52 protein-coding genes, 1 tRNA gene and 1 other RNA gene (2 of these 54 running past the window's edge) are annotated in these 57,671 nt (G+C 39.5%); 42 read left to right on the top strand and 12 right to left on the bottom strand.

The window, feature by feature from the left end:
- From hisD to EM808_RS10395, 13 genes are all read left to right on the top strand, one after another.
- A protein-coding gene (gene hisD, locus EM808_RS10455; RefSeq protein WP_127738155.1) for a histidinol dehydrogenase crosses the window boundary here: on the top strand, nucleotides 1-1,179 show its 3' portion. Its footprint begins 93 nt before the window's first position; only the last 1,179 of its 1,272 coding nucleotides appear in the window; its start codon lies beyond the left edge, outside the window; its stop codon occupies nucleotides 1,177-1,179.
- Between the two features lie 24 nt (nucleotides 1,180-1,203).
- Nucleotides 1,204-1,791, top strand: coding sequence for an imidazoleglycerol-phosphate dehydratase HisB (gene hisB / locus EM808_RS10450; protein WP_127738154.1), 588 nt, complete (start codon nucleotides 1,204-1,206; stop codon nucleotides 1,789-1,791).
- A 1-nt stretch (nucleotide 1,792) separates the two neighbouring features.
- Entirely contained in the window at nucleotides 1,793-2,416 is a 624-nt protein-coding gene (gene hisH / locus EM808_RS10445; RefSeq protein WP_127738153.1) for an imidazole glycerol phosphate synthase subunit HisH, read from the top strand.
- Between the two features lie 5 nt (nucleotides 2,417-2,421).
- Nucleotides 2,422-3,153 carry a 1-(5-phosphoribosyl)-5-[(5-phosphoribosylamino)methylideneamino]imidazole-4-carboxamide isomerase gene (gene hisA / locus EM808_RS10440; RefSeq protein ID WP_127738152.1) on the top strand — a complete coding sequence of 244 codons (732 nt, stop codon included), beginning with the start codon at nucleotides 2,422-2,424 and terminating at the stop codon, nucleotides 3,151-3,153.
- Nucleotides 3,153-3,911 (top strand): imidazole glycerol phosphate synthase subunit HisF, encoded by a 759-nt coding sequence (hisF, locus tag EM808_RS10435; protein ID WP_127738151.1) that lies wholly within the window; start codon nucleotides 3,153-3,155, stop codon nucleotides 3,909-3,911. Before hisA ends, hisF begins: the two co-directional genes overlap by 1 nt.
- Nucleotides 3,908-4,543: a bifunctional phosphoribosyl-AMP cyclohydrolase/phosphoribosyl-ATP diphosphatase HisIE gene (gene hisIE, locus EM808_RS10430; RefSeq protein ID WP_127738150.1), complete on the top strand. Its 636-nt coding sequence runs from the start codon at nucleotides 3,908-3,910 to the stop codon at nucleotides 4,541-4,543. The genes hisF and hisIE overlap by 4 nt, the downstream gene beginning before the upstream one ends.
- Nucleotides 4,544-4,781: 238 nt before the next feature.
- Nucleotides 4,782-6,287: a tetratricopeptide repeat protein gene (locus EM808_RS10425; protein WP_127738149.1), complete on the top strand. Its 1,506-nt coding sequence runs from the start codon at nucleotides 4,782-4,784 to the stop codon at nucleotides 6,285-6,287.
- A gap of 202 nt (nucleotides 6,288-6,489) precedes the next feature.
- Nucleotides 6,490-7,440, top strand: a complete 951-nt coding sequence (trxB, locus tag EM808_RS10420; protein WP_127738148.1) for a thioredoxin-disulfide reductase — start codon at nucleotides 6,490-6,492, stop codon at nucleotides 7,438-7,440.
- A gap of 295 nt (nucleotides 7,441-7,735) precedes the next feature.
- A complete protein-coding gene (locus tag EM808_RS10415; protein ID WP_127738147.1) occupies nucleotides 7,736-8,194 on the top strand; it encodes an NUDIX hydrolase in 459 nt (152 codons plus the stop codon).
- Between the two features lie 15 nt (nucleotides 8,195-8,209).
- Nucleotides 8,210-9,106 carry an RNase adapter RapZ gene (gene rapZ, locus EM808_RS10410; RefSeq protein ID WP_127738146.1) on the top strand — a complete coding sequence of 299 codons (897 nt, stop codon included), beginning with the start codon at nucleotides 8,210-8,212 and terminating at the stop codon, nucleotides 9,104-9,106.
- On the top strand, nucleotides 9,103-10,080 hold the full coding sequence (locus EM808_RS10405) for a gluconeogenesis factor YvcK family protein (protein WP_127738145.1): 978 nt from the start codon (nucleotides 9,103-9,105) through the stop codon (nucleotides 10,078-10,080). Before rapZ ends, EM808_RS10405 begins: the two co-directional genes overlap by 4 nt.
- 39 nt (nucleotides 10,081-10,119) lie before the next feature.
- A complete protein-coding gene (whiA, locus tag EM808_RS10400; protein WP_127738144.1) occupies nucleotides 10,120-11,061 on the top strand; it encodes a DNA-binding protein WhiA in 942 nt (313 codons plus the stop codon).
- 76 nt (nucleotides 11,062-11,137) lie between these two features.
- Entirely contained in the window at nucleotides 11,138-11,383 is a 246-nt protein-coding gene (locus tag EM808_RS10395; RefSeq protein ID WP_127738143.1) for an HPr family phosphocarrier protein, read from the top strand.
- 37 nt (nucleotides 11,384-11,420) lie between these two features.
- Here the strand turns inward: EM808_RS10395 and clpP are convergent, their stop codons facing one another.
- Nucleotides 11,421-12,026: an ATP-dependent Clp endopeptidase proteolytic subunit ClpP gene (gene clpP, locus EM808_RS10390; RefSeq protein WP_127738142.1), complete on the bottom strand. Its 606-nt coding sequence runs from the start codon at nucleotides 12,024-12,026 to the stop codon at nucleotides 11,421-11,423.
- A 305-nt stretch (nucleotides 12,027-12,331) separates the two neighbouring features.
- Here clpP and EM808_RS10385 point away from each other — a divergent pair.
- The 12 genes from EM808_RS10385 (at nucleotide 12,332) to ssrA (ending at nucleotide 24,705) form a co-directional block, all read left to right on the top strand.
- Nucleotides 12,332-12,403 (top strand) — tRNA-Arg (locus EM808_RS10385).
- Nucleotides 12,404-12,893: 490 nt separating this feature from the next.
- Nucleotides 12,894-13,910 (top strand): sugar-binding transcriptional regulator, encoded by a 1,017-nt coding sequence (locus tag EM808_RS10380; RefSeq protein WP_127738141.1) that lies wholly within the window; start codon nucleotides 12,894-12,896, stop codon nucleotides 13,908-13,910.
- A 52-nt stretch (nucleotides 13,911-13,962) separates the two neighbouring features.
- Nucleotides 13,963-14,973, top strand: a complete 1,011-nt coding sequence (gene gap, locus EM808_RS10375; protein WP_127738140.1) for a type I glyceraldehyde-3-phosphate dehydrogenase — start codon at nucleotides 13,963-13,965, stop codon at nucleotides 14,971-14,973.
- Between the two features lie 130 nt (nucleotides 14,974-15,103).
- Complete coding sequence (locus tag EM808_RS10370; protein WP_127738139.1) at nucleotides 15,104-16,288, top strand: phosphoglycerate kinase; 1,185 nt, start codon at nucleotides 15,104-15,106, stop codon at nucleotides 16,286-16,288.
- A 27-nt stretch (nucleotides 16,289-16,315) separates the two neighbouring features.
- Nucleotides 16,316-17,074, top strand: a complete 759-nt coding sequence (tpiA, locus tag EM808_RS10365) for a triose-phosphate isomerase (RefSeq protein ID WP_127738138.1) — start codon at nucleotides 16,316-16,318, stop codon at nucleotides 17,072-17,074.
- Nucleotides 17,071-18,603: a 2,3-bisphosphoglycerate-independent phosphoglycerate mutase gene (gene gpmI, locus EM808_RS10360; protein WP_127738137.1), complete on the top strand. Its 1,533-nt coding sequence runs from the start codon at nucleotides 17,071-17,073 to the stop codon at nucleotides 18,601-18,603. Before tpiA ends, gpmI begins: the two co-directional genes overlap by 4 nt.
- A 27-nt stretch (nucleotides 18,604-18,630) precedes the next feature.
- The gene (gene eno, locus EM808_RS10355; protein ID WP_127738136.1) at nucleotides 18,631-19,926 is read left to right on the top strand and encodes a phosphopyruvate hydratase; all 1,296 of its coding nucleotides are present in this window, start codon (nucleotides 18,631-18,633) and stop codon (nucleotides 19,924-19,926) included.
- A gap of 145 nt (nucleotides 19,927-20,071) precedes the next feature.
- Nucleotides 20,072-20,308: a preprotein translocase subunit SecG gene (gene secG, locus EM808_RS10350; protein ID WP_127738135.1), complete on the top strand. Its 237-nt coding sequence runs from the start codon at nucleotides 20,072-20,074 to the stop codon at nucleotides 20,306-20,308.
- Between the two features lie 188 nt (nucleotides 20,309-20,496).
- On the top strand, nucleotides 20,497-21,240 hold the full coding sequence (locus EM808_RS10345) for an alpha/beta hydrolase (RefSeq protein WP_127738134.1): 744 nt from the start codon (nucleotides 20,497-20,499) through the stop codon (nucleotides 21,238-21,240).
- 60 nt (nucleotides 21,241-21,300) lie between these two features.
- Nucleotides 21,301-23,610, top strand: a complete 2,310-nt coding sequence (rnr, locus tag EM808_RS10340) for a ribonuclease R (protein WP_235856598.1) — start codon at nucleotides 21,301-21,303, stop codon at nucleotides 23,608-23,610.
- Between the two features lie 112 nt (nucleotides 23,611-23,722).
- Entirely contained in the window at nucleotides 23,723-24,190 is a 468-nt protein-coding gene (gene smpB / locus EM808_RS10335; protein WP_127738132.1) for an SsrA-binding protein SmpB, read from the top strand.
- 156 nt (nucleotides 24,191-24,346) lie between these two features.
- Nucleotides 24,347-24,705: a transfer-messenger RNA gene (gene ssrA / locus EM808_RS10330) on the top strand.
- A gap of 88 nt (nucleotides 24,706-24,793) precedes the next feature.
- On the opposite strand, the gene EM808_RS10325 is transcribed toward ssrA, so the two are convergent.
- Nucleotides 24,794-25,834, bottom strand: a complete 1,041-nt coding sequence (locus EM808_RS10325; protein WP_127738131.1) for a LacI family DNA-binding transcriptional regulator — start codon at nucleotides 25,832-25,834, stop codon at nucleotides 24,794-24,796.
- A gap of 351 nt (nucleotides 25,835-26,185) precedes the next feature.
- On the opposite strand from EM808_RS10325, the gene EM808_RS10320 reads away from it, so the two are divergent.
- The 7 genes from EM808_RS10320 (at nucleotide 26,186) to EM808_RS10290 (ending at nucleotide 34,765) form a co-directional block, all read left to right on the top strand.
- The gene (locus tag EM808_RS10320) at nucleotides 26,186-27,622 is read left to right on the top strand and encodes an L-fucose/L-arabinose isomerase family protein (RefSeq protein ID WP_127738130.1); all 1,437 of its coding nucleotides are present in this window, start codon (nucleotides 26,186-26,188) and stop codon (nucleotides 27,620-27,622) included.
- 18 nt (nucleotides 27,623-27,640) lie between these two features.
- Nucleotides 27,641-28,471 carry a transketolase gene (locus tag EM808_RS10315; protein ID WP_127738129.1) on the top strand — a complete coding sequence of 277 codons (831 nt, stop codon included), beginning with the start codon at nucleotides 27,641-27,643 and terminating at the stop codon, nucleotides 28,469-28,471.
- Nucleotides 28,468-29,433 carry a transketolase family protein gene (locus EM808_RS10310; protein ID WP_127738128.1) on the top strand — a complete coding sequence of 322 codons (966 nt, stop codon included), beginning with the start codon at nucleotides 28,468-28,470 and terminating at the stop codon, nucleotides 29,431-29,433. Before EM808_RS10315 ends, EM808_RS10310 begins: the two co-directional genes overlap by 4 nt.
- Before the next feature lie 12 nt (nucleotides 29,434-29,445).
- A complete protein-coding gene (gene glpK, locus EM808_RS10305; RefSeq protein WP_127738127.1) occupies nucleotides 29,446-30,927 on the top strand; it encodes a glycerol kinase GlpK in 1,482 nt (493 codons plus the stop codon).
- Nucleotides 30,928-31,086: 159 nt separating this feature from the next.
- Complete coding sequence (locus EM808_RS10300) at nucleotides 31,087-32,499, top strand: PTS transporter subunit EIIC (RefSeq protein WP_127738126.1); 1,413 nt, start codon at nucleotides 31,087-31,089, stop codon at nucleotides 32,497-32,499.
- A gap of 75 nt (nucleotides 32,500-32,574) precedes the next feature.
- Nucleotides 32,575-33,861 carry an apiosidase-like domain-containing protein gene (locus tag EM808_RS10295; protein ID WP_127738125.1) on the top strand — a complete coding sequence of 429 codons (1,287 nt, stop codon included), beginning with the start codon at nucleotides 32,575-32,577 and terminating at the stop codon, nucleotides 33,859-33,861.
- A 313-nt stretch (nucleotides 33,862-34,174) separates the two neighbouring features.
- Nucleotides 34,175-34,765 carry a lysozyme inhibitor LprI family protein gene (locus EM808_RS10290; protein WP_127738124.1) on the top strand — a complete coding sequence of 197 codons (591 nt, stop codon included), beginning with the start codon at nucleotides 34,175-34,177 and terminating at the stop codon, nucleotides 34,763-34,765.
- Between the two features lie 391 nt (nucleotides 34,766-35,156).
- Here the strand turns inward: EM808_RS10290 and EM808_RS10285 are convergent, their stop codons facing one another.
- The 3 genes from EM808_RS10285 to EM808_RS10275 form a co-directional block, all read right to left on the bottom strand.
- Complete coding sequence (locus EM808_RS10285; RefSeq protein ID WP_127738123.1) at nucleotides 35,157-36,293, bottom strand: 7-cyano-7-deazaguanine synthase; 1,137 nt, start codon at nucleotides 36,291-36,293, stop codon at nucleotides 35,157-35,159.
- Between the two features lie 137 nt (nucleotides 36,294-36,430).
- Nucleotides 36,431-37,087 carry a hypothetical protein gene (locus tag EM808_RS10280; protein WP_127738122.1) on the bottom strand — a complete coding sequence of 219 codons (657 nt, stop codon included), beginning with the start codon at nucleotides 37,085-37,087 and terminating at the stop codon, nucleotides 36,431-36,433.
- Nucleotides 37,088-37,236: 149 nt separating this feature from the next.
- Nucleotides 37,237-37,977, bottom strand: a complete 741-nt coding sequence (locus tag EM808_RS10275) for an SDR family oxidoreductase (RefSeq protein ID WP_127738351.1) — start codon at nucleotides 37,975-37,977, stop codon at nucleotides 37,237-37,239.
- Between the two features lie 136 nt (nucleotides 37,978-38,113).
- Here EM808_RS10275 and EM808_RS10270 point away from each other — a divergent pair, with 136 nt between their 5' ends.
- The 4 genes from EM808_RS10270 to EM808_RS10255 all read left to right on the top strand — a co-directional run bounded on the left by EM808_RS10270 (nucleotide 38,114) and on the right by EM808_RS10255 (nucleotide 43,255).
- A complete protein-coding gene (locus tag EM808_RS10270) occupies nucleotides 38,114-39,010 on the top strand; it encodes an AraC family transcriptional regulator (RefSeq protein ID WP_127738121.1) in 897 nt (298 codons plus the stop codon).
- A 94-nt stretch (nucleotides 39,011-39,104) separates the two neighbouring features.
- The gene (locus tag EM808_RS10265) at nucleotides 39,105-40,088 is read left to right on the top strand and encodes a LacI family DNA-binding transcriptional regulator (protein ID WP_127738120.1); all 984 of its coding nucleotides are present in this window, start codon (nucleotides 39,105-39,107) and stop codon (nucleotides 40,086-40,088) included.
- Nucleotides 40,089-40,260: 172 nt separating this feature from the next.
- Entirely contained in the window at nucleotides 40,261-41,712 is a 1,452-nt protein-coding gene (locus tag EM808_RS10260; protein ID WP_127738350.1) for a sucrose-specific PTS transporter subunit IIBC, read from the top strand.
- A 61-nt stretch (nucleotides 41,713-41,773) separates the two neighbouring features.
- A complete protein-coding gene (locus EM808_RS10255) occupies nucleotides 41,774-43,255 on the top strand; it encodes a glycoside hydrolase family 32 protein (RefSeq protein WP_127738119.1) in 1,482 nt (493 codons plus the stop codon).
- A 57-nt stretch (nucleotides 43,256-43,312) separates the two neighbouring features.
- Here the strand turns inward: EM808_RS10255 and EM808_RS10250 are convergent, their stop codons facing one another.
- The gene (locus EM808_RS10250) at nucleotides 43,313-43,744 is read right to left on the bottom strand and encodes a GNAT family N-acetyltransferase (RefSeq protein WP_127738118.1); all 432 of its coding nucleotides are present in this window, start codon (nucleotides 43,742-43,744) and stop codon (nucleotides 43,313-43,315) included.
- Between the two features lie 122 nt (nucleotides 43,745-43,866).
- Between EM808_RS10250 and EM808_RS10245 the strand changes: the two genes are divergently transcribed.
- Nucleotides 43,867-44,319, top strand: a complete 453-nt coding sequence (locus EM808_RS10245) for a MarR family winged helix-turn-helix transcriptional regulator (RefSeq protein WP_127738117.1) — start codon at nucleotides 43,867-43,869, stop codon at nucleotides 44,317-44,319.
- 271 nt (nucleotides 44,320-44,590) lie between these two features.
- Here EM808_RS10245 and EM808_RS10240 read toward each other — a convergent pair whose 3' ends face one another.
- The 3 genes from EM808_RS10240 to EM808_RS10230 all read right to left on the bottom strand — a co-directional run bounded on the left by EM808_RS10240 (nucleotide 44,591) and on the right by EM808_RS10230 (nucleotide 46,001).
- The gene (locus EM808_RS10240) at nucleotides 44,591-44,905 is read right to left on the bottom strand and encodes a hypothetical protein (RefSeq protein WP_127738116.1); all 315 of its coding nucleotides are present in this window, start codon (nucleotides 44,903-44,905) and stop codon (nucleotides 44,591-44,593) included.
- A gap of 63 nt (nucleotides 44,906-44,968) precedes the next feature.
- On the bottom strand, nucleotides 44,969-45,313 hold the full coding sequence (locus tag EM808_RS10235; protein WP_127738115.1) for a hypothetical protein: 345 nt from the start codon (nucleotides 45,311-45,313) through the stop codon (nucleotides 44,969-44,971).
- Nucleotides 45,314-45,446: 133 nt separating this feature from the next.
- Nucleotides 45,447-46,001 (bottom strand): helix-turn-helix domain-containing protein, encoded by a 555-nt coding sequence (locus EM808_RS10230; protein WP_127738114.1) that lies wholly within the window; start codon nucleotides 45,999-46,001, stop codon nucleotides 45,447-45,449.
- Between the two features lie 113 nt (nucleotides 46,002-46,114).
- Between EM808_RS10230 and EM808_RS10225 the strand changes: the two genes are divergently transcribed.
- On the top strand, nucleotides 46,115-46,696 hold the full coding sequence (locus EM808_RS10225; RefSeq protein ID WP_127738113.1) for a LysE family transporter: 582 nt from the start codon (nucleotides 46,115-46,117) through the stop codon (nucleotides 46,694-46,696).
- 283 nt (nucleotides 46,697-46,979) lie between these two features.
- Here EM808_RS10225 and EM808_RS10220 read toward each other — a convergent pair whose 3' ends face one another.
- The 3 genes from EM808_RS10220 to EM808_RS10210 all read right to left on the bottom strand — a co-directional run bounded on the left by EM808_RS10220 (nucleotide 46,980) and on the right by EM808_RS10210 (nucleotide 49,353).
- Entirely contained in the window at nucleotides 46,980-47,957 is a 978-nt protein-coding gene (locus EM808_RS10220) for an NAD(P)-dependent alcohol dehydrogenase (RefSeq protein WP_127738112.1), read from the bottom strand.
- A 119-nt stretch (nucleotides 47,958-48,076) separates the two neighbouring features.
- Nucleotides 48,077-48,805, bottom strand: coding sequence for an MOSC domain-containing protein (locus EM808_RS10215; RefSeq protein WP_127738111.1), 729 nt, complete (start codon nucleotides 48,803-48,805; stop codon nucleotides 48,077-48,079).
- Nucleotides 48,806-48,852: 47 nt separating this feature from the next.
- Entirely contained in the window at nucleotides 48,853-49,353 is a 501-nt protein-coding gene (locus EM808_RS10210) for a GNAT family N-acetyltransferase (RefSeq protein WP_285849798.1), read from the bottom strand.
- A 231-nt stretch (nucleotides 49,354-49,584) separates the two neighbouring features.
- On the opposite strand from EM808_RS10210, the gene EM808_RS10205 reads away from it, so the two are divergent.
- The 4 genes from EM808_RS10205 to EM808_RS10190 form a co-directional block, all read left to right on the top strand.
- Nucleotides 49,585-54,516: a tandem-95 repeat protein gene (locus tag EM808_RS10205; protein ID WP_127738109.1), complete on the top strand. Its 4,932-nt coding sequence runs from the start codon at nucleotides 49,585-49,587 to the stop codon at nucleotides 54,514-54,516.
- 100 nt (nucleotides 54,517-54,616) lie between these two features.
- Entirely contained in the window at nucleotides 54,617-56,407 is a 1,791-nt protein-coding gene (locus EM808_RS10200; RefSeq protein WP_127738108.1) for a cohesin domain-containing protein, read from the top strand.
- 52 nt (nucleotides 56,408-56,459) lie between these two features.
- A complete protein-coding gene (locus EM808_RS10195; protein WP_127738107.1) occupies nucleotides 56,460-57,020 on the top strand; it encodes a sortase in 561 nt (186 codons plus the stop codon).
- 155 nt (nucleotides 57,021-57,175) lie between these two features.
- Nucleotides 57,176-57,671 carry the start of a methyl-accepting chemotaxis protein gene (locus EM808_RS10190; protein ID WP_182104258.1) on the top strand. It continues 845 nt past the right edge of the window, so the window shows 496 of its 1,341 coding nt (coding positions 1-496); the start codon lies at nucleotides 57,176-57,178; its stop codon lies off the right edge, out of view.

Genomic DNA, 57,671 nt, shown 5'->3' with positions numbered 1-57,671 from the left:
GCGAATGTGAAAAACGCTGGCGATAAGGCATTGAAGGAATATACGTTGAAATTTGATCAGGCCGATTTATCAAGCCTTCTGGTCAGCGAAGAAGAATTGGAAGCTGCCTACGAAGATGTTGATAAGGAAATGGTAGCCATTATCGAAGAGGCGGCGGAAAATATTCGGTCTTATCACCAAAATCAGCTTAAAACCTCGTGGATGGTAACAAAGGAAGATGGCACAATACTCGGGCAAAAAATAACACCATTGGATTCAGTTGGTGTTTACGTTCCAGGCGGGACAGCGGCATATCCTTCATCTGTTCTGATGAATGTTGTACCCGCAAAGGTCGCGGGCGTTGCTAGAATCGTCATGGTGTCCCCTCCGAACGCAGATGGAAAATTGCCAAGTGCAGTTTTGGTAGCCGCACATATCGCTGGTGTAAAGGAAATCTACAAGGCTGGAGGAGCACAAGCGGTTGCTGCCCTTGCATATGGAACGGAAACGATAAACAGCGTCGATAAAATTGTCGGACCAGGCAATGTTTTTGTAGCCCTAGCAAAAAGGGAAGTTTACGGTGATGTTGACATTGATATGATTGCAGGTCCAAGTGAAATTGCTGTTCTTGCTGATGAAACAGCAAATGCAAATGAAGTGGCTGCAGACCTCCTGTCACAGGCAGAGCATGACACGAGAGCATCTGCTGTTCTTGTGACAACATCTCAAGTGCTTGCTGAACAAGTTTCAGCAGAAGTGGAAAAGCAGCTGAGCGAATTACCACGCAAAGAAATTGCTCAGAAATCTATTGAAGATTTTGGGTTGATTGTATTAACCGAGACAATGGATCTTGCGATAGAATCAATCAATGCAATTGCTCCTGAACATCTGGAAATTATCACAGAAAATCCGTTTGAGCTGCTTGGTAAAATCAAGCATGCTGGTGCTATTTTTCTCGGGCGTTACAGCTCGGAGCCAGTCGGTGATTATTTTGCAGGGACAAACCATGTTTTACCGACTAATGGAACGGCTAGATTCTCCAGTCCGTTAAATGTTGATGACTTCCAAAAGAAATCGAGCGTGATTTCCTACAGTGAAAAGGCGTTTGTACTAAATGGCCAGAAGATTGCGGCATTTGCACGCCTCGAAGGCTTGGAAGCACATGCTAGAGCAATCGAAGCAAGATATAAAAACAAGTAATATTCTTTACAGGAGGATTAAAAGATGGCAAGAACAGCAGCGATAAGCAGGAAAACAGGCGAAACGAATATCCAATTGTCCTACAATATTGATGGGGAGGGCATTTCGGAAATTGATTCAGGCGTACCTTTTATGAACCATATGCTTGATCTCTTTACAAAGCATGGTCAATTTAACTTAACAGTTCAAGCAAATGGGGATATTGAGGTTGACGACCACCATACAACAGAGGATATTGGGATTTGTCTTGGTCTTGCATTGAAGGAAGCACTAGGTGATAAAAAGGGAATTAAACGCTATGGAAACAGCTTTGTCCCAATGGATGAAACATTGGCACAAGTGGTGGTGGATTTAAGCAATCGTCCTCATCTTGAGTTCCGGGCAGAATTTCCAAGCAGTAAGGTAGGGACATTTGATACAGAGCTTGTTCATGAATTTTTATGGAAATTTGCCTTAGAAGCCAGAATAAACTTGCATGTCATCCTGCATTATGGGCAAAACACTCATCATATGATTGAAGCAATCTTCAAAGCGTTGGCTAGAGCGCTTGACGAGGCAACTACGATTGATCCAAGAGTAAAAGGAATTCCATCCACGAAAGGAATGCTTTAAAATGCTTGGAATTATCGATTATGGCATGGGCAATTTATTTAGTGTAAGCAAAGCACTAGAAAGATTGGACATTCCTTATTTCATTTCGGAGGATGCGGAGAAGCTGATGGAAGCAGATGCGTTAATTCTGCCAGGTGTCGGGGCATTTAAGGATGCAATGGCAAAACTGAACGAATCAGGCTTAGCTGATATGATCCGTCAATATGCTAACAGCCAAAAGCCATTGCTTGGCATCTGCTTAGGCATGCAGCTCCTTTTTGATGAAAGCGAGGAGCATGGTCAGGCAGAAGGTCTGCACTTATTGCCAGGTAAGATCGTCCGCTTTCCAGGTGAAACAGCAGATGGTGAGAAATATAAAGTGCCGCATATGGGCTGGAATCGGATTGAGTTTAAGAAGGATTCAAAATTAACTGCGGGATTAACAAATGATTATGTTTATTTCGTCCATTCTTACTATGCGGAAACAAACGATGACATCATCATTGCCAGCAGTGATTATAACAAGGAAGTGCCAGCAGTAGTCGGAAAAGGCAATGTATACGGAATGCAATTTCATCCTGAGAAAAGCAGCAAGCTGGGGATGGAGCTACTTGGCGGCTTTACGGAGCTTATAAAGAAAGGATGAACAACATGAGTTTTACTTTATATCCTGCGATTGATATGAGAGGCGGCAAGTGTGTCCGTCTCCTTCAAGGAGATTACGATAAAGAAACTGTTTACGGTGATTCCCCGTTTGACATGGCAAAAAGCTTTGCAGACCAAGGAGCAGAGTGGATACATATGGTCGACCTTGACGGAGCGAAGGATGGTAAACGAGTCAATGATTTATTCGTAATAGAAGCAGCAACCAAACTGGGCGTTTCTGTGCAAATCGGTGGCGGCATTCGAACAGAGGAGGATATTGCTCACTATTTGGAAAATGGAGTTACACGCGTCATCATTGGAAGCATTGCTATATCCAATCCTGATTTTGCGATTGAAATGATTAAAAAGTATGGTAGCGCGATTGCTCTTGGTATTGATGCGAAAAATGGCTTTGTGGCAACACATGGTTGGATTGAAACATCTGAAACACAAGCAGTGGACCTAGGGAAAAGATTTGCTGATGCAGGTGCAGAAAACTTCATATTTACTGACATTGCGACAGATGGCATGCTTAGTGGTCCGAATGTGTCTGCGGTTAGAGAACTGGCTGCTGTAACGAAGAAGAATGTGATTGCCTCTGGCGGAGTCAGCAGTCTTGCAGATCTTGCTGCATTAAAACAGTACGCCGCTGATGGTGTTGCTGGTGCAATAATCGGCAAGGCATTATATGAAGGACGTTTTACACTTCGAGAGGCATTAAATGAGGTGGGAAAATAATGTTGACGAAAAGAATCATTCCTTGCCTGGATGTTAAGGAAGGACGCGTCGTTAAGGGTGTGCAGTTTGTCCAACTCCGCGACGCTGGCGATCCAGTCGAGCTTGCTCGTTTTTATGATGAGCAAGGGGCAGACGAGCTTGTTTTTCTTGATATTTCAGCGTCCCATGAAGGGCGCAAAACAATGGTTGAAGTGGTAAAGGAAGTTGCTTCAGAGCTTGCCATTCCTTTCACTGTCGGCGGAGGAATTAATACATTAGAAGATATGAAAAGAATTCTCCGTGCTGGTGCTGATAAAGTATCCTTAAATACAGCAGCAGTCACAAATCCAAAATTGATAACCGAGGGAGCTAATTTTTTCGGGTCTCAATGTATTGTTGTTGCCATTGATGCTAAATTCGACCAAGAGCTTGGAACATGGAGAGTGTACACACACGGAGGCAGGACACCTGTAGACAAAGATGTTATCACATGGGCAAAAGAAGCAGTCGAGCTTGGTGCAGGCGAAATCCTGTTGACGAGCATGGATTCTGATGGAGAAAAAAAGGGATTTGACTTACCCTTAACAAAAGCAGTAAGTGAGGCTGTTACTGTTCCTGTCATTGCATCTGGCGGTGCTGGTAACGCAGAGGATTTCCTGGAGGTATTTGAAGAAGCAAATGCAGATGCAGCATTGGCTGCGAGCATTTTTCACTATAAAGAAACCTCTGTTAATGAAGTCAAAGGATATCTACATGAAAGAGGAGTGCTTGTAAGATGACATTAGACGAGCTTAAATTTGATGAAAAAGGACTAATCCCAGCAATCGTTCAAGATGCTGCTACAAAGGAAGTTCTTACATTGGCGTATATGAACGAGGAATCATTGGAAAAATCACTGTCTACTGGTGAGACATGGTTTTACAGCAGGTCAAGAAGTGAGCTGTGGCACAAAGGAGCAACAAGTGGAAACACACAGCAAATTGTTGAAATTAAATTTGACTGTGACAAGGATGCTCTTGTTGTCCTTGTATCACCGAATGGTCCTGCGTGTCATAATGGGACAGTTAGCTGTTTTGCTGAAAGCATTTATCAAAATAAAGATGCTGAAATCAAGGAACTTGCAAACTATCAAATTTTGAAAGACTTGGAAGCTGTCATTCAAGAAAGAGAGATCAATCGTCCTGAAGGTGCGTACACAACTTACCTGTTTGAAAAAGGGGTCGACAAAATCTTGAAGAAAGTCGGCGAGGAGACAGCAGAAGTTATCATTGCAGCAAAGAATCGAGATACGGAAGAGCTGAAATGGGAAGCAGCCGATCTACTTTACCACCTGTTTGTATTGCTGAGGGAACAAGGACTTCCTTTTGCTGAAATACTTAAGGTTTTGGATAAACGCCATCAAGAAAAATAATGATACAGACTGTCTGACGGATTTTAGCGCTTTCGCTCACCATTCCTGACGGCAGTTTTTTGTATGCTTTCATGAAATAAGGAATATAAATTTGCAACAAAGAAGTACCATATTTTTTCAAAGCAGCTGGCATTTTCGTAAACTGCCTTCTACGCATCCTTCGAAATATGGTATACTACATAAGTTGAAGCAATAGAAATTGCTCTGTATGAGTTTAAATAGATTGTTGGAGGATTACATGAATAAAGACTCAAATACTTTACAACCAATGGGTAAACTTATTACATTTAATCCTACAGGCGAATATTATTTTTCCAAAGGCATTAAGGCATATCATCAAAGAGATTATAATAAATCATTGAAATATTTGCAAAGAGCGATGCAACTGGATCCCGGGGAACCGACGATACTTTGTCAACTTGCGATTGTCTATGCAGATATTGGAGAATATCAAAAATCCAATGAACTGCTTCATCTAATTATTGAAGAGCTAGATGAAGAAATGGTGGAATGTTATTATTTCCTTGCAAATAATTATGCGCATTTAGGATTTTTTAAAGATGCTTATTATCATGCTAAATTATATTTAAAGCTGGAACCAGAAGGGGAATTTCGGGAGGATACAGAGGACCTGCTTGAAGTGCTCACATTAGAGTCAGACGACCTGGAAGAAGAGGAGCCTTATGAAGAGGAAGATCTGATTAACAGGCAAGAGCATGCAAGAGAGCTTCTTGAATCAGGTAATTTCAATAAAGCCGTTGAAATGCTGAAGAAAGTTATTTCTGACTATCCTGAGTACTGGTCTGCCTACAATAATTTGGCATTGGCTTACTTCTATCTTGGGGAAGTGAAAAAGGCAAACAGCATTCTTGAGGAAGTGCTGGAGAAAAACGCTGGTAATCTTCATGCTCTTTGTAACAAGCTTGTTTTTGCTTATTATGAAGGAAGTATTGAAAGTATAACCGAGCAGACAGAAATTCTTAAAAAAATAAAGCCGATTTCTGTTGATCACCAATTTAAGCTTGGAACAACCTTTGCCCTTGTTGGAGAATATGAATCTGCTTATTTTCTTTTGCGAAAGCTACAAAAACAAGGATATACAGAGGATGCGACCTTCTATTATTGGCTGTCTGCCTCTGCCTATTTTGTTGGCAGGACAAAGTTTGCCAGGACTGTTTGGAAAAAAGTGCTTGAGCTGAATCCAGATAAAGAAGGACATGAACCATGGAAGGAAAAGGAAGATAAGGTCAATGGGTTTGAAGATCATATACCTTCCATCCTAAAGAGGTTTACAAGCAACCATCAAGAGGAGAGATTGTTTGCGGTATTTCTTACTTCTATTTCCAAAAACAAGGAAGCAATCCTGTCATCTTCACAAGTAATTGACACTCACAGCTTCACTTCATTGGAGAATCAATATCTCTCTTTTGTGAAGACCGGTGCAAACATTAGCGATTCAACACTGTTAACGGCACATAGTACTGCCGAAATTATTTACAGTAAACATAATCCAATCGGAACGGTTGATGCAGGGCTTTACTTAATGTGGTTTTCTGTTTTTATCCAGCTTCATAAAGCAGGAGTGAAAATAGGGAACAGCAGTGGATTAGCTGCAGCAATGGATTATGTGTGGAGCAAATACAGAAACGAAAAGACTTCTCAAAAGGAAACAGCAAGTTTATACGGCCTTTCTACAGCAACACTGCAGAAATACATTAAAATCATCAATGAATATAATGAGTGATGATATAGGCTCCACCATTGTATGAGCAATGGTGGAAGTTTTTCTTTTATGAGCAAATATTTGGACTAAAACAGTGGGGTTTAATAGGATAGTATTAGATGGTAATACTACTCATAAAGTGAATTAGTGATTCGAACGCAGCGGTTTAGTAACACGAGCGTTTTTATAAATATAGAATGTTGAGAATAAAGGAGTGTTTGGTGTGGCAGAAGAGAAAATTTATGACGTGATTATTATTGGGGCAGGACCGGCAGGAATGACAGCAGCAGTGTATACATCCCGTGCTAACCTTTCTACGCTAATGATTGAAAGAGGGATTCCTGGTGGACAAATGGCTAATACAGAGGAAGTCGAGAATTTCCCTGGATTTGAAAGCATTTTAGGCCCAGATCTATCCAATAAAATGTTTAACCATGCAAAGAAATTTGGAGCAGAATATGCGTATGGAGACATTAAGGAAATTGTGGACGGCAATGAATTTAAGACAGTTAAAGCAGGCTCGAAGGAATACAAAACAAGATCAATTATTATTTCAACTGGTGCTGAGTACAAAAAAGTCGGTGTACCTGGTGAAAAAGAATTGGGCGGCCGTGGAGTTTCCTATTGTGCAGTTTGTGATGGCGCATTCTTTAAAGAAAAAAGACTGTTTGTTATCGGTGGAGGAGATTCAGCTGTAGAAGAGGGTGTTTACTTAACTCGTTTCGCTTCACAAGTAACAATTGTGCATCGCCGTGATGAACTGAGAGCCCAAAAAATCCTGCAAGACAGAGCATTTGCAAACGACAAGGTTGATTTCATCTGGAATCATACAATAAAAGCCATTAATGAAAAGGACGGCAAGGTTGGAAGTGTGACGCTAGTTTCAACAGTTGATGACACAGAGCAAGTGTTAGATGCAGACGGCGTATTTATCTATATCGGTATGCTGCCACTATCAAAACCGTTTGAAAGTTTAGGAATCACTAACGAAAACGGTTATATTGAGACAAATGACCAAATGGAAACGAAAGTACCAGGTATCTTCGCAGCAGGAGACATCCGTGAGAAGACACTTCGTCAAATCGTGACAGCTACAGGTGATGGCAGTATTGCAGCGCAAAGCGCTCAACACTATGTGGAAGAGCTTGTTGAATCATTGAAACAAAAAGCGTAATGAAAAAGCTTTCAAAGTGTTACTCGCTTTTAATTCTCCTGTAACAGTAGTGAAATATATTTCGGGTAACATAATAATAGAAATTGACCCCCTTTTAAGATATATATTTTGGTGCATAGGCGAATAGCCTATGCTTTTTTTTTTGATAAAAATAAGGGAATTCTTTTGGGGAAATTTGTTGAATTTATTTGGAAAGGCATTTTATTGTGGGTGTTTCACAATAATAGTATAATATAAGGACTAAGCAATAGTTTCATTCTACATAGATTTAGACAAGAATGTTTGAGGTGATAAAGTGCAGCGTGTTACGAATTGCCTGTTGCTGAAGGATAATAAGGTGCTCCTGCTGCAAAAGCCAAGAAGAGGCTGGTGGGTGGCTCCAGGAGGAAAAATGGAGCCGGGAGAGTCTGTGAGAGACTCTTGCATTAGAGAATTCAGAGAAGAAACAGGTATATACTTGAGAAATCCAAATATTAAAGGGATTTTTACGTTCATCATTAAGGATGGCGACAAGATAACTTCAGAATGGATGATGTTTACCTTCTTCTCCACAAATGCCGATGGTGTCAATGTGGATGAGTCGGAAGAGGGAAAAATAGTCTGGCATGACATTGATAATGTCAAAAATTTGCCTATGGCAGAAGGCGATTATCACATCTTGGACTATATGATGCATGGCAATGGAATCATATATGGGACTTTCACATATACGCCTGATTTTGAACTAATTTCTTACCGGTTAGATCCAAGCTGAAAAATTTAAGGGGGAATGAGCATGGGTGCAAGTATGGTGAACGAATCGCAAGTTGTCATTATTACAGGAATGTCTGGTGCAGGTAAAACAGTTGCCATTCAAAGCTTTGAAGACTTAGGGTTTTTCTGTGTAGACAACTTGCCGCCTACTCTTTTGCCGAAATTTCTTGAACTAATGAAGGAATCGGAGAATAAGATGAATAAGGTTGCACTCGTGATGGATTTACGAGGCAGAGAGTTTTTTGAAAATCTATTCAGTGCATTGGATGATTTGGCCAATTCATGGGTAGTACCAAAAGTGCTTTTTCTGGATGCAGATGACAGTACTTTGGTCAGAAGGTATAAGGAAACAAGAAGATCACATCCTCTTGCACCATCAGGTCTTCCCCTTGAAGGCATTAAAATGGAGCGTGAACTGCTTGAGGAGCTTAAAGGCAGGGCGCAAATCATCTACAATACGTCCAAAAGCTCGCCAAGAGACTTGCGTGAAAAGATATTAACCGAGTTTTCAGCTAACAAAGAGACGATTTTTACGGTGAATGTCATGAGTTTTGGTTTTAAGCACGGCATTCCCATTGATGCGGATTTAGTATTTGACGTTCGTTTCTTACCAAACCCTCATTACGTTGAGCATATGAGACCGAAGACAGGATTGGATGCTGATGTGTCCAGCTATGTATTAAAGTGGACAGAGACTGGCCAATTTCTTGAAAAAGTGATTGACCTCCTTACCTTTATGCTTCCGCAGTATAAAAGAGAAGGAAAGTCGCAGCTTGTTGTGGCGATCGGCTGCACAGGTGGCCAGCACCGTTCTGTTGCCTTGTCGGAATATATTGGTCATCATTTCGAAGGTGACTATCATGTCGAAATAACTCATCGTGACATGGAGAGGAGAAAGGACCAACAAACATGAATGAAGTGGAGCATCCGAGAATTGTAATCATTGGCGGAGGAACAGGTCTGTCTGTGTTAGTAAGAGGATTAAAAAAATATCCTCTCGATATTACAGCAATTGTAACTGTTGCAGATGATGGTGGTAGTTCGGGCCGGCTGCGGAATGATCTAGATATTCCTGCGCCTGGCGATATCAGGAATGTGCTGGCAGCATTATCTGATGTTGAGCCGTTAGTGGAAGAAATGTTTCAGCATCGCTTTTCAAACAGCAAGGATCTTAATGGACATTCCTTAGGGAATTTAATTATAGCTGCAATGACATCCATAACAGGGAATTTCCCTTATGCTATTCAGGAAATGAGCAAGGTGCTTAATGTTCGCGGCAAGGTATTGCCTGCAACAAGCCATAGTGTTGTTCTTAATGCCATTATGGAGGATGGTTCAATCGTTACAGGGGAATCGCGCATACCGGAAAGCGGAAAGAAAATAAAAGAAGTATTCCTAACACCGGAGAATGCTACGCCGCTGCCAGAAGCCATCCAAGCGATCCGTCATGCAGACCTAATCGTAATTGGACCAGGAAGTCTGTATACGAGTATACTTCCAAATCTTGTCGTACCAGAAATAAGCAGGGAAATCATTAAAGCCGCAGCTAAAAAGGTTTATATCTGTAATATTATGACACAGGCTGGAGAAACACTTGATTTTTCTGCGAGCGATCATGTTAAGGCAATTTATGAACATATGCCTGAGCCTTTTTTGAATACCATATTGGTAAATAAAGAAAATATCCCCGGAAACGTTCTGGAACGGTATAATGAAGAGAAAGCAAAACCTGTCTTTTTTGACACAGAGAAATTAGAAAAGCTTGGACTGGAAGTCATACTTGGGGATATTATCAGCCTAGAAGAAAAGGTCATCCGCCATAATACGCTGGAAGTGGCTAAAATTCTTTATTCTATGCTTGACTCGAAAGTGGAAGCAGAGCTTTAACAGGGAAACAGGGTTTGCGTTTTAAATGGGGGTGAAGGTATGTCTTTCGCTTCAGAGACGAAAAAAGAACTGACGACGATTGAAGTTAAAGATTGCTGCGGCAGGGCAGAGCTGTCTGCCTTAATTCAGATGAATGGTACTTTATCCTTTTCTAATCAGAAGCTGGTAGTAGACATTCAGACGGAAAATGCTGCGATAGCAAGAAGAATATATACACTCATCAAAAAGTATTATGACATACCTGTCGAGCTTTTAGTGAGAAAGAAGATGCGCCTCAAGAAAAACAATGTTTATATTGTAAGGCTGTCGGCAAAGGCGAAGGAGATTCTTGAAGATTTGAGTATTTTGACAGAGGGCTTTATGTTTACACATGAAATAGATGAAGGCCTTGTCAAAAAGAAATGCTGCAAGCGTTCCTATTTAAGAGGAGCGTTTCTTGCAGGCGGATCTGTCAACAACCCAGAAACATCCTCCTATCACTTGGAAATTACGTCGCTTTACAAAGAGCATATTGTTGCATTGAGCAATTTGATGAACACGTTCGATTTGAACAGTAAAGTGTTAGAAAGAAAAAAAGGATTTATCACATACTTGAAGGAAGCCGAGAAAATAACAGAATTCCTCAATATTATTGGCGCTCACGGAGCGTTGCTTCGATTTGAAGATATCCGGATTGTCAGAGATATGAGGAATTCCGTTAACAGACTTGTGAATTGTGAAACAGCAAACTTAAACAAAACGATTGGTGCTGCACTGAGACAAGTCGAAAATATTCGCTTCATTGATAGAACAGTAGGACTGCAGGTACTCCCAGACAAGCTCAGGGAAATCGCAGAGCTCCGAGTTGCTTACCAGGATGTTACCTTGAAGGAGCTTGGGGAAATGGTTTCCTCCGGGAATATTAGTAAATCCGGGATTAATCACAGGCTGCGAAAAATAGATGAAATTGCTGATGCGCTTCGCAGAGGAGAACAAGTATAATAAACTATAGAAGGATAATATATCTTATCGGTTAAGACTATATTATCCTCCTTATATATTAGGAGGAGGGAATAAGATGGTAGAAAGGGATATTAAAGTAACATTGAAATCAGGATTGCAGGCAAGACCGGCAGCAATATTTGTTCAAGAAGCAACAAATTATGTATCTGAAGTGTTTATTGAGAAGGAAGGGCGCAGAGTAAATGCAAAAAGCATCATGGGAATTATGGGCTTGGCGATTCACTCAGGGGCAGACATCAAGCTGATTATTGATGGAAGCGATGAATTGGAAGCGCTTAAAACACTGGAGGAATTATTATAAAAACACCTCGCGTTTTCGGCGAGGTGTTTTTTTTCTATTACTTATCTTTTTTGTCTGTTAGTTCATTGCGAGTGATGATATTGTCGATTAGACCATATTCCTTCGCTCTTTCAGCTGTCATGAAGTTATCGCGTTCCGTGTCTTTTGCGATAACGTCGATTGGTTGGCCAGTACGCTCTGCAAGGATACCGTTCAGCTTATCACGCAAGAACAAGATACGTTTTGCAGCAATTTCAATTTCTGTAGCTTGACCTTGTGCACCACCAAGCGGCTGATGAATCATTACTTCAGCATTTGGAAGGGCATAACGTTTACCTTTTTCACCTGCTGCAAGCAAGAAAGCTCCCATAGAAGCCGCCATACCGATGCAGATTGTTTGTACATTTGGCTTAATGAACTGCATAGTATCATAAATAGCCATACCTGCTGTAATGCTTCCGCCAGGGCTGTTAATGTATAAGGAAACGTCCTTTTCAGGGTTTTCAGCATCAAGGAACAAAAGCTGTGAAACAATGGAGTTAGCAACATTATCGTCAATTGCGCTGCCAAGCATAATGATGCGATCCTTCAATAGACGGGAATAAATGTCGTAAGCACGTTCCCCTCTGTTTGTCTGTTCAATAACTGTAGGGATTAAATTCATTGAAAAAATCCTCCTTTAAAATAAAGTTTGCTTCATAAGTATGTGTTTCTTCAGTAGTGAGTGAACTCATTACCGTATGTAATCCTAATGATACACGGATGGTCAATTAAGGTCAAACGTTTACGTTCAGATAAGGCAAAATATCCTTCGACAATGTTTACATCCTTTGTATCAACAGCATTCTTACACCTGATTATTCAATAAGTTTTTATCCTTACCATGATACCCACTGTTACTTTTTTTAAACAATTATTCCTTGCATTACCATGAAACATATCATATAATCAAAACGTTCTTTAAAATTTGCCCTCGTGGTGTAATGGATAGCACGCAAGATTCCGGTTCTTGAAATAGGGGTTCGATTCCCTTCGAGGGCGCTATTAAAAAAGACAGTCGACAGCTTTTGTCGACTGTCTTTTTTTGCTTTAAATACGAAGATGTTTATTTCTATATTAAAGGTTAAGTATCGACGCAAGCTGATTTGAAATCCAATTTCTGCTTTAGTGTTTTTTGCTGTCTTGCTAATTTTTCCAAAATCTTACTGATGGCAACGGAAATCTTTATCCTTTTTTTAATAGAGAATATGTTTTTTTATCGACAAGCTAAAAAAGGATTATTGTCCAATTAATGTTTCACTTGTTTGTATAGTATGAAAGCAATGAAAACGTGATTAAATTCACATATGGCGGTTCTTCAATTTTTCGTCAAATTTCTTGAAAAATGGACGTTTATAAGTTGAATTTGCTATGCGCTGGTGATAGAATGAGTTTTGTAGCAGGAATGATTTTTTTTGGAGAATGTGGGACATAATATGTCTATGCGGGACTTCAAATGACCACCACTGTAAGTGAAGGGGCACCAAAATTAATGAATTCATTTATCGAGATTCAAAAAAGATTATTGCCTGATTTACTCGTAATTATGCAAAAAAGATACTACATTCTTCATCACATTAGCAACATGCAGCCTGTTGGCAGAAGAAGCCTTGCAGGAAGCCTGGGAATGACGGAACGAGTGCTCAGGAGCGAAGTGGAGCTCCTAAAGGATCAGAAGCTTATACATATCAGTACTATTGGCATGACACTCACTCCGATTGGCGAAGAAACTTTGGAAAGTCTTTCTAGTGTAATGAGGGAAGTAGCGGGTATTAACCAAATGGAGAAGGAATTAGAAAAGAAGCTGCAAATTAAAAGAGTAATAATTGTAGCGGGCGACAGTGATCATTCTCCATGGCTCAAAAAAGAACTGGGACTTGCAACAGCTAATTGTATGAAATCACTTTTAAAAGGCAATAATATCATCGCGGTTAATGGTGGAACCACTATGGCTGCAGTGGCAGAAATGCTTACGCCTAATATAGTGGACGGCGAATGGCTGTTTGTACCTGCACGTGGCGGCATTGGTGAAGATGTTAAAAACCAAGCAAACACAATTTGTTCCATGATGGCGGATCGTACAGCGAGCAAACATCGTGTCCTGTATGCACCAGATGAGGTGAGTAAGGAAATGTACAAAAGCATCGTTAAGGATGCCCGCATCAATGAAGTCTTGCAGCTGATTAAGTCTGCCAGCCTGCTTATTCATGGAATTGGTGATGCTATTACAATGGCAGAGCGCCGCAGTACAAGCGCAAGTGACCTAGAAAAAATCGTTCAGGCAGAAGCTGTCGGTGAAGCATTTGGCTATTATTTTAATGAAGATGGAGAGGTTGTCCATAAGGTTCAGACGATCGGCCTTAGACTTGAAAATCTTTCTACTGTTCCAAATGTAATCGCAGTTGCCGGAGGATCGTCAAAATCAAAGGCTATCTCAGCCTACTTAAAAAAAGCACCACCATCTACTATTCTGATAACAGATGAAGGTGCGGCAAAGAACTTGATATAACGGGAATTCCCTTTATATATAATTATCTCTACATTTAGAGGAGGAAATAATAATGACAGTAAAAGTTGGTATTAACGGATTTGGACGTATCGGACGTTTAGCATTCAGAAAAATCATGGAAAACCCAGAATTGGAAGTAGTGGCAATCAATGATTTAACTGATACTAAAATGCTGGCACATCTTTTAAAATATGATTCATCTCAAGGTACTTTCCAAGGTGAAATCGAAGTACACGAGGGTTACTTCCTAGTAAACGGTAAAAAAGTAGTAACTACTGCTGAAAGAAACCCAGCTGACCTTAAATGGGGCGAGCTTAACGTAGATACAGTTATCGAATCTACTGGTTTCTTCACAACTAAAGAAAGTGCTGAAGCTCATATCCAAGCTGGCGCTAAAAACGTTGTTATCTCTGCACCTGCAACTGGTGAAATGAAAACAATCGTTTACAACGTAAACCATGACATTCTTGATGGTACTGAAACAGTTATCTCTGGTGCTTCTTGTACTACAAACTGCCTAGCTCCAATGGCAAAAGCTCTTCAAGACAACTTCGGTATCGTTGAAGGCCTTATGACAACTATCCATGCTTACACTGGAGACCAAAACACACTTGACGCTCCACATCCAAAAGGTGATTTCCGCCGCGCTCGTGCTGCTGCAGAAAACATCATCCCTAACTCAACTGGTGCTGCTAAAGCTATCGGTCTAGTATTACCAGAACTTAATGGTAAATTGGATGGAGCTGCACAACGTGTACCTGTTAAAACTGGTTCATTAACTGAGCTTGTAACAGTTCTTGACAAAAAAGTAACAGTTGAAGAAGTTAACGCAGCAATGAAAGCAGCTGCTGATGAGTCTTACGGTTACACTGAAGACGAAATCGTTTCTTCTGACATCATCGGAATCAGCTACGGTTCATTATTCGATGCTACTCAAACTAAAGTTATGACAGTTGGAGACAAGCAATTAGTTAAAACTGTTGCTTGGTATGACAACGAAATGTCTTACACTAACCAACTTGTAAGAACAGTTAAACACTTTGCACAATTAGCTACAAAATAATTTTTGTTAAGCTAAAGCCCTTAATCAAACAGCGGAAACAGCTTTGTTTCCGCTCTTTTAAAACTAGCTTGGCAATCTTAGTGGATACGGATTATAAGCTTAAAATAATGCAAGTGGAGGGTCTCATTTAATGAACAAGAAAACGATTCGCGATATCGATTTAAAAGGCAAAAAAGTATTTGTTCGTGTTGACTTCAACGTTCCAATGAAGGATCAACAAATCACGGATGAAACAAGAATTCAAGCAGCACTACCAACTATTAACGAGTTAGTAGAAAAAGGTGCTATCGTAATTTTGGCAAGTCACTTAGGCCGTCCAAATGGTGAAGTGGTTGAAGAATTGCGTTTAACTCCAGTTGCTGCACGTCTTTCTGAGCTGCTTGGCAAAAACGTTGTGAAAACAGATGAGTCTTATGGTGAAGCTGTTAAAGCTGAAATCAGCAAGCTGTCTGAAGGCGATGTATTATTGCTTGAAAACGTTCGTTTCAATGCTGGCGAAGAGAAAAACGATTCAGAACTAGCTAAAGCTTATGCTGAACTAGCTGATGTATTCGTAAACGATGCATTTGGTGCAGCACACCGTGCGCATGCTTCAACTGAAGGTATTGCACACCATATCCCAGCTGTATCTGGTTTATTGATGGAAAAAGAGCTTGATGTATTAGGTAAAGCACTTTCTAATCCAGACCGTCCATTCACAGCAATCGTTGGTGGAGCAAAAGTAAAAGACAAAATCGGTGTTATCGAAAACCTTCTTGATAAAGTAGATAACTTAATCATCGGTGGCGGATTGGCTTATACATTCGTAAAAGCTCTTGGCCATGAAATCGGATTATCTCTTCTTGAAGAAGATAAAATCGAGCTTGCTAAATCCTACATGGATAAAGCAAAAGAAAAAGGTGTTAAATTCTACATGCCTGTAGATGTTACAATTGCAGATGACTTCTCTAACGATGCAAACATAAAAACTGTTTCTATCGAAGAAATCCCTGCTGATTGGGAAGCATTGGATATCGGTCCAAAAACAAGAGAAATCTATGCAGATGTTATCAAAAACTCTAAATTGGTTATCTGGAATGGACCAATGGGCGTATTTGAATTAGATGCATTTGCTAAAGGAACAAAAGCAGTAGCAACAGCTCTTGCTGAATCCCAAGATACATACTCTGTAATCGGTGGCGGAGATTCTGCAGCAGCAGTTGAGAAATTTGACCTTGCAAGCAAAATGAGCCACATTTCAACAGGCGGCGGTGCTTCGTTGGAATTCATGGAAGGTAAAGAACTTCCAGGCGTAGTAGCTCTTAACGATAAATAATTAACGAAGCATGAAAGGATGTTAAACATGCGCAAACCTATTATCGCTGGAAACTGGAAAATGAACAAAACACTTCCAGAAGCAGTGGACTTTATCCAAGAAATTAAAGAATCAATTCCTTCTAGTGAACAGGTTGATGCTGTAGTTGTAGCTCCTGCTCTTTTCATCGGTCAATTAGTGGAATTGACTGACGGCACAGAAGTGAAAATCGGTGCACAAAACATGCACTTCGAAAAAAATGGTGCTTTCACTGGCGAAATCAGCCCTGTAGCATTAGAAAACATCGGTGCTAAATATGTTGTCCTTGGACATTCAGAACGCCGTGAGTTCTTCAATGAAACAGACGAAGGTGTTAACAAAAAAACGATTGCAGCATTTGAAAACAACTTAACTCCGATCGTTTGCTGTGGTGAAACGCTTGAGCAAAGAGAAAACGGCGAAACAAACGAATTCGTTGCTTCTCAAGTTTCAAAAGCTTTAGCTGGTCTTACTGATGAGCAAGTAAAAGCAACAGTTGTAGCTTATGAGCCAATCTGGGCAATCGGAACAGGCAAATCTTCTACATCTGCAGATGCAAACGAAGTTTGCGCACATATCCGCAAAACTGTAAGCGAACAGTTTTCTCCAGAAGTGGCAGAAAGCATCCGCATTCAGTACGGCGGCAGTGTAAAACCAGAGAACATCAAAGAATATATGGCTCAGCCTGATATCGATGGTGCTCTTGTAGGTGGAGCTAGCTTAGAAGCACAAAGCTTCCTGCAATTATTGGAGGAAGGTAAGGCATGAGTAAATCTCCTGTAGCATTGATCATTTTAGATGGCTTTGCATTGAGAGACGAACGTATGGGAAATGCTGTTGCTCAAGCAAAAAAGCCAAACTTTGATAAATACTGGAACAAATACCCTCACACTACACTTGTTGCAAGCGGGGAAGCAGTTGGTCTTCCAGAAGGACAAATGGGTAACTCTGAAGTTGGTCATTTGAACATCGGAGCAGGACGAATTGTGTACCAAAGCTTAACAAGAGTAAATGTGGCAATCAGAGAAGGACAGTTCGCTAAGAACGAAACTTTCGTGAATGCTATCAAGCATGTGAAGGAAAATGGCAAGAATCTTCATCTGTTCGGTCTTCTGTCAGATGGCGGCGTTCACAGCCATATTGAGCATATGTTTGCACTTCTTCGCCTTGCAAAAGACGAGGGTGTGGAAAAAGTTTATATCCACGGTATTCTTGACGGCCGAGACGTCGGTCAAAAGACTGCTGAAAAATACATTAAAGCAACACAAGAAAAAATGGAAGAATACGGTGTTGGTGAATTTGCAACAATCTCAGGCCGCTACTATTCTATGGATAGAGATAAGCGCTGGGATCGTGTGGAAAAATCATACCGTGCAATGGCTTATGGTGAAGGACCTAGCTACTCCAACCCATTAGATGTTGTGGAAGATAACTACAGAAACGGTATCTTTGATGAATTCGTACTTCCGTCTGTTATTACAAAAGAAGACGGTAAGCCGGTTGCAACCATTCAAGACGAAGATGCAGTAATTTTCTATAACTTCCGTCCTGACCGTGCAATCCAAATCTCTAATGTATTCACTAATGAAGACTTCCGTTCATTCGATCGTGGAGAAAATCATCCGAAAGATTTATATTTCGTATGCTTAACTCATTTCAGTGAAACAGTAAAAGGGTATGTCGCATTCAAACCGACAAACTTGGATAACACATTAGGTGAAGTTATTTCTCAAAACGGAATGACTCAGCTCCGCATTGCGGAAACGGAAAAATATCCGCACGTAACGTTCTTCATGAGCGGTGGACGTGAAGCAGAATTCCCTGGTGAAAAGCGTATTTTGATCAACTCGCCTAAAGTTGCAACATACGACCTGCAGCCAGAAATGAGCGCATATGAAGTGACAGATGCACTTCTTAAAGAGATTGAAGCAGATAATTTTGATGCTATCATCTTAAACTTCGCAAACCCTGATATGGTTGGGCACTCCGGAATGCTTGAACCAACAATCAAGGCTATCGAGACTGTTGATGAATGCTTAGGCAAAATCATCACATTGATCGAAGAAAAAGGCGGAAAAGCTATCATCACAGCAGACCATGGTAACTCAGATGAAGTGGTAACACTTGATGGGAAACCAATGACTGCACATACAACAAACCCTGTACCTGTCATTGTGACAGTACCTGGTGTCGAGCTTCAAGAAGGAAAGCTTGGAGATTTGGCTCCGACAATGCTAGAACTATTAGGACTTGAACAACCAGCAGAAATGACTGGTACATCTATCATTAAAAAATAATTGATCTATTAAAGGAGAGAATTTATTATGCCATACATTCAACATGTATATGCTCGCGAAGTATTAGACTCACGCGGTAACCCAACAGTAGAAGTAGAAGTTTTAACAGAATCAGGTTTCTTCGGTCGTGCACTTGTTCCATCTGGTGCATCAACTGGTGAATACGAAGCAGTTGAATTGCGTGACGGCGACAAATCACGCTACCTTGGTAAAGGTGTTCTTAAAGCAGTAGAAAACGTAAACGAAGTTATCGCTGAAGCAATCATCGGTATGGACGTTACGGACCAAGCTGGAATCGACAGAACTATGATCGAGCTTGACGGAACTGAAAACAAAGGTAAATTGGGCGCTAACGCTATCCTTGGTGTATCTATGGCTGCAGCTCATGCTGCTTCTGAAGTTGTTGGTCTTCCATTGTACCGTTACCTTGGCGGATTCAACGCTAAGCAATTGCCAACTCCAATGATGAACATCATCAACGGTGGTTCTCATGCTGATAACAACGTGGACTTCCAAGAGTTCATGATCTTGCCAGTAGGAGCTCCAACATTCAAAGAAGCATTGCGTTATGGTGCTGAAGTGTTCCATGCACTTAAATCAGTTCTTTCTGCAAAAGGTTTAAACACTGCTGTAGGTGACGAAGGTGGATTCGCTCCAAACCTTGGTTCAAACCGTGAAGCTCTTGAAGTTATCATCGAAGCAATCAAAAAAGCTGGCTATGAGCCTGGTAAAGACATCTTGCTTGGAATGGACGTTGCTTCTTCTGAGTTCTACAACAAAGAAACTGGTAAATACGATCTTGCTGGAGAAGGCCGTACTGGCTTGACTTCTGAAGAGCTAGTAACTTTCTACGAAGAGCTAGTTAACGAATTCCCAATCATCTCTATTGAAGATGGTCTTGACGAAAACGACTGGGAAGGTCACAAAATGTTAACTGACCGCATCGGTTCTAAAGTACAATTAGTTGGTGACGATCTATTCGTTACAAATACTAAAAAATTGGCTGAAGGTATCGAAAAAGGAATTGCTAACTCAATCCTTATCAAAGTTAACCAAATCGGTACTTTGACTGAAACTTTCGAAGCTATCGAAATGGCTAAACGTGCAGGTTACACTGCAGTAGTATCTCACCGTTCTGGTGAAACAGAAGATGCAACAATCGCTGACATCGCTGTTGCTACAAACGCTGGCCAAATCAAAACTGGTTCACTTTCTCGTACAGACCGTATTGCTAAGTACAACCAACTTCTTCGCATCGAAGACGAGCTTGGCGACCTAGCTGTATACGATGGTCTTCAATCTTTCTACAACCTTAAAAAATAAGGTTTGAACATTAACACCTGACATTCATTTGTCAGGTGTTTTTTATTTGGATAAGTTATGTAAAACAATTGTAATGCTATTGTGGGACAACATAAAATATGGTACATTAAGAGTAATGTATGTTCGTTTTAATGGAGGTGTTTGTATGCTACACACAATTTTGTTAACATTATTGATTATTGTTGCCCTTGCTCTTATTGTAGTTGTGCTTTTGCAATCAGGGAAAAGTGCAGGTCTTTCCGGGGCCATTTCTGGTGGGGCAGAACAGCTTTTCGGTAAACAAAAAGCGCGTGGTTTAGATTTAATACTTCATAATACAACAATCGTGTTGGCTATCCTGTTTTTTGCCTTGACGATTGCAGTCAGCTATTTCGATATTTAATAGCTGTACGGTATAGATGAAAACCTGGCCGGAAGCGGTCAGGTTTTTTTTCTGTAATAGATGCTTTAATTCTTTTTACTGGATTCTTAGTCTTTTTTCTGCCTAAAATAGGGTAAGATTTGAAGAAATAAAGCAATACATAATTGATTTTGAAAAAATGGGAAAAGATAAAGCAAGGAGTGTTTTAAATGAAATTAGTGGAACAAAAGCCGTTGTTTTTTGAAGGAGACAATAAACGTGCTGTCTTACTACTGCATGGCTTTACAGGCAATACTTCAGATGTCAGACTGCTTGGACGCTACTTGAATACAAAAGGATACAGCTGCTATATTCCGTTGTACAGAGGCCATGGGGTGCCTCCAGAGGACCTTGTTCAATATGGCCCTAAAGAGTGGTGGGAGGATGTTCTGGCAGGCTATCATTTTCTGAAGGACAAAGGCTATGAGGAAATAGCTGTCGGCGGACTTTCTCTCGGCGGGGTATTTTCCCTTAAATTAGGTTACACTGTACCAGTAAAGGGTATCGTAACGATGTGTGCGCCAATGTATATTAAAAGCGAAGACGTTATGTATGATGGTGTTTTAGAATATGCCCGCAATTATAAAGCACGTGAAGGAAAATCAGAAGAGCAAATTGAAAAGGAACTGGCAGAGTTCGCTCCAATGAACACCTTGAAGGAGCTGCAAGCATTAATTGCAAGTGTCCGCCAATCAGTAGACTTAATCTATTCTCCTGTATTTGTAATACAAGCAAGACATGACCATATGATTAATACAGATAGTGCTAATATAATTTATAATGAAGTAGAAAGTGACATGAAGGATATAAAATGGTTTGAAAACTCTGGCCATGTCATTACACATGATAAAGAAAAGGACCAGGTTTTCGAGGACTTTTACCAGTTTATCGATCGTTTAGACTGGAGCCGTTAATTAAAGGAGGTTGTTTGTTTGGATATAATTCACGAACATATAGAAAAGTTGCTGCATTATATGAAGGACGAGGCATATAAGCCGCTGACAGTCCAAGAATTAGAAGAAGCATTTGGGATAGAGGATTCCTCTAACTTCAAAGACTTCGTCAAAGCATTAGTGCAGATGGAAGAAAAGGGCTTGGTCGTTAGAACGAGAAGCAATCGTTACGGCCTTCCTGAAAAAATGAATTTAATAAAAGGGAAAATATCTGGTCATGCAAAGGGATTTGCCTTTGTAATCCCAGAGGAGCCTGGCTTAGATGATATTTTCATCCCGCCAAATGAAGTGAAAACAGCAATGAATGGTGATATCGTGCTTGCACGTGTTACCTCAGAAAGCTCTGGGCAAAGACGGGAAGGTACGATTGTCCGTATCCTAGAAAGAGGGGTACAGCAAATTGTCGGTACATATTCCGAAAGCAAGCATTTTGGATTTGTTATTCCCGATGATAAAAAAATCGCCACAGATGTGTTCATTCCAAAAGGGAGCACTAAAGGTGCTGTAGAGGGACATAAGGTGGTTGTAAACCTTACTGCATATCCAGAAGGCAGAAAAAATGCAGAAGGTGAAATCACAAAGATTCTGGGACATAAAAATGACCCAGGTGTAGATATATTATCGGTTATTCATAAGCATGGACTGCCGCTTGCTTTTCCTGATGAAGTCATGGAACAGGCTGATGGTGTTCCAGATGAAATTGATGAAAGTGAAATCAAAAACAGACGTGATTTAAGAGACCAGCAGATTGTCACAATCGACGGAGCTGATGCGAAGGACTTGGATGATGCTGTTACTGTTACAAGGCTTGAAAACGGCAATTATAAGCTTGGTGTCCATATTGCCGACGTTTCTTATTATGTGAAGGAAGAATCGCCAATTGATGTGGAAGCACAAGACAGGGGTACAAGCGTTTATTTAGTTGACCGAGTTATTCCAATGATTCCGCATCGACTATCAAACGGTATTTGTTCCTTAAACCCGAAAGTAAATCGATTAACGCTGTCCTGTGAAATGGAAATCAGCTCCAGTGGTGAAGTAGTCAGCCATGAAATCTTCCAAAGTGTTATTAAAACAACGGAAAGAATGACATATGCTGATGTTAACTCTATCTTGAATGACAAGGATGAGGAGCTGCGGGAAAGATATGCAGAACTTGTTCCTATGTTTGAGAGAATGGAGGAGCTTGCACAAATCCTTCGTAATAAACGAATGGGCAGAGGAGCAATCGATTTTGATTTCAAAGAATCTAAGGTGATTGTCGAAGAAAACGGAAAGCCGAAGGATATCGTTCTGCGCGAACGCTCTGTGGCTGAACGCTTAATTGAAGAATTTATGCTTGTAGCTAATGAAACGGTTGCTGAGCATTTCCACTGGCTGCAAGTACCATTCATCTATCGTATTCACGAAGATCCGAAGGAAGAAAAGCTGCGCAGATTCTTTGAGTTTATTACAAACTTCGGTTATATCGTTAAAGGAACTGCAAATGAAGTTCATCCAAGAGCTCTTCAGGAAATCATTGAAGAGGTGCAAGGAACACCAGAGGAAATGGTCATATCAACTGTCATGCTTCGATCAATGCAGCAGGCGAAATATTATCCAGAAAGCCTTGGCCATTTTGGATTATCAACCGATTTCTATACGCATTTCACATCGCCAATTAGACGTTATCCGGATTTAATTGTGCACAGACTTATTCGCACATATCTTGTGGAGGGTGACATTAGCGCACCTACTCAGGAAAAGTGGAACAGCAAGCTAACAAACATTGCCGAGCATTCCTCTAACATGGAAAGACGCTCTGTTGAAGCTGAACGTGAAACAGATGAGTTGAAAAAGGCAGAATACATGCTGGATAAAATCGGCGAGGAATATGATGGAATTATCAGCTCTGTCACTAACTTTGGAATGTTTGTCGAGCTGAACAATACAGTTGAGGGTCTTGTCCATGTCAGCTATATGACGGATGACTATTACCGCTATGATGAACGCCATTTTGCGATGATCGGTGAAAGAACAGGCAAGGTGTTCCGAATTGGTGATGAAATCACGGTACGTGTTGTTAATGTTAACAAAGAAGAAAGAGCAATTGATTTCGAAATTGTTGGCATGAAGGGAACACGTCGCAGAGATCCGAAAAAAGAAGGTAAAGTTTTCTCCACTGGCAGCACATCTCGCCCTGCGCGCAAAGGAAAATCTGGTGCAGGCAAAGATAGCAGAAAAGGCAGTGGCAATAGCAGCGGCAGCGGTGAAGGAAAACGCCAAGGGAAAAAAGAACGAAAGTTTTTTGAAAATGCCCCGAAGGCAAAAAGAAAGAAAAAAAGACGCTGATTGAAGGCTTAAGAAAGGGAAGCACTTTTTGCTTCCCTTTGACAAAGCTCATCAAAATTGTCCGAACGAAGATAATTTGGTACAATTAGCTTATAAAGGTAGGGGAATTCAAATGCCAAAAGGTGAAGGGAAAGTAGTCGCACAAAACAAAAAAGCGAATCATGATTACTTTATTGAGGAAACATATGAAGCAGGCATCGTGCTGCAAGGAACGGAGATTAAAGCAATTCGTGCAGGCAGGGTCAACCTGAAAGAATCATATGCGCGCGTTCATAACGGGGAAGTATTCTTGTACGGCATGCATATAAGCCCGTACGAGCAGGGGAACCGTTATAATCACGAACCGCTAAGAACACGCAAGCTGCTGCTTCACAAAAAGCAGATAAACCAGCTGATTGGTGACACAAAAGAAATCGGTTATGCACTAGTTCCATTGAAGCTTTATATGAAAAACGGTTTTGCCAAGGTTTTAATCGGACTCGGAAAGGGTAAGAAAAACTATGACAAGCGTGAAACATTAAAGCGCAAGGAAGCAAACCGCAGCATCGAACGTGCCTTAAGAGATAGGCAAAAAATGTAATCCAAAAACTTACAATTGTAATTTAGGATGTTTATGTTATAATAAATTATGTCGTTAAGACAAGCATAACTTAAAGCTCCTATTTTTGAGCTTCCTAACGTTAACGCTTTTGAGCGTGAATCCTGTGATGTAACAATTACAAGATTTTATCCTTATGGGGACGTTACGGATTCGACAGGGATAGTTCGAGCTTAGGTTGCGAGTCGAGGGGATCGGCCTCGTTAAAACGTCAAAGCCTATAACTGGCAAACAACAAAACAACTTCGCTTTAGCTGCTTAATAGCGCTTAGCGGTTCCTCCCTCCATTGCCCATGTGGTAGGGTAAGGGACTCACTTTAAGTGGGCTACGCCGGATTCCACCGTCTGAGGAAGAAGGAAGAGAACAACCAGACTAGCTCATCGGACGCCCGTCAGCAGGCAGAAGAATGAGCGAATCGCGAATATGTTGACTACACTCGTAGAAGCTTAAGTGCCGATGTTTCTGGACGTGGGTTCGACTCCCACCGTCTCCACCAAATACATATGTTTGGTGGTTTTTTACTACTTAGAGATATAAAAGCATCTATTCCAAAATGGAATGGATGCTTTTTTGTTTGCGTAATTCTATTCATGCTGATGCTGCCTTTTGCAGCTAGAGCGCCTCTTCACCAGTTCTGTATCTATAAATATCTTCATTTTATCTTCTTCTTGATAATCAATTTCTCTAATGAGTTTCTCCACTGCAAGAGAAGCAATTTTATCCTTTTTGACATGGATCGTTGTCAGCTCCGGACTTACTATTTGAGACTCCATAATATTATCGAATCCAATTACAGATATATCTTCCGGTACTTGTAAATCAAGTTCGTTGAGTGCCTTAATCACACTGATTGCCATATAATCACACTCGCAAAAAATAGCGGTAGGTAGATTATCCTTTAGTTCGAGAATAGATTGCGTGAAGTCATGTTGAATGGAGAGGTCCGTCGGAGACATTTGGAAAGTATGTTCAGGCTTTATACGTAAGCCGTTTTCTTCCATGGCTTTTTGAAATCCTCTTCTTCGTGAATCAAAGTTGTACATTCTAGAAATAGATTCTGCATACCCAATTTCGCTATGACCTAATTCAACTAGATGTTTCCCTGCTTGGTAGCCGCCAATCACATTGTTCATAACGATGAAGTTGATATCTAATGTCTCGAAACAAGTATCCAAGACAACTAAATTCGACTGTAAGTTAGCGACCGTCTTAATCTGTCCTTCTGTTAAGTTTGTTCCTAATAGCAAGATACCAGATGAGCTTTGTTGTTTTTCTAAATTCATTATTTCCTGTTCTAGTGAATCTATGTTTATGGAAGAAATAATTAAAGAGTATCCTTTGGATGAAAGAGATTGATCAATATTATTTATTAATTCCATAAAGAAAGATTGAGACTGGTATTGCTCAGTGATGATTCCAGTATGTGTACAAGCTATAAATCGGAATATTTTGGAGGTAGAATTGGTTTTTGTTTTTGAAAAGGATTTAGGGTTATAGCCATTTTCCTCTGCAATCCGGATAATTTTTTGTCTAGTTTCTTGGCTGACACCAGGCTTTCCATTTAAAGCTAAAGAGACAGCTGATTTGGATACCTCTGCAATTTGGGCAATGTCATTTATCTTCATATGTATCCTCCGATCTATCTAAACTAAACTATTTTTACAACTCTTTACGTTTAGTTTAGATAAAAAGTTTAGTTGTGTCAAATTAGTTAACTAGTATAAAATAGTGTGTATTCTACTAGTTTAATAAGGTTTTTACACAATTATAACTAAATTACACTAAAAATTAGCGCTTACAAATAATAAATATTTTAATAAATTTATATAAACATGTTGACTTCTTTTTAGTAACGGTGTTAATCTAATACCAAGAAATAACTTAGATATAATCAAGAAAACAGTGGATTAGCTGCGGTTTCAAGTTTAATGGTTGTTTAGTAAGTTTAGTAGTCGATGTTAATTTGGGGGAATAACATGGAAAAGTTTAAATTAGGTTTTGCTCCGACACGCAGATTTTTGTTTAGTAAAGAGGATGCTTACAAATATAAAGAGTTAATCAAGGAAAAAATGAAAAGCTTTCATTTAGGTATTGAGATTGTTGATTTAGAAGGGATTAATGAAGAGGGCTTATTATATAATCGTGCGGAAGAGCAAATGATTATTGATCGCTTTATTTCCGAAAAAGTAGATGCTGTCTTTTTTCCACATTGTAATTTCGGCACAGAGGATCTTGTCGCGAAAATCGCTAAAGCTGTAGGTAAACCAGTATTAATATGGGGACCACGAGATGAAGCTCCATTAGTAGATGGAACTCGACTTAGAGATACTCAGTGTGGAATTTTTGCTACAGGTAAGGTGCTTCGCAGATTTAAAGTGCCATTTACTTACATAACAAACAGTTCCGTCGACTCAAGAGTGTTTGAAAGAGGCTTCAAAAATTTTATCGGTGCAGCAAATGTTGTAAAGCACTTTAAAAAGCTTAGAATCCTGCAAATCTCCACAAGACCGTCTGACTTCTGGTCTGTTATCTGTAATGAAGGCGAACTACTTGAGAAGTTTGGCATTCAAATATATCCAATTACGCTGGATCAAATTAAACAAAAAACATTAAAAATTGAGAAGGCTGGCAGTGAAGAACTAGATAAAGCAATTAAATACATCAAGGATACACTCGATTGGAGTGCGGTTAAAGAAGAGGATGTTCGTCGGATAGCGTCATTAAAGGTTGCGATGAAGCAGTTTGCAGAAGAAACAGGCAGTTCGGCAATTGCTATCCAATGCTGGTCTACATTGCAGGATATTATCGGAATCATGCCTTGTCTAGCGAACGCTATTTTAACAGATGAACAAATACCTGTCACTTGTGAAACAGATATCCACGGGGCAATTACATCCATCATGGTTCAAGCAGCAACATTTAATACATTACCAACATTCTTCGCAGATATTACGATTAGACATCCAGAGCATCCGAATGGAGAGCTATTATACCATTGTGGTAATTTCCCAGTTTCGTTAAGTGTGGAAGAGAAGCCCCAATTAAATAAGCACTTTTTATTTGAAGATCATGCACCTGGAACACATGAAGGGGAAATAAAAGGGGGAGAAATGACGATAGCTCGCTTTGATGGCGATAACGGAGAGTACTCTATTTTCTTAGGTAAGGCCAAAGGAATGGAAGGCCCATATACAAGAGGCTCTTATGTTTGGGTAGAGGTGAATGATTGGCCACTATGGGAAGAAACATTAGTAAAGGGTCCTTATATCCATCATTCTACGGGAATCCACGCGAATGTAATCCCAGTCATTTATGAGGCGTGTCAGTATATTCCAGGATTAACTCCAGACCCTGTTGATCCAACAGTAGAGGAAATTCGTGCATGGTTACGAGGCAGTGACATAAATGAATGACTTAATGGAGGGAAAACAATGTTAAATATTGTAGAACTGAAACGCAAAGCAACGGAAATAAGAATGTCTGTAATAGATATGGTGTACGAAGCAGGCACAGGACATACAGGATCATCACTATCTAATACAGATATTTTGACAGCGCTTTTTTATGGAGTAATGAAGGTTGACCCAACTAATCCGACATGGGAAGACCGTGACCGTTATATTCAAAGTAAAGGTCACGCTGTTGAATCATACTGGGCAGTTCTAGCTGATATGGGCTTCTTCCCAAAAGAAGAATTAAAGACATTTTCTAAATTTAATTCAAGATTAATAGGTCATCCAAATAATAAGGTTCCTGGTGTAGAAATGAATACAGGGGCATTGGGCCATGGTCTATCCATCTCTGTTGGCTTGGCATTAGCTGCTAAGCTCGATAAAAAACCTTACCGGGTTTTCACTTTAATGGGTGATGGAGAACTAGCGGAAGGGTCTGTGTGGGAAGCTGCAATGTCTGCCTCACATTATCAGCTTGATAATCTAGTTGGAATTATTGATAGAAACAGATTGCAAATCACTGGAAGTACAGATGATGTGATGAGTAATGAACCCCTTGATAAGAAGTGGCAAAGCTTTGGCTGGGAAGTCGTTGAGGTTGATGGCAACGATGTAGCTGAGTTAGTAAGCGTATTTAAAGAAGCGCCAATAGCAACTGGAAAGCCGACAATGATACTAGCCAACACGATTAAGGGCAAGGGCATTTCACTGGCAGAAAATGTAGCAAGCTGGCATCACCATGTTCCGACTAAAGAGGAATACATTCTAGCAATGACGGAACTTTCTAAGCAATTGGAGGTATTAGCATGAACAATGTAGCGTTTGAGAAAAATACTGGCAATAAAATTGCGAACAGGACAGTTGTAAGTGATACATTGCTTGAGTTAGCTTCGGAAAATAAAGATATTCTTGTATTAACAAGTGATTCTAGAGGTTCTGCATCAATGATGCCGTTTGCGGATGCATTACCTGATCAGCTAATAGAAGTCGGTATCGCCGAACAAAATTTAGTTGGTATTTCGGCGGGCTTGGCTGCTTATGGAAAAAAACCATTTGTTGCTTCTCCAGCTTGTTTTCTTAGCATGCGGAGCATTGAACAAATTAAAGTGGACATTGCCTATTCCAAAACGAATGTAAAATTAATTGGAATTAGTGGTGGTGTCAGCTATGGAGCCCTTGGCATGTCACATCATTCTGTGCAGGATTTAGCTGTAACTAGAGCGATTCCAGATTTACATGTAATGATGCCTGCTGATCGTCACGAAACAAAGAAAATGATTGAGGCATTAGTAGATTATGAAACGCCAGTTTATATGAGGATAGGCAGAAATCCAGTCGAAGATTCGTATTTAAATGCTGATTATGATTTCCAGATTGGGAAGGCAGTCATCATGCATGAAGGCAATGACTTAACGATTATTGCTACTGGGGAAACTGTACGTGTTGCCCTTGACACTGCGTATGCATTGAAAGCAGATGGTATTAGCTGTCGAGTAATAAACATGCACACAATAAAGCCATTAGATGAAGCAGCAATTATTGAAGCGGCTAAAGAAACAGGCCGTATTATTACGATTGAAGAACATAGTATTTTTGGTGGTCTAGGTTCAGCTGTTTCAGAGGTCACAGCACAAACCTGTCCAGTGCCAGTAAAAATTCTCGGAATTCCAGATGAACCTGCAGTCACAGGGAATACGAAGGAAGTTTTTCAACATTATGGATTAAGTGCTGAGAATGTTGCATGTATTGCCAAAGAAATGCTTGGATGCTAGGGGGAGATTGCTATGCGTAATCGTTATATCCTTGCGATAGATCAAAGTACTTCTGGAACAAAAGCACTGCTTATTAATCATCAAGGTCAGATTGTTGAAAAGCAAACAGCTGTTCATAAGCAAATTTATCCTCAATCGGGTTGGGTAGAGCATGACCCGGTTGAGATTTATGAAAATATAAAGCAAGTAATCAATAAAATTGGCGAGAAAAACCCGTCGATATCACTAAAAATGAATACCCTTACAATTACGAATCAAAGGGAGACTATCGTTATTTGGGATAAACGAACAGGTGAGCCGGTATATAATGCGATTGTTTGGCAGTGTCGAAGAACGACTTCCATTTGTACTGCCTTGAAAGCAAAGGGATATGAGGAGGTAGTTCATGCAAGTACTGGTCTTAAAATTGATCCGTACTTCTCCGCAGCAAAGGCAAAATGGATTTTGGATAATGTTCCAGGAGTGAGAGAAAGAGCGGAAAAGGGAGACTTGTTACTCGGAACAATGGACAGCTGGTTAATATGGAAGCTGACAAATGGGAGGGTTCACGCAACAGATGTTACAAATGCCAGCAGAACCCTTTTGTTCAATATTTACACTTTAAGCTGGGATGAAGAGCTGCTGAAGATTTTTACTATCCCAAAAACAATGCTGCCTGAAGTTAAATATTCGGATGAAATCTTTGGATTCGTAGAGGATAGCGAGCTATTCATAAATAAGCTGCCAATATCAGGGGTAATCGGTGACTCGCAGGCAGCTTTATATGCCCAACAATGTTTTGATAAGAAAAGCGCTAAAGCAACCTTTGGTACAGGAACATCCGTAATGGTTTACACGAAGGAATGTGTGGAGGCGAAAGAAGGGTTAGTTACTTCTGTAGCTTGGGGCAGTAATGGTAAGGTGCATTATGCTATAGAAGGAATTATTAACACTACAGGCGATATTATCCGATGGATGAAGGATGATTTAACATTATTTGCAACCTTTGATGAGGCAGAACAATTGGCATATATGCTTGATGATAATGAAGGGGTTTATTTAGTGCCTGCATTTGTTGGCTTAGGCGCGCCATATTGGAAACCAGAAATTAGAGCTAGTATAACTGGGATGAGCAGAAGCACGAAAAAAGCTCATATTGTAAGAGCTGGCTTAGAAAGCATCGTTTATCAAGTAAAAGATGTTCTGCAGCTAATCGAAAAGGAAACGAATATTACAGTAAAAGAGTTACGAGTCGATGGTGGGGCAACAACGAATCAATTTTTAATGCAGTTTCTAGCTGATATTCTTGGTATTAAGGTTATGGTATCGACGATTTCTGAGTTATCTGCACTTGGTTCTGTTTATATAGGTGGGCTTGGGTCGAGCTTTTGGACGCTTGAAGAGATTTCAGCGTTACATACGGAGAAACGTATGTTTGAACCGAAAATGAATATAGAAGCAAGAGAGCAGTTTTATTTAGAATGGAAGAGAGCCGTTTACTCAGCGATAGGCTGATTTATTTTAGTTCTTGCAATCTTTGTTAGCATATTATTGTATGCGCTTTAAATTCGGATAAGGAGGTGAGATTCTTCCGCAATCAATAGCGTTGGTAAGCGACCATGATAATTGTGCACTTATTCTAGTTGTAAGATATTTAATGGGGGGGAAAATAGGATGAGTTATGAAAAACTTGCCAAGAAGATCGTTCAAGAGGTGGGCGGCAAAGAAAATATTAATAGTGTCATCCACTGTGTAACACGCCTGAGGTTTAAGCTGAAGGATCAATCGATTGCGAATACGGAGGTATTAAAAGAACTAGAAGGAGTTATGACAGTTATAAAAAGTGGGGGTCAATACCAAGTAGTCATTGGAGAGCATGTTAGCAGTGTCTTTGCTGAAGTAATAAAATTGATTGGGGGAGAAGCACCTCAAGCAGATGAAACTACAGAAGAATCAACGGAAAAGAATACGATATTCAGCAAGTTTGTATCCTTAATTTCTGGAATCTTTATGCCTGTTATGGGGGCAATGGCTGCTGCCGGGATACTAAAAGGCTTCCTAGTAGCATTAACAGTAGTTGGCTGGGTAAATGAAGAAATGGGAGTATATAAGATTTTATATGCAGCATCTGATGCATTCTTCTACTTTATGCCAATTCTTTTAGGGTTCTCAGCAGGTAAAGTATTTAAAACAAATGCTTATATTACGGCTACAATCGGGGCGGCGCTTGTATATCCTACTATGATTGAAATTTATAATGCAGGGGAGCAGTTAAGCTTTCTGCAGATTCCAGTTATCCTTATGAATTATACACAATCCGTTATCCCAATCATTCTAGCATCGTTTTTAACAGCTAAATTAGAGAAGGTTCTTTTGAAAGTTATTCCTAAATCTTTACAATTGATTTTTGTTCCATTATTCATTACCGTTATAATTGTTCCGTTATCCTTTATTGTAATTGGCCCAATCTCTGTTTATGCAAGTGAATTACTAGCTAAAGGCGCCATGTCTGTTTATTCATTAAGCCCGCTTGTTGCAGGATTGCTGCTAGCAGGTATTTGGCAAATTGCCGTTATGTTTGGTTTACATTGGGCGTTTATTGCGATTTTCATTAATAATATTACAACACTAGGATATGATCCTATTAATGCATTACTATATTGTACGGTGTTTGCTCAAACGGGAGCAGCTTTAGCTGTTTCATTGAGAACAAGAGAAACAAAAATGAAATCGTTATCAACGACAGCTACTATTTCAGGATTCCTCGGAATTACAGAGCCTGCCATTTACGGTGTTAACCTACCACTGAAGAAGCCATTTATTTTTGCTTGTATTGGTGGCGGTGTCGGCGGAGCGATTGCAGGATTCTTTAATGCGAAGATGTATGGAGGATTTGCATCAGGTGGCGTTTTTGGTATTCCAATGTTTATTAATCCAGACGGTATTAGCTGGGAGTTTTATGGATTTACCATTTCATTAGTTGCTGCATTGATTACTGCGTTTTTGTTAACATTTCTTTTCGGACTATCTAATAAAGTGAGTTCAACAAAAACTACAACTACTGTAAAAGTGAGTACGAATAGTTAATCTGAATATCTGGAAGGAAGAGAGAATAGTAGCTAGCGCTATTTTCTCTTCCGTATTAAACGGGAGGGAAAGCAAATGATAGAGTTAAGAATAGCGGAAAATAAACAATACCTTGAAACGGAAAAAGGTGAAAGATTTTTTTACTTGGCTGATACTGTTTGGAGTGCTTTTACGAATGCTACGTTAGAGGAATGGAATGATTATCTTAGCTATCGAAAAACGCAAGGCTTTAATGTACTCCAAATTAATATCCTTCAACAATGGGATGCCAGTGACACAGATGTTGATATGAAGCCATTTGCATACAAGGAAGATGGCTCATTCGATTTTAATAAAAGAAATGATGCTTACTTTGAACGTGCAGAAAAAATGGTGGCAATGGCAGTGGAAAAAGGATTTGTCCCTGCACTTGTCCTGCTGTGGTGTAACTATGTGCCTGAAACATGGGGTTCGGAGATTAGTAATATCAATAATATGCCTTTTGAATTGGTAGAGGATTATGTGAAATATGTTGACGGCAAATTTTCGAAATACAATCCTATTTATTTAGTAAGTGGCGATACGGATTTCCCAACAGAATTAGCAACTAGCTACTATTCACTTGCGTTAAATACAATTAAACAACTAAGTCCACAATGTTTAACAACATTACATATAAGAGGAAGATTAACCGAAATTCCTGATGAACTGCTGCACAGTAACAAGCTGGATTTCTATATGTTCCAATCTGGTCATAATATACAATTTCAAAATACGTCTTATACGCTTGCAGAAGAATTCAGTAATAAGCCTGTTAAACGGCCAGCTCTTAATTCAGAGCCATGTTATGAACAGATGGGCTATAGCAGAAATATATATGGCCGTTTTAGTAGATTTGATGTTAGAAAGGCTGCTTGGCAAAGTTTATTGTCAGGTGCAGAGGCAGGTGTTACCTATGGAGCTCATGGGATATGGAGCTGGCATAAGCAAGAAAAAGGCTTTGGTCTAGTTGGAGAGGCGTTTGATAAGCCTTATGATTGGCGAGATGCGGTAAAGTTTGAAGGTGCTTGGGATTATGCTTTTGCCAAAAAAATCTTTCACTTATTTAATCTCAACGAATTAAAGCCATTAAAAATTGTCATGAAAAGTACCGAAGAGATTAGAGTAGCAAGCAGTAAGGATGCCAGTAGAATCGCCATTTATCTGCCTGTTAATACTACCTTGAAATTAGATACAATTCTTGAAGATTATGATTTTACGATCATAGATTTAGAGCATAGACGATTTGGAGAAGCAAGTGTAACCATTGAGGATAATATCACGACTATTGGCATGCACAGCTTTGATTCAGACGTTGTTATTATTGGGGAAAAAAGACGTTAAAGATTGGTCGAATAATATGTTTGGCAAGATATTAAAACGCAAACAAAAAATCGAAAAGGAAGAGCCTTTTTTCGCCCCTTGCAGGTCAAATAATAGAGTTAGAATAGGTCCCTGATTCAGTATTCTACAAAAACTAATGGGGAGAATATAATATTGCTAATAAAAAAGCTGCCATAAATCGCAGCTTTTTTATTGTCGTTTTTATATTATTTTAGTCGATGAACAATTGGATTGGTTGACAAATACTGTAATTGAATTAATGTTAAGGGGAAAACTAAAACATAATTTACTTTCGTAAAGGGAGGACTAGATTATGAAAATAAGGAAGATAATGGTTCCTATTGCAGCTTTACTACTATTGGCTGCATGTAATAACTCAGCTACAGAATCAAGCGCTTCCGCAAATAAAGAACCAGAAAACAACAGTGTTTCACAAAATGAAATGCAAGAGAACGCTAATACAGAGTCAGCAGAAGCAGCCAACACAAACAATACTAATACAACCGAAAGTGAAAAAGACTCAGGTGCTAATGATGACAAAGTGAGTCAGAAGGAAGAATATCTTACCAAATTAAATACTAAGAAAAAAGAAATGGATGAACTAAGAAATAATCCCGAGGATGATTCCACATATGCAATGAAAAAAGTGGAAGGAGAGAGATATAAGGCTTGGGATGATTTATTAAATGAGATTTATGGAGTCCTGCAGAAGCAGCTTTCCTCTGAAGAAATGGAGCAGCTAAAGCAGGAGCAGCGTGAATGGATCGAAAACCGCGATAGTAAGGCAAAAGAGGCATCTCTTAAATATGAAGGCGGAACGATGGAGCAATTGGAATATGTAGCTGTGCTAGCAGATCTTACGGAAGAGAGATGCTTTGCATTGGTTGAGGGGTATATGAAGTGAAATTGGAAAGAGCGAAATGAATAATTACCGTAAACGAAAAAAGGAAGGTTTGCTTACTATACCTTCCTTTTTCTAATAAGTTTAGCTGCTTTTTCACTAATAAACAAAAGCGTTACATCGGATAAAAGGATGAATAAGGAACTAATTGTACTTTTTTCAGATGTTTCTAAAATTACATTAATAAATAAAAGCAATGCCCAATATACAAAGGTAAATAACAGGCGATGTTTAAACTAGGTCTGTCGAAATTTTTGTCTTCTTTAAAAAACATATAACTTAACTTTTAGGATAGAATCGACCTAAAAATTCAAGATTTAATAGGGACATTATCAGCAACATAAAAAGGTAGTGCTTTACTAATACCTATTATTATTACTGCTTATTTGTTTCATTAAAATGGTGAATATTTACTAAGAAAAACGTCAAACGCAAGAATAAACTCACTAGCTATATGCTGCTCTTCCTCTGTGAATGGTTGAGTGATTTTTACCTGCTCATAGAGGGCTTGCATTAGGTCTACTGTTTCTGTATAAAGCTGTTGATCTTGTTCATTTGTGATTTCGGCTATTTTTTGTCCGTAGTCATATTGATAAAATCCATCATATACTTCACTTTCAGCAGCGCTTAATGCTATCTTTCTCTGAAGACAAGCTAGGCATATTCCACAAGGAGTATACATAGCCTTGTCTATCTTTCTTTTCATTCTTACACATTCATTTGTATTTTTTATTTGCTGTTTATATTCTTTTGGCAGTTCCTTAATGACCTCGGCACGGCTTTTTTGCAGCAATGGTGTCTCAATGCTCATATCGACTGATGTGCTTTTATAAAGGGCATTCATCATTTGATATGTTCTCGGATGGGCTGCTTTAGGCAAAAGAGATGGATTGTTTAGATAGTCCATGTTTATTTGTTTGCTTTGATAATAGAATACTTTTGAACCATCATTAAAATAGGACTTTGCAGCAGCAATCGCTATTACGAATAAAATAGCTGCAGGAGTGGTTTTTCTTTTATTGAGTAGTTTTATAGGTGCATCAAGAATTTCGCTAGAATCAGCAACAGATTTCCGCAAAAACGCTGCTAATTTTTGTTGCTTCTGCTTTTCATTATCTTTGTTGATAATGCGGATGTAATCAAACATGGACTTGTCTGTCTTTAATCCGGCAATTGATTCAATATCATCATAAAACAATGCCACGTCTTGGTTTGCAGGCAATGACAAAAAAACGTCGTTTTTTTCTAGCGGATTGATTACTGTGAATTGAACAGGTACTGGTTTGTCTGTAATCCATTCAAAAAGCGCCTCTATTGCAGCCTTTTCCTTATCCCAAAAAGACACATTAAAAACTGGAATGGAAATGTCGAGGTCTTTTTGGTCTTTTTTTATATCAGGCTCAAAGACAAAAAGACTGCCCATTATAGTGATGAGGTCTATTAATTTACTGCTAGTATCGTTATAGTCAAAGTACATCCCATGAAGCACTTCTCTATGTAAATTAGTTAAAAGATCATTTTTTACATTCATACAAAAACTCCTGTTATCTTGTAGAAATGAAAATAGCAATTTACTAAATTATAGCACTTATTGGTTCTTTAGAGATAATTCTAATCCTGATAAGTATGACTTTTCCATTATAAAATCTAGAGAAATAAGTTCTTGTATTATATTTCCCGCGAAGCACTTACCTTTGAAGTGAATTCACGAATTTGTTCTAGTCGATCAAAGTTATCAGCAAAATTAGGGGCATTTACCCTCACTAAACCTTCGTTGAAATCCTTTTTAAAGTGGAATACACCGGATGGACGCATTGCGATAAGGTGGATTTGATTCCACTCAGGAAATCCTGCTTTGTGGTACAAGACGTCAGCTGTTTCGAGTGCGATAAACTCCTTGCACCACTTCTTTGTATGCAGGATATGTTCCATAGCAGGCCCATTGTTGTGAATCATAATATTTTTGAATTCTAAGAGATACTTCTGCTGGACATTAACGTATTCAACAATCTGAATGTTGCCGTTTTTTTCGTTGGAAGGGAAGAAGGAGCCAGGGGTCGGAAGCATTGTTTCTTGTCTCACTAACTTTGTCCTATAATTATTAAAAGCTTGCTTGAAATGGTCGTAATATTCTTCTTCCTCTGCATTAAGAAGTACGAGGATATTCCACATTTGGTTTTTATCTACGGATGAAAAGGTTAGTTTCTTGCGATATATTCTATAAAAAGAGAACTTGTTATTGTGTAGTTGGAAATAAGCAAGGAATTGACTGATAATCTGCTTATCCTCTTTTTTGTTTGTAAAGTATGTTGCGGCGTAGTACATCTTAAGACACTCCCTATTCAGGTTGATTTATCATAAACCTAACATAATTGATAATCGTTTTCAATTAGATAGAAGTGTTTTGGTCTTCATTAACTGTTCCACTACAAAAAGAAAGGACAGGACCAAGCCCCATCCTTCCATGCATGCTATTAAACCATCCCGCCATTAACCCGAATTGTTTGGCCTGTTATCCAGCGAGACTCTTCACTCACTAAGAAGGCTAATGTATCGGCGATATCTTCTGTTTCGCCTAATCTTCCAAAGGCATTATTTCGTTTTAATCCTTCTAATTGTTCAGGACCTTTGCCTTCTAGAAATAATTCTGTTGTTGTCGGACCTGGAGCAAGGGTATTGATGGTGATATTCTTTTGGCCGAATTCCCTTGCTAGCTGTCTGCTGATTTGTTCAACTGCACCTTTAGTAGCGGCATAGAGGCTGTACCCTGGGAACATCACCCCTGCAACCGATGTGGAGAAATTGACAATGCGGCCGTTTGCTTCCATATGTTTGAAGGCTTGCTGGCAGGCAAAGTAGGTTCCCTTCACATTAATGGCAAAATGCTGGTCGAATTGTTCTTCTGTTACTGCGCTTATTGGAACGGTATGCATGATACCTGCATTATTTACAAGGATATCGACCTTACCGAAATGACTGATTGTCTGTTCAAATAACTGCTCTATTTCCTTTAATTTGCTCACATCTGCTTTGACAGCAATTGCGTGGCCGCCATTCTCAACAATATCTGCAACAACCTCGTCGGCAGCTTGAGGACTGTTGGCATAATTGACGACTACCTTCGCTCCTAATTCTGCCAGTCTTTTAGCACTTTGTGCACCGATTCCTCTTGATGCGCCTGTAATAATGGCGACTTTATCCTGTAATTTTGTCATCATTAATTCCTCCAAAACTATCTGTTTTCTTCACATTATAAATAATCTCCATTCGAACTAGGTAGCAGATTCATCTGTTATTTTTGCCTATTTCTCCAAATAAACGTTAAAATAATTAAAAAAGGCGGTGAATGACATGAAGGATAGGCAGCAGCAGCTTGTGAAATTAATTGAAAATCATACGAATACGGATGGAACTATTGAAACAGAGATTGATAAATTAGGTTTTATCCGGTCATCGTCCTTATCAGAGCCTCTCCATTCCTTGTTTGAACCATCTGTCTGCTTTATTGCTCAAGGCTCAAAAATCGTGATGGTTGGTGATGATATTTTTCATTATGACCCGAATCACTATCTTATCGCATCTGTTCATTTGCCAATAACGGGAAAAATCATTAAGGCTACAGAGGACAAACCATATTTAGGTGTCAAGCTGCGCTTTACAACAGAAGAGATTCTCGATGTTATTAAGGTTAAGCAGGATCACTCCGCTCCTGCCCAAAGAGCCATAATGGTCAATGAAACAACGGCGAATATTTTAGATGCCGTCATAAGACTGATTAGTTTACTTGATACACCAGAAGATATTCCTGCACTTGCACCGCTTTATAAAAGGGAAATTCTTTATCGAATTTGGCAAAAGGAAGATGGTGAACAAATGAGGGAGTTCGCTGTGATGGGAAGTCAAGCGCAGGCAATCAAGGAGGTTATCCAAACCATTAATGAGGAGTTTGATCAGCCGCTGCGTATAGATGTACTCGCAAAAATGGCGAAGATGAGCGTTTCCTCCTTTCATCATTATTTTAAACAAGTAACGTCATTGAGCCCTTTGAAGTATCAAAAAAAGATAAGATTGCAGGAGGCGAGAAAGCTATTAATGTCAGAGCCGATTGAAGCGGCAGAGGCAGCATTCCAAGTCGGCTATGAAAGCCCTTCTCAATTCAGCAGAGAATACAGCAGAATGTTTGGTTATCCGCCCGTTAGTGATGTAAAAAGACTGAGAGATTCCTTAACGAACAGTGCAGAAAAATAAAAAGTGAGCATACTCTGATAAACAGTCCTAGTATCTTCACCGTGAGTTAGTAGGCTATAATATAGTTATAAATACATATTTGAGGTTGGTAAAAATGATTCGGACCATTGCGGATATTGCTAAAATCGCGGGTGTCGCCAAAAGTACCGTTTCACGCTACCTAAACGGCGGCTCTGTTGGTGAGGCAACAAAAAAGAAGATTGAAAAGGCAATTCAAGATACTGGATATACGCCAAATCCATTTGCTCAAAGCTTAAAAGCAAAAAAGACGAATATTATCGGCACGATTGTTCCGAGATTAGATTCTTATGCTTCTTCACAGACGTTAATCGGAATTGATGAACAGTTGAAGGAATGGAATTATCAAATGCTGATATCCAATACAAGCCAGGATTTAGATAGAGAAATTGAGAGTATTTACAGCTTGGCAAAACAAAAGATGGCGGGCATTATTCTCCTTGCGACTGTGATTACAGACAGGCATCTGAAGGCCATTTCCGAAATTCATATTCCCGTCCTGCTGATCGGTCAGGAGCATGAAGAGATCCATAGTGTTATTCATGATGATTATCATGCTGGTTTGGCGATAGGAAAATATGTACTGGAGAAGGGACATCGGAAAATTGCCTTTCTTGGTGTTACAGAACAGGATATTGCTGTTGGTGTTAAACGGAAAACAGGTTTTCAAAAAGCATTGGAGGCAAGGGACGATATTGATGTCAGTTATTTTGAGACAGAATTTAATATTCCTGCCGCTCAAGCTGCTGCGATGAAATTATTGGATTCCCGTGAGCATTCTATTATCGTTTGTGCCACAGACAATATTGCGATTGGTGTTTTAAAGGCAGCATACAAACAAGGGTTATCTATACCAAGAGATGTGTCAGTTACAGGATTTGGCGGTTATGATGTGACAGAAGCTATCCATCCTGGCATTACAACAGCGAAATTCCATTATAAAGAAGCAGGCAAAAAAGCAGCGATAAATATGGTTGAGCTAATTCAAGAGCGGCCAGTGGAAAAACTGACAACCATGAATTTTGAGATAATTAAACGAGAAAGCGTTGACACCGTCTAGCACGATGAATTATAATTCTAGTGAAACCGATTCCAATCAAAAGATTAATTTGGTTTCATTAGAATGATTTTTTTTTAATATAAATTTGGAACCGGTTCCCTAAGCGGTTTTGTTTTTTATTTATTTTTGGAACCGGTTCTACAACTTGATTTATAATAGGGAGGAACGAATGATGAACCATAAAAAAATCGCAAAAGAGATACTGACGGCAATTGGCGGTAAAGACAATGTGTCTGCAGCAGCTCACTGTGCAACACGGCTCCGACTAGTGCTGAATGATGAATCAGCAATCGATCAAGGAGCACTTGATAATATGGATGTGGTTAAAGGGACATTTTCAACAGGAGGCCAATATCAAATTATTTTAGGCTCAGGAACTGTGAATGAGGTGTATAAGCATTTTGCCACCATGACTGGCTTATCAGAAATGTCAACAAAGGATGTGAAAGAAGCAGGAGCAAAAAAGCTTAATCCAATCCAACAGTTTGTAAAAATGCTGTCAGATATCTTTGTGCCGATAATCCCTGCGATTGTTGCTGGCGGTTTATTAATGGGACTTAACAATGTTTTGACGGCACAGGATTTATTTATAGACGGAAAATCATTAGTGGATGCTTATCCGAATATGGCAGATTTAGCTGCACTTATTAATACTTTTGCAAACGCTGCCTTTGTGTTTCTGCCAATCCTAATTGGTTTCTCCGCCACACAGCGGTTTGGGGGGAATCCATATCTTGGTGCAGCACTGGGAATGCTTATGGTTCACCCGGATTTACTGAATGGCTACAATTATGCAGATGCAATGCTGAAAAATGAAGTTCCTGTTTGGCACATATTTGGCTTGGACATTGAGAAGGTGGCCTATCAAGGAACTGTGCTGCCTGTGCTTGCTGCCTCGTTTATTTTGGCTAAGATTGAAACATTTCTCAGAAGAATCGTACCTTCAGCATTAGATAATCTGCTGACACCGCTCTTATCTATTTTTATCACTGGTTTATTGACATTTACTATAGTTGGCCCACTTACAAGGTCAGCAGGAAATCTATTGACAGATGGAATTGTTTGGATGTATGACACAACAGGAGTAATCGGCGGATTAATTTTCGGTCTTTTGTATGCACCAATTGTTATTACAGGAATGCATCACAGCTTTATCGCAGTGGAAACACAATTGCTTGCAGACATCGCCAAAACAGGCGGCTCCTTCTTGTTTGCTATCGCAACAATGTCCAATATAGCGCAAGGTGCAGCAACACTTGCTGTATTGAAAATAACAAAGGATGCAAAGGTGAAAGGAACGGCATCTGCAGCAGGTATTTCTGCATTGCTTGGCATTACAGAGCCAGCTATGTTCGGTGTTAATCTTAAACTGAGATATCCATTTATTGGGGCTATCGTAGGTTCTGCAGTTGGTTCTGGTTTTGTGACATTGTTTAAAGTAAAAGCTGTCGCATTAGGTGCTGCCGGATTGCCTGGAATCATTTCAATTCGTCCAGATAAGATTGTGCCATATATTATCGGAATGGCAGTCGCATTTGCAGTTGCCTTCACTGTAACCATTGTATTAGCGAAAAGAGCAGCTAAAAAGGAAGCAAACATAAGAAAAGAAGGCATAGTGGCATAAAATATCGATAAATAAAGGGGAGAAGTTTTTTCTCCTATGTTTTTTTAGGGAGTGAATCATCATGGAATGGAACAGAGAACAAAGGTATAGAAGATGGGAGGATGCATTGGAGGCAGAACAGATGCAGCTTGTAACAATGGTTAATCAATGCTCCTGGAGACAATCCTTTCATATTCAGCCTGTTACAGGGCTGCTTAATGATCCGAATGGCTTTGCCTATTATAATGGCGAATATCATTTGTTTTACCAATGGTTTCCCCTTGGTCCTGTCCATGGTTTAAAGAATTGGTATCATACAAAATCGAAGGATCTGATTCACTGGGAAAATGTCGGAGTGGCGATTGAGCCAACAACTGAATTTGACAGCCATGGTGTATACTCTGGCAGCGGAGTGGAGCATGATGGACAATTATACTTTATGTATACGGGCAACAGCCGAAATGAGAGCTGGATAAGAACGCCTTATCAATGTCTTGCTTTCATGAATGAGAAGGGGCAAATCCAAAAGCACGAAAAACCAGTAATAGCTAATGTACCTGAAGGCTATACAGATCATTACCGCGATCCTAAAGTTTGGAAGCATGGGTCTGAATTTTTCGCAGTTATCGGTGCACAGCGTTCAAATGAAACAGGAACAATTATACTCTATCGTTCCAGTGATTTGACACAATGGAACTTGGAAGGCGAATTAGAGATAGGCTTTAAGGATTTCGGTTATATGTGGGAATGTCCAGATTATTTTGAAGTGGATGGACATGGCATACTTCTGTTTTGTCCACAAGGTATAAATTCAGAAGGAGACTGCTATCAAAATATTTATCAATCAGGCTATGTTCTTGGAGATAAGCTGAATATACAAGAAAGAACCCTTGTTCATACCGGTTTTCAAGAGCTGGACAGAGGCTTTGATTTTTATGCACCACAAACAATGGAGGCTCCTGATGGCAGAAGAATACTAATCGGATGGATGGGGCTGCCTGAAATAGAATACCCAACAGATAAGAATGGCTGGGCTCATTGCTTAACACTTCCCCGTGAATTGACTGTAAGGAATGGAAAGCTACGGCAATTACCAGTGCAGGAACTGGAGAGACTTAGAGGGAACAAAGCAGAAGCTCATTTATTGATAGAGAACGAGACTAGGCAGGTGGAAAAATTTGCTGGAGAGGTCTATGAATTATCAGTAGAGTTTTCAAACTTCACAGCAGAACAATTTGGTGTTGAGCTACGCGCAGGGGATAAGAACAAAACAATCCTTAAATACGATACACTTGCAAAAAAGGTGATTATAGACAGAAGTGAATCGGGAGAGCTTGCTGGGATACAGTATGGGACTGTTCGACAATGCCCGATGGCGTCAGAAACCATTCATTTTCGGATATTTGTGGATGTTTCCTCTGTTGAAGTGTTTGTCAACGACGGAGAGGAAGTGTTCACAGCAAGAATTTTCCCTGATGAAAACAGCCAAGCCATTCGATTTTTCGCACAAAACGGGAAGTCAGAAGTGAAGGCTGTTAAATATGAACTTAATTCTGATTGCTGATTTTTATAAGCTGCCCCGTAAAAGTTAGACACCATTCTAACTTTTACGGGGTGGTTTTTAGATGCTTTTTGTCATCAGCACATGAGGTATGCCGTCCTCCATAAATACATCAGAAGAAGTCTCATAGCCAAGCTTTTGGTAGAAGCCTTCTGCATGTGTTTGGCCGTGCAGCTTCACCTTTATGTCCTTTCGGTCTGCGGCAAGCTCTTCAAGCTTTGCAATAATAACCTTACCAAGCCCGAATTTACGGTATTCCTGTAAAATACAAATTCTTTCTAGTTTGCCATAGCCCTCAACAGATCTCACTCGTCCAGTACCGACAGGCTCGCCGTTATAATAGACAAGGATATGATCACATTTGCCATCAAGCTTATCAAATTCATCGTACTCGTCTTCTAAAGGAACACCCTGCTCCTCAACAAACACCTTCCGTCTTATATGTAACGCCTGCTCTAGTTCATCCATTGATGTGATTTTTTTTGCCTCCACTTACTATTTCATTCCTTTCTGGATTTATTATGAGAAACAAGTCATAATTTAACTATCATGATAAACAGTTTATAGGAAAAGTTTATTGTTGTAAATACAACAATAATTGGAGGTTTACTTTATTGAAGGAAATTCTGCGCGAAGTAGGCATGATTGCTAGAGCGCTTGACTCTATCAGCAATATTGAATTTAAAGAATATGATTTAACGAAGGGACAATATTTGTACCTTGTCAGAATATATGAGAATCCAGGAATCATTCAAGAAAAGCTCGCAGAAATGATTAAGGTCGACCGGACGACTGCAGCTAGAGCAATTAAAAAGCTTGAAATCAATGGTTTTATCGAAAAAAGGCAGGATGAAACAAATAAAAAAATCAAGAAGCTGTTTCCGACTGAAAAGGGAGAAAATGTTTATCCTTTATTAAAAAGGGAGAGCGACTACTCAGACAAATCTGCACTCGCCGGACTTACCGAACAGGAAACAGAGCTTCTTTATGATTTATTGAAAAAGGTTAGGGAGAATATTGAGGTGGATTGGGAGTATGTGAAAAAAGGGAAAAAACGAGAGTATTAACTAATCTATACGGTTGGGGGATAATTAAATGGAGCGTTCATTTCTCATTGCCTTAGAGCCAAGCCATACGTTGACCTTTATGATTTATCTACAAAATATATATCTTCAACAAAAAAACGCAGAAAATCGGAAGTTTCCATACTTACAGATGATTTTTATATAAAATATAAAAAAACCATCCCAAAATTAAGAGAATGCGTGAGAGATGAAAGCAAATAAAAAAGAATTAACGAGTGTTTAAATAAGTTAATTCTTTTTTATTAACTATTCGTCATCGTTTTCTTGACGTAGGACCTGGCAGTCTTCCTACAGTCTGATTGCTGCTGTTTGTGTCTTTCATAAGTCTTTCTAAATTTCTGATTGCTTCATCGAATTCTGATCTTGTTATTTGCTTTGTTGCCAATAAGGAGCATAGCATGGCATAAGCAATCGGATTTGTATTAACTTCGACGTTAACATAAACGTCTACATCGGAGTTTCCGCTTTCCCCAATCTGTGCGGCGTTTGCATCAAGCTCTGTGTTACCGTTATTGCGAAACTCATAATTCGTGTTTTCTCTGCCTCGTGGACGGCGGTTCGGATACATGAATTTCCCCTCCTTTACTGCGAAAGAACGAGAATGGGCTTATCCATTCTCGTCTCACAATGATTAATCCTCGTCTTGATCTTGGTTGTTGTCTTGATCGTTATCCTGGTCTTGATCAGAATCAGCATTCGCTTTTGAGCGAGAGCGAACACGAGCCTTAGAATCAGATGTAACATCAATACAAAGATCAATTTTTGCATTTCCTGAACCGTCTACTTTTGCAACGTTCGTGTTCTTGTCGATGTTTTTTAAATCATTGTCATTGTCAACATCTGTGTTTGATTTTAGACGATTGTCACTTTCAAAATCGACATTTGCTTTAGAACGGCTGTCGCTGTCGCCAGAGCGAGATTTAGAAGTATTACGTTGATCGTTGTCCCCTTCACCCGGATGCCATACTTTACTCATTAGAAATCCTCCTTTCGTTATTCAATTACTATCTTATTCAAGAAGTGAAAATTGACATGGTTGACTGTAGGAGGACAAGTATGGAATTTAGAAAAAAGAACAAAAAACACCTCCAATAAAGGAAGGTGTCTTGTTACTCAGGATAATAAATAGTCAGGCTAAGCCTTGTAAGCCCTTCGCCGGGATTATGGTACGTATGCGGTTTGTCTGCTTTAAATTTTATCGAATCACCAGCGTTTACTACATAGTTTATGTCATTAACCTGCAAACACAACTCTCCGTCAAAAACAGTAATAAACTCAACTGTACCTTCCTGATGTGCTTCCGCGCTTAAGAATCCGTCTTTTTCCATTTCCACTGTATAAATCTCAAAGCGCTTATCCTCTTCAAATGGAAAGTAAGGATAAACAATGTATTTTCCGTTGTCCTCTGCTAAGGCTTTGATTTCGTTTCTTTTGACAATCTTCGCTTCTGGCTGCTGGTGTTGGATGAGAGAACTGAAGGAGATTTTTAAGCCATTCGCTATTTTCCAAATCGTATTGAGAGTAGGGCTCGAATCGCCTCTTTCTATTTGGCCAATCATCGTTTTGCTTACTCCAGTCAATTCTGCTGTTTTTTCTAAGCTTAACTTTTTCTTTTCCCTTATTGTTTTTAAGTTTTTTGCTAAGATAAGCTGAATTTCTTCCATAAAAAACACTCCTATCGTATATACAATATAGCGACCGTATTGTACAATAAGTTGTAAATCGTTATATTGTCCGTTATGGACATTATAGCATACATATGAAGGAGGAGAGCAGTATGCCGTTGTTATCGTTTTTGCTCTATGTGACTGTAACCAGTTTTACACCAGGTCCTAATAATATTATGGCAATGGCCTTTGCTAATAAATACGGGCTGAGAAAAACAGTTGGATTTTGCATTGGTGTTAGTGCTGGCTTTTTTATTATTATGCTTTTATGCAGCTACTTTAACTTAATTCTAAATAGCTTTATGCCCAAAATAGAGTTTGGAATGACAATCCTTGGTGCAGTTTATATGTTATATCTTGCCTATAAAATCGCCTTTAGCAAGGATGGGGGACAAGAGAAAGAAGAGGATAAGAATAATAGCTTTTTGGCAGGGATGCTTTTGCAGTTTATTAATCCAAAGGGGATTTTGTACGGAATAACGGTTATTGCCACGTTTATTCTGCCATACCATGATTCACAGCTTAGTCTGTTATTATTTGCGATTTTTCTAGCTTTAATTGGGTTTTTGAGCACATTCAGCTGGAGTTTGTTTGGCAGCATCTTTCAGAAGTTTTTGTCCAAATATAAAAGCCAGTTTAATATTGTAATGGCATTGCTGCTCGTTTATAGTGCTATTTCCATCCTTATTTAAAGTAAAAGTTGGTGGGACAAAACAAACACGAATAATATTTTAGCTAACCTTGAGACATTGGAGCATGAAATTATGAAATAGAGAGTATGGCTTTAGAAATTAGTTCGTCTCATTGCACGCTCGCTCGTCCTTTCCGCAAGCGAAGATGAGCTTCCTCTTCTTCACTTGCGGGGTCTCATCTTTTCCTCTATTTCTAGCAGGAGTTGAGTGGTCTCCACTCCATGGTTTTTAACAAAGAAACCAACTATTAAACTTACATACTTATGTCTCAGCCTCTAACCATTCAGTCATCTGCCACTTTAATAATAACTTTGCCTTGTGCATGGCCCTCTTTCAAATAGCGATAAGCTTCTGCTGCTTCACTTATAAGAAATTCCTTATCAATAACAGGCTTGAGCTTATTCTGTTCAATAAGGTTCCTTAGGAAATTCAAATCAGACTGGTTTGCTCTTTGCAGCATATTGCCAAATTTTTTATCGCTTGATAAAGACAGGAAAGGACCAAGCAGCATAGCATCACGCATTTGCTTTCCTTTTCCGCCAACCATAACATAACGTCCTTTTTCCGTTAGTAACTGTTTATAGGCATGAATGGGTTGATAACCATTCACTGCCAGTATAAGATCATATTTTTGGGAGTTTTTTGTGATATCTTCTTTTGCGTAGTCAATCGCATAATCAGCGCCTAATGATTTTATCTTTTCATTATTTCTTGTACTGCACACACCAGTTACCTCTGCACCTAGTGCTTTGGCGATTTGAATCGCAAAGGTGCCTACACCGCCAGATGCTCCGTATATCAATACCTTATGTCCAGGCAGTATTTTGCCATTATTTCGCAATGCCTGTAATGCAGTCGTGCCTGCCATTGGAACAGCTGCTGCTTCTGCAAAGGATAGGTTCTCCGGCTTTATGGCTAGAGCTTTTTCAGGTACAGCAGCATACTCAGCAAAGCCACCCCAGCCACTTTGAGAAAGGTCCCCAAGCACCTCATCACCTTGTTTAAATTGGGTAACCCCGTTTCCGACGGCCTCCACAACACCTGCAATATCGCCACCTGGTATCTGATATTTTGGCTTAAACAATCCAAAGGCAAAGCGTGCTAAGAATGGTTTGCCACTAAGTAAGACAAGATTTCCATAGTTAAGGGATGCAGCATAAATTTTCACTAGCACTTGCCCTTCCTTAGGTAATGGCCTATTTATATCGGAAAGTGTCAGTGTTTCTGGCGTGCCGTATTTATTAGAAACAATTGCCTTCATCCTTTCTCCTCCTTATAAAAGATAATAATGTCAATTAAGGATATGTAGCAGAAAAGCATGTAAGACATAAAAACACTGCATCCAGACAACAGGATGCAGTGTTTTATAAAAATATAGTTTCAATCAAACAGATGAACCTCATCTCCTGAATGAATTTTTCCTGTTTTAATAACAGAGGCATAAACGCCAAAATTATTTTGTCTTTCCTTAAAAACAGTTTTTAATAAAGAAGGAGACCGTTCTGCATTGTCAGGGTCAACTGTAACAATCATGCATCTTTCACAATGCCTGTTCACCTGCAATTCTACCTCTCTTCCAATTTTTATGCGCTTGCCAAACCAGCTTTCTTCTATAAAAGGAGTCTTGTCCTTTAAAGAAAGGATAAGGTTTGGGCGGAAGCGGCGATGGTCAACAGCGGACTCGCCCCAAAGCTCCTTAAGCTTTTCAAGTGATGCGTCTGTCACGAGCTGGATATGCTCTTCTTCAATTGCTCCCAAAGGAACATTTTCTGGTGTATAGGATAGCAGGGAGACTTTTCTTTTCGACTTTTCCTCTAATTCCAAGGCTAAAGCTGCATCTCCCCAATTCATTACTTTTCCTTCAGGTGTTGTAATTTCAACGCTAGGATATTCAGACATTGCTTCTTCTCCTGCGAACCTTGCCGAATAACGAACCATCTCCGGGAATTGAGTGATTGTCAAATATTTTCCTTTTCCTGTGTCATCTGAAAAAGCATGGCTTCTGTCACCATACAGACCATATTCCATAACATTTGTTTCTGCTACGCTTTCTCCGCGAAAAGATTTTACTGGATGACGAACAATTTCTTCAATATGACCTATTAACATGAACGAAAACCTCCATTTTATAGTATCTTGAAGCACTGTCTAATTCATTATTCTCCGAGTGGATTTTCTGGTCCTGGCAGGTGTAATTGATAAAATGCTAAATCTAACCATCTATCAAATTTATAGCCGGCTTTTTCAATAGTACCAGAATGGACAAAGCCAAATTTCTTATGTAGGGCAATGCTTTTCTCATTAGAAGCATCTATACCCCCAATCAGTGTAGCATACTCTCTTTCTGAAGCAATGGCGATAAGCTCCTTCAATAGTACTGCCGCAATACCCTTTCTGCGGTAATTGCCGTCGACATAGATAGAATGTTCAATAGAATATTTATAGGCAGGCCAAGCACGGAAGGGGCCGAAAGTAGCAAAACCGACTGCTTTATTGTCTAGTTCATAGACGATTACCGGGTATCCGTCCTTTAGCTTCTGTTCGTACCATAGCTTTCTGTTCTCTAATGTATCTGGCTTATATGTATATACAGCGGTAGTGTTAAGAATTGCATCATTATAAATAGACAGGATATGGGAGAGATCCCTTTCCTCCATAGGTCTTATCACTGTTTGTTGTCCTCCTTCAATTTGCTAGATATTATTCTTTTCCATCTACTATAACAAATATTTTAACTCCTTAAAAATTTATATTTACTGAACGATGGTCAATTAAGTATGATGAGTATATAGAACTAGTGACGAAAGAACTAAGCTTGTTGTTGAGCCCTTCTTTTGGGACTGTGGACTATGAAGATAGGTAACTCATAAACAACTGGGGGAAAATATGTGAAAAAGAAAAAATATCCTTTTATTCCTTTAAGCAAAAAAGGGATTGTGTCCATTTTTAGTGCTGCATTGTTATTTTCAGCACCATTAGCAGGGCCTTCTATCACAATGGCTGAAGGAAATGGGACAGATAAAGTTATTTTTGATGAGAATCTTGAATGGATGAAGTCAAAAACTGCAATGAATGGAAAAACATTGACGATAAATTTCAGCGACCAGTTTGCAGCAATGGGTGCAGATACAGTGCTGGAAGCAGCATCAGATAAACAATCTGTACAAGCTGTTTTTGACAAGCAAGTCTTGACGCTCACAATAAAGGATTTCGGTGAAACGACAATAAGCGTTACCGCAAAAAACAGTAAGCAGACTGTCACTAACACCTTCAAAGTGAATGTCACGAAAAAAGGTGATATTAACGGTGATGGCACGATTACACCTGCAGACTCTCTTTACATCTATCAGGTTATCAGCGGTAAGGTTAAGCTTTCATCTGAACAGCAGAAGTTACTTGATATAAATGGTGACGGTAAAATTACTAATTTGGATGCGACTACTTTAATGAGCAGTTATGTTGGCAAAAACGTTTCTGCAACTATTGAAGAAAATTCCTTCGTCCAATTAACGGAAATTAATGACTCACCTGTAGCAGTAGATGATACATATACACTAAATGAAGATGAGCAGCTTAAGGTAAATGCAGCAGTGGGCGTGCTTGCAAATGATATTGATCCAGAAAACAAGGAACTAACGGCAACGGTGACAACCAATCCTGAAAATGGAAAATTGACATTTAATGAGGATGGGTCGTTTCAATATGTACCAAGTGCAAATTTTGTCGGAAAAGATCGATTCGCGTATAAAGCAAGTGATGGAAATAGCACAACAGAAGCGAAAACAGTCACAATTAATGTATTGCCTGTAAATGATGCACCTGTATCAAAGGATGGTGTGTTAAATACACAAGAGGATACTGTTGGAATTGGAACACTGTTAGGGGAAGATGTTGATGGTGATACACTGACATATACGATTGTTGAAAATGGCAAAAAAGGCAAAGTAACGATTCTTGACCAGAAAACAGGAGTTTTCTCTTATAAGCCAAATGCAAATGAAAATGGAGAAGACTTTTTCACTTATAAAGTAAGTGATGGCAAGTTAACTTCTACTGCTAAGGTGTCTGTGTTTATTAAGGCAGTGAATGATGCTCCAACAGCAAAAAGTGACGCTTATTCTACTAAGGAAGATGAAACATTAACTGTTAGTAAGGAAAAGAGTGTATTGCTGAATGATGAGGATGTGGATAAAGATTCTCTGAAAGCTGTCCTTGTAAAAGGAACTGCTCACGGCACACTTGATTTTAAAGCAGATGGAACATTTACATACATTCCAGCTAAAGACTTTAATGGAAGTGATTCTTTCGTATATAAAGCTACCGATGGTGTTTTAGAATCAGCAGAGCAAACAGTTGTCCTTTCGGTAGGAGCAGTGAATGACGCACCAGTTGCGAAAGACAGCTCGCTGAATGTAACAGAAGACGAAGCAGCTAGCGGTGTGGTTCAAGCAAGCGATGCAGACAAGGATAAGCTGACATTTGCGATTGCCGAAAACGGTCAAAAAGGAAAAGCAGTTCTGACAGATGCAGAAACAGGCAACTTCACCTACACACCTGACAAAAATGCAAACGGAGAAGACAAGATAGTCTTCACAGTCACAGACGGTCAAGGAGAACCTGTAAAAGCCACAGTCTCCATTTCGATTCAAGCAGTGAATGACGCGCCAACAGCGGCTAGTGACAGCTTCACGACGAAGGAAGATGAAAAGCTAGAGGTTGGTGCAGCTAATAGCATTCTTAACAATGATGCGGATGTTGATAATGACGCTCTTGAAGCCATCCTAGTGAAAACAGCAGCACACGGAAAGCTGGAATTGAATAAAGACGGTACCTTTACGTATACGCCAGACAAGGACTATAGCGGCAAAGATTCATTCACATATAAAGCAACAGATGGAAAGTTAGAATCAGCTGTTCAAACGGTTGAAATAGAAGTGAAGGCAGTGAATGATACTCCTACTGCGAAGGACAGCTCGCTGAATGTAACTGAAGATGAAGCAGCTAGCGGTGTGGTTGAAGCAAGCGACGCAGACAAGGATACACTGACATTTGCGATTGCCGAAAACGGTCAAAAAGGAAAAGCAGTTCTGACAGATGCAGAAACAGGCAAATTCACCTACACACCTGACAAAAACGCAAACGGAGAAGACAAGGTAGTCTTCACAGTCACAGACGGTCAAGGAGAACCTGTAAAAGCCACAGTCTCCATTTCGATTCAAGCAGTGAATGACGCTCCAACAGCGGCTAGTGACAGCTTCACGACAAATGAAGAGGAAAAGCTGACGATTGAAGCTGCAAAAAGCATTCTAAACAATGATACGGATGTTGATAATGACGCTCTTGAAGCCATCCTAATGAAAGCTACAGCACACGGAAAGCTGGAGTTGAATAAAGACGGTACCTTTACGTATACGCCAGACAAGGACTATAGCGGCAAAGATTCATTCACATATAAAGCAACAGATGGAAAATTAGAGTCAGCTGTTCAAACGGTTGAAATAGAAGTGAAGGCAGTGAATGATACTCCTACTGCGAAGGACAGCTCGCTGAATGTAACAGAAGATGAAGCAGCTAGCGGTATGGTTGAAGCAAGCGACGCAGACAAGGATACACTGACATTTGCGATTGCCGAAAACGGCCAAAAAGGAAAAGCAGTTCTGACAGATGCAGAAACAGGCAAATTCACCTACACACCTGACAAAAACGCCAACGGAGAAGACAAGGTAGTCTTTACAGTGACAGACGGTCAAGGAGAACCTGTAAAAGCCACAGTCTCCATTTCGATTAAAGCAGTGAATGACGCGCCAACAGCGGCTAGTGACAGCTTTACGACAAATGAAGAGGAAAAGCTGACGATTGGTTCAGAGAAGAGCATTCTTGCTAATGACGAGGATGTAGATAATGATAATCTACAGGCAATCTTAGTGAAGGGGCCAGCCAACGGACTGCTTGTCCTAAATGCGGATGGAACATTTACGTATACGCCAGACAAGGACTATAGCGGCAAAGATTCGTTCACATATAAAGCAACAGATGGAAAATTAGAATCTGCTGAACAAACGGTTGAAATAGAAGTGAAGGCAGTGAATGATACGCCAACAGCAGATGCTAGTTCAATAGAGTTAGAGGAAGATGGCAGCTTTAATGGCAAGTTAACAGGTTCTGATCCAGAAGGCGACAGCCTGATATTCTCTCTTGTTGAAAACGGCAGCAAAGGAACAGTAGTCATCACAAATGAACAGACTGGTGCTTTCACTTATACACCGAGCAAGGATGCGAATGGGACAGATTCGTTTATATTCAAGGTGAATGATGGCAACTCTGATTCCGAAAAAGCAACGGTAGAAGTGACAATTAAGGCTGTAAATGATGCGCCGACAGCAAGTGATGTGAAATTGGAAGGTACTGCAAGAGTTGGTGAAACGCTGACGGGGACATACAGCTATCATGATGTCGAAAACGATGCAGAAGAGCAATCGACATTCCAATGGTATAGTGGTGACAAAGAAGACGGCAGTGATAAAACAAAAATAGCTGGCGCGACATCTAACGAATACAAAATAACAAATGCTGACTTGAAGAAGTATTTATTCTTTGAAGTAAAGCCTGCTGCAGCAACAGGTGAGCAATCATCTGAAAGTTACTTAAGCAATGCAAGTGAAAAGGTAAAACTTGCTGACAGTGTTGCGCCGACAATTGTATCCACAACACCGGCGAATTCTGCAAGTGAGGTTGGGGTTTCTGATGATTTAGTCATTACGATGAGTGAAAATATTTTAGCTGGATCAGGAAAAATCGAAATTAAAAATAGTGACGGCAGCACATTTGCAGAATACGAGGCGAATGACACGCAGCATGTCGTGATTGATGGAGCTACAATTACAATTAAGCATCCTGATTTTGCAGAAGGAAAAGAGTATTCAATTGTTGTTGGTTCAAATGCATTTGTTGATGAAGCAGAAAATGCCTATGTAAATAACAATAATGAGTGGAAATTCGAAACAGAAGCGGCCCCAGGTCTGACAGCTTATGCTGATCCAAGCACTCCTTTAGAAGAAGAAGCGATGAAGCAAATGTTTGGCGCATTTGTATATGTGGATATCTCAGGAGATAGCTTTAAGGACGGCTTAACGGCAGATGATATTATCCTGAACAATGTGCCTGCAGGAGTAACCGTCATGGATCAATATGTAATGGGGAACAATCTTACACTAGTGCTTGGTTATGATGGAACAGATTTTGATACGAAGTTCAGTAATTTTACAGTAACAATAAAAGGTACAGCTTTGGAAAAAGGCAATGATCTGACATCTAACAGCTTGGAGTTTGTACCAAGTGCTGATGCACCAACACCGATCATTACAGAATATTTACACGGTGGCGATGGGCGCTCAGCTATTGAAATTTACAGCCCAACTCCAACTACAGAGCCATATAAGCTGAAAATATATTCTCTTGATAAAGGAGTAAGAAAAACTTCTGAAATTGCCTTAAGACTGCAATATGCAGATGTTAATCCGTTTTTAATTATTGATTCCATTTTTTATGAGTATTTCGATATTGTTCCAAATGTTATGTATTACAATGAAGAAGCTACTCTAGATCGAGGAACCAACATAGTAAACGCATTGCAAATTATAGCTCCAAACGGAACAGTTGTTGATACATTAGGAGATCCGGCATCAAGCACTCCAATTGTTACGGGAAGTGTGACAATGGTTAGGAATACAGATATTAAAGACGGGATTGACCGCTATGTGCCAAGTCAATGGAATACTTATACAAGTGATATCTACAATCATTTCAGTAAAAGAGATTAAAACATGATCTAATAAACCAGGTGAAAGATGTGCCTTGTAGGACACTTTCACCTGATAGTGATAAATACGCGTTAACTTTAAAATTAAGGGAGATTACAGGATGAACCGAAAGAATATAAAAGCTTTATTGCTTGTCCTTCTTATTACAATGCTGACAGTGCCTGTGCAGGCATTTGCAGCTGCTTCCAAAAGCGTTACGGTGAAAATCGGTGATGTTCAAGGGGAAGCGGGTCAAGTGATAACAGTACCTGTGTCTGTTTCAGCACCAGCGACAGATATTGCTGCATATGGTTTGGAGCTGAATTATGACAATACATCTTTGGAAGTAAAGGGAATACATCAGATTGGCGATAATCAAGAGTTTCAAAGCAACTTCAGTAACAAGGATGGGTATTTGCGAGCAGCATGGGCAGATGCTACTGGAGGGGATAATGCATTAACAAGTGCTTCTACTTTATTTACGGTGGATTTCTTAATAAAGGAAAATCCAGTATACGGAAATAAAAGCATTACTGTTCCAACAGATGATGCAGCAGCATTGAGCTTTACTGATTCCAATAATAATAACGTAAGTGCTACAGTAGAAAACGGCAGCCTTACAATCAATAAATCTAGCAATTCTAAGCTAAGCAGCTTACTAGTTAGTGATGGGACATGGAATGAAGCCTTTTCACCAGAAGGGAAATCCTATACGGTTGCTGTAAAAAGCACAGTTAATTCATTGAATTTTGTTCCGACAGCACAGAATGAATATGCTCATATAACTATTAATGACAAAAAAGTAACGAGCGGAACATTATCTCAAGGCTTTTCGTTAAAAGAAGGCAGCAACAGCTTCACTATCAAAGTAACAGCACAGGATGGATCTGCTTCAACTTATACGGTGAAGGTTAATAAGGAAAAAGCAGCAGTGGAAGAAAAACCAGACACTAATACTGAAATTGTCACAGTAGATATTCAATCAGGCAATGATTCAGTTGTTTCTAAAACACCTATTTATCGCACTACCGATGAATTTGGTATTAAATCAGATAAAGTGACATTGACAGAAGATGTTGTGAAGGAATTGTTGACAAGTGCTGATCTGCAAGACTCCAACACAGCTAAAATCATCATTCCAGATACACAGGATGAGATTTCTGAAACGTATTTTTCCATTCCAAAGGATGCTCTAAAGCTATTGAGCGAAGGGAATATTAATATACAAGTAGTAATGAACAATGCTCAAATCGTTTTGCCAAAAGAGTCTCTTAAAGATGTAAAGGATGATTTATATTTCCGCTTCGTTCCTGTAAAAACAGAAACAGAAAAGAATGAAGTGAAAGACAGAGCACTTAACAGCATTACAAGCTTTTCTGAATATGAGAATGTCCAAGTATTAGGAAGACCGATGGAAATCCAGACGAATATGGAAAACTCGAAAGTGAAGCTTGTTTTGCCAGTAGAATCTGATGTGATTGATACGATTAAAGCAAAAAATAATGGTATTGAGGACCTGCCAATCTTTATTGAGCATGATGACGGTACGAAGGAAGTTATCAATGCCTCGTTTACGAATTATCATATTGATGGCTTCACTGGATTAGCCTTTGAAATAAATAAGTTTAGTACCTTCACGCCACTGTACCTGTCAGGTGCTGTTACTACCAATACAGACCAAGAAGCAGCTAGCGGCAATGATACCAAGGACAGCAAGGGTACGGAAGCATCTTCAAGCACAGACACATCAGCAAGCACAGATGAGCAGGGAACTGAAACAAATCTGAAGAAACTGCCGAAAACAGGCGACGATTCTTATATTGATACGATTTTGAATATCTCTATCGTTGCAATTGCGGCAATTTTAGTTTTTCTGTTTGTCAGCAAAAAGAGAAGGATGAAAAAGCAATAATATTTATGAGGAGAGGGACTGTGTCTCTCTCCTCATTCTCTAGGAGTATGCTATGAAAAAAACAGTAATCGTTCTGCTTGTTCTCCTTTTACTTGGATTATTGGCTATTAGAGGGGTTCGTTTCTATGAAGACTATAAAAATGAGCAAAAAAGAGCAGAGCTGTCAGAGCGTTATGAAAAAGCAGTTACCGGTGAAATAGATACGAAAAACAATCAGCAAGAAACTGCTGTATTAGGGAAAATCACCATACCCAGTCTCGAAATCAATTACATCATCCTTGATGGAGCATCAGATGAAAATCTTGATATTTCAATAACGAAGGTGACAGGTCCTGATATGAACGAAACAGGAAATCTCGTTCTCGCTGGTCATAATATGCGAAATGGCAGTTTATTTGGCAAATTAAAAAAGGCGACTAAAAAGGACGAGATTTTTTTAACCGATGAGAAGGGGAACAAGGCAGAATACAGTATTACCAAAATGTATACCGTGAAGGATACGAACCTCACTCCACTAGAACAAGACACAAATAGTTCAAAGCTAACGTTGATAACATGTACAGATAATAATGAAAACAGACTGATTGTTGTTGCAGAAAAGACAGCAGATTAAAAATGGTAATAGAATGATAACGAGAGACTTTTTAGAAGTCTCTTTTTAGGTCTTTTTATTCAGGAGTTTATAACTAGTTTAAGGGAAATTTAAGTTTTTCCCTATATAGTTAGCAACATAACAAAACGACAATAAAAAGATTAGGGGAAATTACTTTGAAGAAAATCTCAACAAAAATCATTATATTATCATTATTTAATTCTATATTTGTAGCAGCGGTCAATGTCTTTGCATCGCTGTTCATGAGCAGCAGCCAAGGTAGTGGAAGTGGAAATTCAGGGACAAATCAAGCACAGAGCGGCCTGCTGGGACATCTCCCGCCAACGCAAGTTCTTATAGGGCTTGGTGTTTCCATTGTCCTTGGTGTTATCCTGGCATACTTCCTAGGAAGATTAATATCAAAGCCAATTGTTCAATTAACAGAAATCGCTCAGAAAACATCAGAGCTTGAATTAATGGAAGACGATAGTATTTTCGGTAAGACACTTGTATCAAAGGACGAAACAGGGGAAATGGCTAGAGCACTTCTGGAGACGAGAAACTCATTGAAATCAATGGCAACACAGCTGAAGTATGTCTCTTCAACAGTTGCAGCACATTCAAGCAGCCTTACGAAAAACACAGAGGAAAATGCCAGAAATATTGATCAGG

Origin of the sequence: Niallia taxi (assembly GCF_004005475.1) — a bacterium.
GTDB lineage: Bacteria > Bacillota > Bacilli > Bacillales > Cytobacillaceae > Niallia > Niallia taxi.
Note: the sequence above shows the minus strand (reverse complement) of the source record. Positions and strands in the feature narration are given on the sequence as shown.

Bases quoted from the DNA above. Each gene is read 5' to 3' on its own strand.
- hisB (WP_127738154.1), top strand. From the start codon at position 1,204: ATGGCAAGAACAGCAGCGATAAGCAGGAAAACAGGCGAAACGAATATC.
- hisH (WP_127738153.1), top strand. From the start codon at position 1,793: ATGCTTGGAATTATCGATTATGGCATGGGCAATTTATTTAGTGTAAGC.
- hisA (WP_127738152.1), top strand. From the start codon at position 2,422: ATGAGTTTTACTTTATATCCTGCGATTGATATGAGAGGCGGCAAGTGT.
- hisF (WP_127738151.1), top strand. From the start codon at position 3,153: ATGTTGACGAAAAGAATCATTCCTTGCCTGGATGTTAAGGAAGGACGC.
- hisIE (WP_127738150.1), top strand. From the start codon at position 3,908: ATGACATTAGACGAGCTTAAATTTGATGAAAAAGGACTAATCCCAGCA.
- EM808_RS10425 (WP_127738149.1), top strand. From the start codon at position 4,782: ATGAATAAAGACTCAAATACTTTACAACCAATGGGTAAACTTATTACA.
- rapZ (WP_127738146.1), top strand. From the start codon at position 8,210: ATGAGCATGGGTGCAAGTATGGTGAACGAATCGCAAGTTGTCATTATT.
- EM808_RS10405 (WP_127738145.1), top strand. From the start codon at position 9,103: ATGAATGAAGTGGAGCATCCGAGAATTGTAATCATTGGCGGAGGAACA.
- whiA (WP_127738144.1), top strand. From the start codon at position 10,120: ATGTCTTTCGCTTCAGAGACGAAAAAAGAACTGACGACGATTGAAGTT.
- EM808_RS10395 (WP_127738143.1), top strand. From the start codon at position 11,138: ATGGTAGAAAGGGATATTAAAGTAACATTGAAATCAGGATTGCAGGCA.
- clpP (WP_127738142.1), bottom strand. From the start codon at position 12,026: ATGAATTTAATCCCTACAGTTATTGAACAGACAAACAGAGGGGAACGT.
- EM808_RS10380 (WP_127738141.1), top strand. From the start codon at position 12,894: ATGAATTCATTTATCGAGATTCAAAAAAGATTATTGCCTGATTTACTC.
- gap (WP_127738140.1), top strand. From the start codon at position 13,963: ATGACAGTAAAAGTTGGTATTAACGGATTTGGACGTATCGGACGTTTA.
- EM808_RS10370 (WP_127738139.1), top strand. From the start codon at position 15,104: ATGAACAAGAAAACGATTCGCGATATCGATTTAAAAGGCAAAAAAGTA.
- tpiA (WP_127738138.1), top strand. From the start codon at position 16,316: ATGCGCAAACCTATTATCGCTGGAAACTGGAAAATGAACAAAACACTT.
- gpmI (WP_127738137.1), top strand. From the start codon at position 17,071: ATGAGTAAATCTCCTGTAGCATTGATCATTTTAGATGGCTTTGCATTG.
- eno (WP_127738136.1), top strand. From the start codon at position 18,631: ATGCCATACATTCAACATGTATATGCTCGCGAAGTATTAGACTCACGC.
- secG (WP_127738135.1), top strand. From the start codon at position 20,072: ATGCTACACACAATTTTGTTAACATTATTGATTATTGTTGCCCTTGCT.
- EM808_RS10345 (WP_127738134.1), top strand. From the start codon at position 20,497: ATGAAATTAGTGGAACAAAAGCCGTTGTTTTTTGAAGGAGACAATAAA.
- rnr (WP_235856598.1), top strand. From the start codon at position 21,301: ATGAAGGACGAGGCATATAAGCCGCTGACAGTCCAAGAATTAGAAGAA.
- smpB (WP_127738132.1), top strand. From the start codon at position 23,723: ATGCCAAAAGGTGAAGGGAAAGTAGTCGCACAAAACAAAAAAGCGAAT.
- EM808_RS10325 (WP_127738131.1), bottom strand. From the start codon at position 25,834: ATGAAGATAAATGACATTGCCCAAATTGCAGAGGTATCCAAATCAGCT.
- EM808_RS10320 (WP_127738130.1), top strand. From the start codon at position 26,186: ATGGAAAAGTTTAAATTAGGTTTTGCTCCGACACGCAGATTTTTGTTT.
- EM808_RS10315 (WP_127738129.1), top strand. From the start codon at position 27,641: ATGTTAAATATTGTAGAACTGAAACGCAAAGCAACGGAAATAAGAATG.
- EM808_RS10310 (WP_127738128.1), top strand. From the start codon at position 28,468: ATGAACAATGTAGCGTTTGAGAAAAATACTGGCAATAAAATTGCGAAC.
- glpK (WP_127738127.1), top strand. From the start codon at position 29,446: ATGCGTAATCGTTATATCCTTGCGATAGATCAAAGTACTTCTGGAACA.
- EM808_RS10300 (WP_127738126.1), top strand. From the start codon at position 31,087: ATGAGTTATGAAAAACTTGCCAAGAAGATCGTTCAAGAGGTGGGCGGC.
- EM808_RS10295 (WP_127738125.1), top strand. From the start codon at position 32,575: ATGATAGAGTTAAGAATAGCGGAAAATAAACAATACCTTGAAACGGAA.
- EM808_RS10290 (WP_127738124.1), top strand. From the start codon at position 34,175: ATGAAAATAAGGAAGATAATGGTTCCTATTGCAGCTTTACTACTATTG.
- EM808_RS10285 (WP_127738123.1), bottom strand. From the start codon at position 36,293: ATGAATGTAAAAAATGATCTTTTAACTAATTTACATAGAGAAGTGCTT.
- EM808_RS10280 (WP_127738122.1), bottom strand. From the start codon at position 37,087: ATGTACTACGCCGCAACATACTTTACAAACAAAAAAGAGGATAAGCAG.
- EM808_RS10275 (WP_127738351.1), bottom strand. From the start codon at position 37,977: ATGACAAAATTACAGGATAAAGTCGCCATTATTACAGGCGCATCAAGA.
- EM808_RS10270 (WP_127738121.1), top strand. From the start codon at position 38,114: ATGAAGGATAGGCAGCAGCAGCTTGTGAAATTAATTGAAAATCATACG.
- EM808_RS10265 (WP_127738120.1), top strand. From the start codon at position 39,105: ATGATTCGGACCATTGCGGATATTGCTAAAATCGCGGGTGTCGCCAAA.
- EM808_RS10260 (WP_127738350.1), top strand. From the start codon at position 40,261: ATGAACCATAAAAAAATCGCAAAAGAGATACTGACGGCAATTGGCGGT.
- EM808_RS10255 (WP_127738119.1), top strand. From the start codon at position 41,774: ATGGAATGGAACAGAGAACAAAGGTATAGAAGATGGGAGGATGCATTG.
- EM808_RS10240 (WP_127738116.1), bottom strand. From the start codon at position 44,905: ATGTATCCGAACCGCCGTCCACGAGGCAGAGAAAACACGAATTATGAG.
- EM808_RS10235 (WP_127738115.1), bottom strand. From the start codon at position 45,313: ATGAGTAAAGTATGGCATCCGGGTGAAGGGGACAACGATCAACGTAAT.
- EM808_RS10230 (WP_127738114.1), bottom strand. From the start codon at position 46,001: ATGGAAGAAATTCAGCTTATCTTAGCAAAAAACTTAAAAACAATAAGG.
- EM808_RS10225 (WP_127738113.1), top strand. From the start codon at position 46,115: ATGCCGTTGTTATCGTTTTTGCTCTATGTGACTGTAACCAGTTTTACA.
- EM808_RS10220 (WP_127738112.1), bottom strand. From the start codon at position 47,957: ATGAAGGCAATTGTTTCTAATAAATACGGCACGCCAGAAACACTGACA.
- EM808_RS10215 (WP_127738111.1), bottom strand. From the start codon at position 48,805: ATGTTAATAGGTCATATTGAAGAAATTGTTCGTCATCCAGTAAAATCT.
- EM808_RS10210 (WP_285849798.1), bottom strand. From the start codon at position 49,353: ATGGAGGAAAGGGATCTCTCCCATATCCTGTCTATTTATAATGATGCA.
- EM808_RS10200 (WP_127738108.1), top strand. From the start codon at position 54,617: ATGAACCGAAAGAATATAAAAGCTTTATTGCTTGTCCTTCTTATTACA.
- EM808_RS10195 (WP_127738107.1), top strand. From the start codon at position 56,460: ATGAAAAAAACAGTAATCGTTCTGCTTGTTCTCCTTTTACTTGGATTA.